Annotated in this window: 35 protein-coding genes, 4 tRNA genes and 1 pseudogene; 19 read left to right on the top strand and 21 right to left on the bottom strand. The window is 41.9% G+C overall.

The genetic code is table 11. The annotated features are described in order from the left end of the window. The first annotated feature begins 734 nt into the window (after positions 1 to 734). The 7 genes from CWC18_RS12985 to CWC18_RS12955 all read left to right on the top strand — a co-directional run bounded on the left by CWC18_RS12985 (position 735) and on the right by CWC18_RS12955 (position 8,540). Positions 735 to 1,379 carry a hypothetical protein gene (locus tag CWC18_RS12985; protein WP_138675399.1) on the top strand — a complete coding sequence of 215 codons (645 nt, stop codon included), beginning with the start codon at positions 735 to 737 and terminating at the stop codon, positions 1,377 to 1,379. Between the two features lies 1 nt (position 1,380). Further along, the gene (locus CWC18_RS12980; protein ID WP_138593002.1) at positions 1,381 to 2,325 is read left to right on the top strand and encodes a serine hydrolase domain-containing protein; all 945 of its coding nucleotides are present in this window, start codon (positions 1,381 to 1,383) and stop codon (positions 2,323 to 2,325) included. Continuing rightward, a complete protein-coding gene (locus CWC18_RS12975; RefSeq protein WP_138675398.1) occupies positions 2,322 to 3,383 on the top strand; it encodes a sensor histidine kinase in 1,062 nt (353 codons plus the stop codon). Before CWC18_RS12980 ends, CWC18_RS12975 begins: the two co-directional genes overlap by 4 nt. Next, positions 3,380 to 4,072, top strand: coding sequence for a LytR/AlgR family response regulator transcription factor (locus tag CWC18_RS12970; RefSeq protein ID WP_138675397.1), 693 nt, complete (start codon positions 3,380 to 3,382; stop codon positions 4,070 to 4,072). The genes CWC18_RS12975 and CWC18_RS12970 overlap by 4 nt, the downstream gene beginning before the upstream one ends. Positions 4,073 to 4,274: 202 nt before the next feature. Beyond that, positions 4,275 to 5,576 (top strand): GntP family permease, encoded by a 1,302-nt coding sequence (locus tag CWC18_RS12965; protein WP_138593004.1) that lies wholly within the window; start codon positions 4,275 to 4,277, stop codon positions 5,574 to 5,576. A 298-nt stretch (positions 5,577 to 5,874) separates the two neighbouring features. Further along, on the top strand, positions 5,875 to 7,962 hold the full coding sequence (gene fusA / locus CWC18_RS12960; protein WP_138593005.1) for an elongation factor G: 2,088 nt from the start codon (positions 5,875 to 5,877) through the stop codon (positions 7,960 to 7,962). A 182-nt stretch (positions 7,963 to 8,144) separates the two neighbouring features. Further along, entirely contained in the window at positions 8,145 to 8,540 is a 396-nt protein-coding gene (locus CWC18_RS12955) for a hypothetical protein (RefSeq protein ID WP_138593006.1), read from the top strand. A gap of 63 nt (positions 8,541 to 8,603) precedes the next feature. Here CWC18_RS12955 and hemB read toward each other — a convergent pair whose 3' ends face one another. The 11 genes from hemB to CWC18_RS12900 form a co-directional block, all read right to left on the bottom strand. After that, on the bottom strand, positions 8,604 to 9,614 hold the full coding sequence (gene hemB / locus CWC18_RS12950) for a porphobilinogen synthase (protein ID WP_138593007.1): 1,011 nt from the start codon (positions 9,612 to 9,614) through the stop codon (positions 8,604 to 8,606). Between the two features lie 9 nt (positions 9,615 to 9,623). Next, positions 9,624 to 11,459: a sensor domain-containing diguanylate cyclase gene (locus CWC18_RS12945; RefSeq protein WP_249348078.1), complete on the bottom strand. Its 1,836-nt coding sequence runs from the start codon at positions 11,457 to 11,459 to the stop codon at positions 9,624 to 9,626. 8 nt (positions 11,460 to 11,467) lie between these two features. Next, a complete protein-coding gene (locus tag CWC18_RS12940) occupies positions 11,468 to 12,253 on the bottom strand; it encodes a TatD family hydrolase (RefSeq protein WP_138593008.1) in 786 nt (261 codons plus the stop codon). Next, complete coding sequence (locus CWC18_RS12935; protein WP_138593009.1) at positions 12,253 to 12,756, bottom strand: hypothetical protein; 504 nt, start codon at positions 12,754 to 12,756, stop codon at positions 12,253 to 12,255. Before CWC18_RS12935 ends, CWC18_RS12940 begins: the two co-directional genes overlap by 1 nt. Beyond that, positions 12,753 to 13,496: a twin-arginine translocase subunit TatC gene (gene tatC / locus CWC18_RS12930; protein WP_138675396.1), complete on the bottom strand. Its 744-nt coding sequence runs from the start codon at positions 13,494 to 13,496 to the stop codon at positions 12,753 to 12,755. The genes CWC18_RS12935 and tatC overlap by 4 nt, the downstream gene beginning before the upstream one ends. A gap of 31 nt (positions 13,497 to 13,527) precedes the next feature. Beyond that, positions 13,528 to 13,839, bottom strand: coding sequence for a Sec-independent protein translocase protein TatB (tatB, locus tag CWC18_RS12925; protein ID WP_138593011.1), 312 nt, complete (start codon positions 13,837 to 13,839; stop codon positions 13,528 to 13,530). A gap of 5 nt (positions 13,840 to 13,844) precedes the next feature. Beyond that, entirely contained in the window at positions 13,845 to 14,075 is a 231-nt protein-coding gene (gene tatA, locus CWC18_RS12920) for a Sec-independent protein translocase subunit TatA (RefSeq protein WP_138593012.1), read from the bottom strand. A 63-nt stretch (positions 14,076 to 14,138) separates the two neighbouring features. Further along, positions 14,139 to 15,743 (bottom strand): ubiquinone biosynthesis regulatory protein kinase UbiB, encoded by a 1,605-nt coding sequence (gene ubiB, locus CWC18_RS12915; protein WP_138593013.1) that lies wholly within the window; start codon positions 15,741 to 15,743, stop codon positions 14,139 to 14,141. Between the two features lie 11 nt (positions 15,744 to 15,754). Next, positions 15,755 to 16,357, bottom strand: a complete 603-nt coding sequence (locus tag CWC18_RS12910; protein WP_138593014.1) for a ubiquinone biosynthesis accessory factor UbiJ — start codon at positions 16,355 to 16,357, stop codon at positions 15,755 to 15,757. Between the two features lie 8 nt (positions 16,358 to 16,365). Beyond that, positions 16,366 to 17,121, bottom strand: coding sequence for a bifunctional demethylmenaquinone methyltransferase/2-methoxy-6-polyprenyl-1,4-benzoquinol methylase UbiE (gene ubiE / locus CWC18_RS12905; protein ID WP_138593015.1), 756 nt, complete (start codon positions 17,119 to 17,121; stop codon positions 16,366 to 16,368). A gap of 110 nt (positions 17,122 to 17,231) precedes the next feature. Beyond that, positions 17,232 to 18,233 carry a GGDEF domain-containing protein gene (locus CWC18_RS12900; RefSeq protein WP_138593016.1) on the bottom strand — a complete coding sequence of 334 codons (1,002 nt, stop codon included), beginning with the start codon at positions 18,231 to 18,233 and terminating at the stop codon, positions 17,232 to 17,234. 305 nt (positions 18,234 to 18,538) lie between these two features. On the opposite strand from CWC18_RS12900, the gene CWC18_RS12895 reads away from it, so the two are divergent. Next, on the top strand, positions 18,539 to 20,299 hold the full coding sequence (locus tag CWC18_RS12895) for a DUF885 domain-containing protein (RefSeq protein ID WP_138593017.1): 1,761 nt from the start codon (positions 18,539 to 18,541) through the stop codon (positions 20,297 to 20,299). A 241-nt stretch (positions 20,300 to 20,540) separates the two neighbouring features. Here CWC18_RS12895 and mtnK read toward each other — a convergent pair whose 3' ends face one another. Continuing rightward, on the bottom strand, positions 20,541 to 21,743 hold the full coding sequence (mtnK, locus tag CWC18_RS12890; protein WP_138593018.1) for an S-methyl-5-thioribose kinase: 1,203 nt from the start codon (positions 21,741 to 21,743) through the stop codon (positions 20,541 to 20,543). Positions 21,744 to 21,865: 122 nt separating this feature from the next. Between mtnK and mtnA the strand changes: the two genes are divergently transcribed. Then, positions 21,866 to 22,897 (top strand): S-methyl-5-thioribose-1-phosphate isomerase, encoded by a 1,032-nt coding sequence (gene mtnA, locus CWC18_RS12885; protein ID WP_138675395.1) that lies wholly within the window; start codon positions 21,866 to 21,868, stop codon positions 22,895 to 22,897. A gap of 82 nt (positions 22,898 to 22,979) precedes the next feature. Here the strand turns inward: mtnA and CWC18_RS12880 are convergent, their stop codons facing one another. Genes CWC18_RS12880 through CWC18_RS12870 form a run of 3 tightly spaced genes read right to left on the bottom strand, consistent with a single transcriptional unit; the run spans position 22,980 to position 24,813 of the window. Further along, a complete protein-coding gene (locus CWC18_RS12880; RefSeq protein ID WP_138593020.1) occupies positions 22,980 to 23,522 on the bottom strand; it encodes a 1,2-dihydroxy-3-keto-5-methylthiopentene dioxygenase in 543 nt (180 codons plus the stop codon). Then, entirely contained in the window at positions 23,519 to 24,202 is a 684-nt protein-coding gene (gene mtnC, locus CWC18_RS12875; RefSeq protein ID WP_138593021.1) for an acireductone synthase, read from the bottom strand. The genes CWC18_RS12880 and mtnC overlap by 4 nt, the downstream gene beginning before the upstream one ends. Further along, positions 24,199 to 24,813, bottom strand: coding sequence for a methylthioribulose 1-phosphate dehydratase (locus CWC18_RS12870; RefSeq protein WP_138593022.1), 615 nt, complete (start codon positions 24,811 to 24,813; stop codon positions 24,199 to 24,201). The genes mtnC and CWC18_RS12870 overlap by 4 nt, the downstream gene beginning before the upstream one ends. A 207-nt stretch (positions 24,814 to 25,020) precedes the next feature. Here CWC18_RS12870 and CWC18_RS12865 point away from each other — a divergent pair, with 207 nt between their 5' ends. Continuing rightward, positions 25,021 to 26,133 (top strand): methionine aminotransferase, encoded by a 1,113-nt coding sequence (locus CWC18_RS12865; RefSeq protein WP_249930127.1) that lies wholly within the window; start codon positions 25,021 to 25,023, stop codon positions 26,131 to 26,133. 155 nt (positions 26,134 to 26,288) lie between these two features. Beyond that, a pseudogene (locus CWC18_RS12860) lies at positions 26,289 to 26,884 on the top strand (nitrilase-related carbon-nitrogen hydrolase); the annotation flags it as partial. Here CWC18_RS12860 and CWC18_RS12855 read toward each other — a convergent pair. The 5 genes from CWC18_RS12855 to CWC18_RS12835 form a co-directional block, all read right to left on the bottom strand. Further along, positions 26,881 to 30,171: a methyl-accepting chemotaxis protein gene (locus tag CWC18_RS12855; RefSeq protein WP_171041104.1), complete on the bottom strand. Its 3,291-nt coding sequence runs from the start codon at positions 30,169 to 30,171 to the stop codon at positions 26,881 to 26,883. The pseudogene CWC18_RS12860 and the gene CWC18_RS12855 overlap by 4 nt on opposite strands. Positions 30,172 to 30,473: 302 nt before the next feature. After that, positions 30,474 to 33,812: an amidohydrolase family protein gene (locus CWC18_RS12850; protein ID WP_138593029.1), complete on the bottom strand. Its 3,339-nt coding sequence runs from the start codon at positions 33,810 to 33,812 to the stop codon at positions 30,474 to 30,476. Between the two features lie 195 nt (positions 33,813 to 34,007). Further along, positions 34,008 to 36,167, bottom strand: coding sequence for an ATP-binding protein (locus tag CWC18_RS12845; RefSeq protein WP_138593024.1), 2,160 nt, complete (start codon positions 36,165 to 36,167; stop codon positions 34,008 to 34,010). A 106-nt stretch (positions 36,168 to 36,273) separates the two neighbouring features. Beyond that, positions 36,274 to 36,930, bottom strand: a complete 657-nt coding sequence (locus CWC18_RS12840) for a helix-turn-helix transcriptional regulator (RefSeq protein WP_021032157.1) — start codon at positions 36,928 to 36,930, stop codon at positions 36,274 to 36,276. Positions 36,931 to 37,158: 228 nt separating this feature from the next. Then, positions 37,159 to 37,530 carry a histidine triad nucleotide-binding protein gene (locus tag CWC18_RS12835; RefSeq protein ID WP_138593025.1) on the bottom strand — a complete coding sequence of 124 codons (372 nt, stop codon included), beginning with the start codon at positions 37,528 to 37,530 and terminating at the stop codon, positions 37,159 to 37,161. Between the two features lie 132 nt (positions 37,531 to 37,662). On the opposite strand from CWC18_RS12835, the gene CWC18_RS12830 reads away from it, so the two are divergent. After that, positions 37,663 to 38,298, top strand: a complete 636-nt coding sequence (locus CWC18_RS12830) for a DUF2057 family protein (protein ID WP_138675393.1) — start codon at positions 37,663 to 37,665, stop codon at positions 38,296 to 38,298. A 34-nt stretch (positions 38,299 to 38,332) separates the two neighbouring features. On the opposite strand, the gene CWC18_RS12825 is transcribed toward CWC18_RS12830, so the two are convergent. Next, entirely contained in the window at positions 38,333 to 40,180 is a 1,848-nt protein-coding gene (locus CWC18_RS12825) for a M1 family metallopeptidase (protein ID WP_138675392.1), read from the bottom strand. Positions 40,181 to 40,324: 144 nt separating this feature from the next. On the opposite strand from CWC18_RS12825, the gene murB reads away from it, so the two are divergent. The 7 genes from murB to CWC18_RS12790 all read left to right on the top strand — a co-directional run bounded on the left by murB (position 40,325) and on the right by CWC18_RS12790 (position 43,562). After that, positions 40,325 to 41,338: a UDP-N-acetylmuramate dehydrogenase gene (murB, locus tag CWC18_RS12820; RefSeq protein ID WP_138593738.1), complete on the top strand. Its 1,014-nt coding sequence runs from the start codon at positions 40,325 to 40,327 to the stop codon at positions 41,336 to 41,338. Further along, entirely contained in the window at positions 41,331 to 42,323 is a 993-nt protein-coding gene (birA, locus tag CWC18_RS12815) for a bifunctional biotin--[acetyl-CoA-carboxylase] ligase/biotin operon repressor BirA (RefSeq protein ID WP_138675391.1), read from the top strand. The genes murB and birA overlap by 8 nt, the downstream gene beginning before the upstream one ends. Beyond that, entirely contained in the window at positions 42,320 to 43,021 is a 702-nt protein-coding gene (locus CWC18_RS12810; protein ID WP_138675390.1) for a type III pantothenate kinase, read from the top strand. Before birA ends, CWC18_RS12810 begins: the two co-directional genes overlap by 4 nt. Before the next feature lie 124 nt (positions 43,022 to 43,145). Continuing rightward, a tRNA-Thr gene (locus tag CWC18_RS12805) sits at positions 43,146 to 43,221 on the top strand. A gap of 46 nt (positions 43,222 to 43,267) precedes the next feature. Then, positions 43,268 to 43,352, top strand: a tRNA-Tyr gene (locus CWC18_RS12800). A 46-nt stretch (positions 43,353 to 43,398) separates the two neighbouring features. Beyond that, positions 43,399 to 43,473: transfer RNA gene (locus tag CWC18_RS12795), tRNA-Gly, on the top strand. Positions 43,474 to 43,486: 13 nt separating this feature from the next. Further along, positions 43,487 to 43,562 (top strand) — tRNA-Thr (locus CWC18_RS12790). The last annotated feature ends 147 nt before the right edge of the window (positions 43,563 to 43,709 follow it).

The raw sequence follows: 43,709 nt of genomic DNA, 5'->3' as shown, positions 1-43,709 counted from the left end.
AGTATGCATCACTCTTGTTGGTATTGATTATTAATTAGATCTGAGGGGTTGTCAACACCAAATGCAAATAATTATCATTTAATTTTGAAGCTCAGATTATGTACGAGTATGATAGCAAAGTGGGAAAGACAAGAGCTTACTTAATTTAAACGATACAAAGGTGTGAACACTTGAGGTTCAATTTATTGAGTTCACTATGTTTGATGTTTTATATCGACTGTAATAAATCAAGAATTAGAAAATGTGACTGTTAAATATTTCAATTAGGTGATTAGTGTAAATTACGGACATAAAAAAAGCCCTGTTAGGGCTTTTCTAATGTCATATCTACCGTCACAGATATGAGCAATGTAGCAAGTAAAATAGTGAGCGGGTGACATATGATGTAATAAGGGGCGTTATTACATCGCTATCATCCTAGACAGTTAACGTGTGTCACACGTGTTTCAGGGTCGAGAAACAATTAGAGTAAAATAACAAAACAAACCGTCAAACTTGCTTTGTTGAGATTGATTATCAGTTAGATTTACTTGACTGTCAATATCTATTTGTAAATAGTTCTCATTTAATTACTTGCATCTATTTTTTTGGACTGTTTACATCGTTTTTGCACTGCTCAAGCATATAAGCAGCGTATCTTTAATTTGTTTATGTACACTGGGAGCAACCTAATAGAGGTAACACAGTGAACTCTGTGATGGTTATTAATTTATGTTCACGTTAAGGAGAAGAAAATGAAGTGGTTTACGATTTTGGTTAGCGTATTGATGTGTGGATCAGTAAATGCCGCAGATAAATGGCGAGGGCTGTTAGAAATTCAGCCAAATGTATTTCTTACTATTGGGCTGAATGTTGATATAACAAAAAATGAGATGACATTAGACAGCCCTAACCAAGGCTCGTTCGGTAAAACGCCAACCGAGTTTACTGTATCTGAGACAAAAATAGCATTCAAAGATACGCGGATCCAAGCTGAATTCACAGGGGAGATTGAGGGAGATAAATTAGTTGGATCTTTTACACAAGGCAGAGTGATGCCACTCACGTTGCACAAGTTGTCTGAGCAAGATCTGATGTCTTTAGAGTTTGAAGGTTCATACTTTGGTGATTTAGATTTGAATGGTAAGCCTTTACCTGTTGTTTTGCAGGTCGCGGTGGTCGCAAATGGATTTTATACTTCACTTGACAGCCCTGCTCAGCAGAGTTTTGGTATTCCTCTGAATGAATTTACAATTGATAATAAACGCATGACCTTTAGCTCTAACATGATCGGTGCGCAATTTGAAGGTCAACTCGGTAAAGAGGGCTATCAAGGTAAGTTCGTGCAAGGTTTTGAAATGCCACTAACATTGAAAAAAAACGTCTTTAATACCCTCTGATATGCCAGTACTAGAATTGAGCAAGTTAGCTCAACAGCTAGCGCCAGTATTTGGTGAGCTGCCGGCTGCTATCGTGATATTGGACAAAGACAGGCGAGCTTATTATTTTCATGGCGATGGCGTGCATGAAAATAGCTTGTTTGAAATAGGCTCCGTTTCTAAGCCATTGTTTGCTTTATTGGCCAGCCAATTAGTGATGGATAAAGTTTGGTCTTTAGAGGCGCCACTTTCAGAATTATTGGGGAAAGAATTTGAGCACCATAATTATTCATTGAAACAATTGTTAACACATCGTTCTGGTCTGCCGAGACTGCCTAAAAATTTGATCCCTCCAAGTATAGACGATCCTTACGCTTCCTTTGACACTAAGGCAATGAAGCAAGCACTCATGATGCCTATTGAGCGCAAAGGGAACTACGTATATTCAAATTTCGGTTATGGGGTATTGGGCTGGCAAATGGCAAAAGAGCTAGGGGTGACGCAATTAGCAATGATGCAAAAGCATGTGTTTAATAAGTTAAAGATGGCGCATGCTACATTGTCTTTGACAGGCGTAATTGTACATAGGTTAAAAGGCCATAATCACTTTGGTAAGCAAGTTGCTAATTGGCATTTTGATAGCCTAGTTGGAGCCGGTGGAGTCTTGGCGTCTGCTGCTGATATGGCTAATTGGATCTCAGCATATTGGCAGAGGGAAGGTGTTGATATTAAGACTAAATCTATACTAAAAGCTAGTTTAACAAGTTTAAGCGATGATATGGTATATGGCTTTAGTAAAGGTCTAAACGGCTGGTATTTTCATGAGGGGAAAACCGCGGGGTTTAGTACTATGGTGGTATTTGATCCGATCCTGCAGCAGGGAGTTATTGTACTGGTTGGCGGTGAGTGCAATACAAATAACATTGCGATGTCTTTATTAAGCCAGTTAGAAGAAAAAGAGAAATGAAGTATTTACAACTCCAGTATTTATTTAGTCAGCGTTATATCTTTATTGTGTGTCACTCAATTAGTTGGTTATTTGCATACCTGTTTCTGACAATCATCGTGATGCAAAACCCTTATGCAAGTTGGAATGAAGCTATTTACGGCGCAATATTTCTTTTCTCAGGGGCTTTTATCACTTACTTCGTACGATGTGTTTATAAAAAGCAACTACATAATAAGAGTAATGTATTGCAGTTTGGTTTTTTAGTAGTTGGGTCGTGTTTCGCAACTTTAATAGCAACAACAATTTTGTTATGTGGCGTGTTCTTTTTAGCACACATTGGGATGTCTTACCCTATTCCAACATCACAACTGGGGTTTATTATTGAAACTGTGGGGTTGAGCAATGGGTTAAATATGTTAGGTCTCACCTTGCTTTGGTCATTTGGGTATTTGGCTTTGAGTAAGATAAAGTGTTTGAGTACAGCGTATGCATTGTTAACGGTGAGTCAGTTGCAAGCACTCAATAGTCAGCTTAATCCTCACTTTTTGTTTAATGCGATTAATGATATTCGTGCGCTTATATTGGCTCAACCGACGCAAGCACGAGCAAGCCTTGCAGAGCTAGCAGATATGTTGCGTTACTCTCTACAAGCTAATCAAGACGATAAAGTACCTTTAAGTCAGGAGCTTGAAAATGCTCAGCATTATCTCAGCCTTTGTAAAATTAGTTTAGCGGATCGTTTGCAAATTGAAGTTAACGTGGCTTCAGACGCAGAGCGCTTATTAATGCCTAAAATGATTCTTCAATTGTGCTTAGAAAACGCCATCAAACATGGAATTGCAAAAAACCGGGTTGGCGGGGTCGTCGCAGTAAAGGTATGGTGTGAAGAAAAATTGTACATTGAGGTTGTCAACCCCTTGGTCGTAAGTGCTCAGCCATCGGATGGCCTCGGGCTAGCAACTAAAAACATAGAAGAGCGATTAGGCTTATTATATCGCGGTGAAGGGTCGATTACTCGTATGGTTCGGGGTGAGACCATAGCTACAGTCATCGAAATACCTAAGGAGACAGTATGAACAAAGTTGTTATTGTTGATGACAGTCATTTGGCGCGACTTGAACTTAAAGCCCAACTTAATGAACTGGGCGATTTAGAAGTAGTTGCTGAGGTGCCTGATATTATTGAGGCGAAAGCAGTGATTGAGCAGTTACAGCCAGATTTATTGCTCCTTGACATTAACATGCCTAGTGGCAGCGGTTTTGATTTGCTGGCGCAACTGAGTTACGTGCCTCATGTGATTTTTGTTACAGCGCACGATGACTTTGCTGTTAAATCCTTTGAAGTGAATGCATTAGATTATTTGTTAAAGCCTGTAACACAAGCACGCTTGGCTATTGCAATCGAGAAATATAAGAAGTTACAGACACCTCTTGAAGTGGATAGTCGTTTTTTTATTAAAGATGGCCAACGTTGCTTTTTTATAGCCTTAGAAGAAGTTCAAGTATTTGAAGCAATGGGCAATTATACGCGTTTACATACTCAAGATCGGGCTGTTAGCGTATATCGTACGTTGGCTAATATTGCTGAACGCTTGCCTGAGGAGCCCTTTTTTAGAGCAAATCGTAGTTGGTTGTTTAATATACATTATATTGCCTCATTGGAACAGGAGTCAGGAGGAACACTTGAGGTGATTTTAGAAAATAAGATGAGTGTTTCCCTTTCTAGAGCACAAACCACTGCCTTTAAGCAACGTTACAAACTCTAATATGTATACTTTTTCATCTATTTAGCATAAGTTATCTCTAACGACAATAAGAATCCCGAACTGCCAAATATACAATCTAGCCTGAAGTCATAGCTTAGGAAACATGTATATAAAGCGAGCATGGTGCGTATCCTTTACGAGTTTTGGCCATAATACTACTTGAGCAAGCGGGGCAGATATCAAGGAATTTACAGGTGGCATTATGCTCAGTTTAGTGGGTCTTGCATGCGCTTTAGTCGCGTTAATTTTACTCACATTGCGAGGTGTTAATCTATTTATATCTGCGCCGCTGTGTGCTTTAGTTGTTGCTATAACGAGTGGAATTATAGTGTTTCCAACGGGTCAGGAAATAAGCTTTATCAGTGGGTATATGAGTGGCTTTTCTGGGTTTGTGCAAGCTTGGTTTTTTATGTTTTTATTAGGCTCTTTGTTTGGTAAATTCATGGAAAATACGGGTGCCGCAGATGCAATTGCAAGGTGTATTGTGAACACTTTAGGTATGAAGTATGCGGTATTAGCAGTTGTCTCGTCGTGTGCAGTGTTAACCTATGGGGGGGTTAGCGTATTTATTGTGGCATTTTCAGTGTATCCAATGGCATTAAGCTTATTTAAAGATGCTAATTTACCGCGCCGTTTTATTCCCGCGACTTTGGCTTTTGGCTCAGTTACTTTTACCATGACATCAGCAGGCTCTCCAGAAATTCAAAATTGGATCCCGATAAAATACCTAAATACTTCCCCTTATGCGGCATGGCAAGAAAGTGTAATTATCGCGATATTTATGGCGCTATTAGGTTACGTCTTACTGACATGGATGATAAAAAAAGCACAAATCAATGGAGAGGTGTTTGAGGTACGAGACAGTGATGAACGTCATATTTCACGAGATTTGCCGCACCCAATTACCGGCATTCTGCCTTTATTGGTCGTGTTGGGGTTATCTTTCTCATTACATGATGCTTTACAGCAAAATGCGCTCATGGTGGCGTTATTAGGCGGGGTTTTGAGTTTACTTATTATCAACTTTAAGTTTTTTTTGAATATGTCTGATGCTGTAAACTCAGCGACCACAGGGGCTTTGGTTGCAATTGGTAATACCGCGGCTGTTGTGGGATTTGGCGCGGTTGCGAAAGAAACCCCTGCTTTTCAAGAGGCGGTGGCGTTGATGACGCAAATCCCGGGCAATGAGTTAGTCGGTGCGGCCATAGCGGTCAGTGTCATTGCTGGGCTAACTGGATCAGCGTCAGGTGGACAAGCGATTGCACTGCCATTAGTTGCCCCACACTATTTGGATCTCGGTGTTGATAATAGTGAGTTACATCGAGTGGTCGCCATTAGTTCTGGGGCGATTGACACGTTACCTCACAATGGCTATGTGGTGACAACTGTTCGTGCGATTTGTAAAGAAACACACCAAGCGGCTTATGGGCCTTTAGCCATACTGACTGTTGTGGTGCCATTACTGGGTTTAGGGTTAATATTGGCATTATTTATTTGGTTTTAATTTGTTTAAAAATGATGAGAAAGGCGCATTATCTGACGTGTGTAGGGGTACGTAAAAGTAGGTATTGGGATGCTATAAAGTTGATAATATATTATGGTGTGCGTAATTAAACACCATAGGAACAAGCAATAATTTAAGTTAATTCGCTGACGAATTTACATTTTTGAATTACATATTCTAGTAAAAAGCAACTTTTTATTAAATTGATTGCATTTTAAGCGATATCAATGATGATGTTCGCTAGAAGAGGTGATATACTCCCGCCGAATAATTTTTCTACTTTAAATAGAGCAAAATAATGGCAGATTTATCGAAATACAGAAACATTGGTATTTTCGCGCACGTTGATGCGGGTAAAACTACTACCACTGAGCGTATCCTAAAGCTAACTGGTCAAATCCACAAAACTGGTGAAGTTCACGATGGCGAATCAACAACTGACTTCATGGAACAGGAAGCTGAGCGTGGTATTACTATCCAGTCAGCTGCAGTAAGCTGTTTCTGGAAAGATCACCGTTTTAACGTTATCGATACTCCTGGACACGTTGACTTCACAGTTGAAGTTTACCGTTCATTGAAAGTACTTGACGGTGGTATCGGTGTATTCTGTGGTTCTGGTGGTGTTGAGCCACAATCAGAAACAAACTGGCGTTACGCGAACGAGTCAGAAGTTGCTCGTTGTATCTTCGTAAACAAGCTAGACCGTATGGGTGCTGACTTCTACCGCGTAGTAGACCAAGTAACTAACGTACTAGCAGCTAACCCACTTGTCATGACGCTACCAATTGGTATCGAAGATGAGTTCGTTGGTGTTGTTGACGTTCTAACTAAGAAAGCATACGTTTGGGATGACACTGGCCTTCCTGAAAACTATGAAATATTAGACGTTCCAGCTGACATGGTAGATAAAGTTGAAGAATACCATGAAATGCTTATCGAAACTGCTGTTGAGCAAGACGATGATCTAATGGAAGCGTACATGGAAGGTGAAGTACCTTCTATTGAACAAATCAAAGCATGTATCCGTAAAGGTACTCGTGAGCTAGCGTTCTTCCCAACTTACTGTGGTTCAGCGTTCAAAAACAAAGGTGTTCAACTAGTACTTGACGCTGTTGTTGATTACCTACCTTCTCCAACAGAAGTAGATCCGCAACCTCTTACAGATAAAGAAACGGGTGAACCAACTGGTGAAGTTGCAACTGTATCAGTTGACGAGCCACTACGTGCACTTGCGTTTAAGATCATGGATGACCGTTTCGGTGCCTTGACCTTTATCCGTATTTACTCTGGTGTGCTTAACAAAGGTGACACTGTACTTAACTCTGCAACAGGCAAAACTGAGCGTATCGGCCGTATGGTTGAAATGCAAGCGGATGACCGTAATGAATTAACATCAGCGCAAGCGGGTGACATCATTGCTGTTGTAGGTATGAAGAACGTTCAAACGGGTCACACTTTATGTGCACCTAAGCATGAGTGTACACTTGAGCCGATGATCTTCCCTGAGCCAGTAATCTCAATTGCTGTACAGCCTAAAGATAAAGGCGGAAATGAGAAAATGGGTATCGCAATCGGTAAAATGGTTGCAGAAGATCCATCTTTCCAAGTTGAAACAGACGAAGATTCAGGCGAAACTATCCTTAAAGGTATGGGTGAATTACACCTAGACATTAAGGTAGATATCCTTAAGCGTACTTACGGTGTAGACCTTATCGTTGGTCAGCCTCAGGTTGCATACCGTGAAACTATCACTCAAGAAATTGAAGATAGCTACACGCATAAGAAGCAATCAGGTGGTTCAGGTCAGTTCGGTAAGATCGACTACCGCATCAAACCAGGTGAGCAGAACTCAGGTTTCACGTTCTCTTCATCTGTTGTGGGTGGTAACGTACCTAAAGAATTCTGGCCTGCAGTTGAGAAAGGCTTTAAGTCAATGATGGAAGAAGGTGTTCTAGCTGGCTTCCCTGTATTAGACGTTGAAGTTGAGCTATTCGACGGTGGATTCCACGCAGTTGATTCATCAGCAATCGCTTTCGAAATCGCAGCTAAAGGCGCTTTCCGTCAGTCTATCCCTAAAGCGGGTGCACAACTTCTTGAGCCTATCATGAAAGTTGACGTGTTCACGCCAGAAGACAACGTAGGTGACGTAATTGGTGACCTTAACCGTCGTCGTGGTATGATCAAAGACCAAGAAGCTGGCCTTACTGGTGTTCGTATCAAGGGTGATGTTCCACTTTCTGAGATGTTTGGTTACATCGGTCACTTACGTACTATTACGTCTGGCCGTGGTCAATTCTCAATGGAATTCTCTCACTATGCAGCATGTCCTCAGAACGTAGCTGAGACAGTAATTGCAGCAGAGAAAGAGAAAAAAGCAGCTAAGTAATTAGTTCTTTTTTATTAAATACGAAAAACCGCTTATTTTATATAAGCGGTTTTTTTTATCTTGAAAAAATCACAATAAAAGCGTAAAGGTTTCTTGATTTAGGAACATGATACTCTTATCATTGCACTCCTGACAAAACATTTGTTTTTGTTATGGGTACTTTAGTGAGAATGGAGGCTTTTATGAAAACAATCGACTTAACTGTAAACTGGATGTTCTACAGTACACTATTACTATTGTGCATCATCATTTATGGTGTATCACAAACATCCCCTTTGTTGTCGAATATATTGACGATTTCATCTTATCTTTTATTGGCAGGTGTATTGGTATCATTGAGCTTAGCAATGATCAATCGTCGATACGTGCATCTTGATAAAGCAGGTGTTAGTTACTCAACGGGTTTAAATACCCAGTATATCCCAAGCGATACGATTGTTGATATGCAACTGTTGCAGGTTGGCTTCATAAAAGTGCTAGAAGTAAAATTGAGTGATCAGACTAAAACCCGTTTTTATAGCTGGAAGATGTCGAATGAAGAGCTGGAAAGAACAAAAAAAATAATTAATAAGCAATAAGCACGTCATATAAAGCGTAAAAAAAGCGCCTTATAAGGCGCTTTTTGTGCTTTTACAGCGCTACTATTTTTTCTGTAGCCACTGTGCAGCTTGTTTGGCAAAATATGTCAGGATCCCATCAGCACCCGCACGTTTAAATGCCAACAAAGACTCCATGATAGTGGGTTGCTCAGCTAACCAGCCATTGTCAATTGCTGCACGATGCATCGCGTATTCTCCACTGACCTGATAAGCAAACGTCGGCACACCAAATTCAGTTTTTACGCGTTTTACAATATCTAAATACGGCATACCGGGTTTAACCATAACCATGTCGGCACCCTCTTGCAGGTCAAGTGCGACTTCCCGAATTGCCTCATCTGAATTTGCGGGGTCCATTTGATAGGTTTTTTTATCAGCTCCCTTAAGGTTCCCAGCAGAACCAACCGCATCTCTAAACGGTCCGTAATAGCTTGATGCGTATTTGGCTGAATACGCCATGATACGGGTATGCACATGCCCTTGTTGCTCTAGACCATCTCGAATGGCAGCGATACGGCCATCCATCATATCGGAGGGGGCTACAATGTCGGCACCTGCTTCGGCGTGAGAAAGCGCTTGCTGTACTAAAATTTCAGTGGTGACATCATTGACCACGTAGCCATTGTCATCAATGATCCCATCTTGACCATGGGTTGTGAATGGGTCAAGTGCCACATCGGTGATCACTCCTAGCTCGGGAAAAGCTTCTTTTAATGCCCGTGTAGTACGTTGTGCGAGACCTTCTGTATTATAGGCTTCTTCAGCGTGCAATGACTTTTTTTCAGCAGGGGTAACTGGAAAAATAGCTATTGCTGGGATCCCTAATGCGACAAGCTCTTTGGCTTCTTTTAACAGTAGATCGATAGACAGGCGTTCAATGCCGGGCATAGATTCTATGGCTTCACGGCGGTTTTTTCCTTCCAGTACAAAGACAGGATAGATTAGATCATTAACAGATAGTTGATTTTCGCTCATAAGACGACGAGAGAAGTCATCTCGACGCATACGGCGCATACGAGTATATGGGAAAAGGTCTAGTCCAGATTGAGCCACAGTGGTCTCCTAAGAATGTTCATAAACAACGACGCGATTACGTCCTTGCTGTTTTGCTTGATACAGTGCTTTATCGGCAAAGTCAGTAAATAGTGTCGGATTTTTGCTATCGCTGGCAATGGCGCTACGAATACCGGCGCTGATTGTCATAGCCAGAGTATGTTCGCCGACGGTGAGCTGGAATTTTTCTAAATCAGAACGAATAAGCTGAGCCAGTTCGATAGCCCCTTGCGAATTAGTATTTGGTAAAAGTAACACGAACTCTTCACCGCCATAACGAAACACTTCATCATGGGGTCGCTTTAAGTGTTGTTGAATTTGTTCTGCAACGGCACAGATTGCTTGGTCACCAACGAGGTGACCATAGGTGTCATTAATTCTTTTAAAGTGGTCAATATCTAACATAACGACACTTAAAGTCGTTTGCTCTCGACGTGAACGCCTCACCTCCATCATAATCCGTTTATCGAAGTAGCGACGGTTTTTGACTTTAGTTAATGGATCTTCCATATTAAGTTTTTCAAGCGCACGGTTCTTTTCTTCTAATTCACGTAATGTAACTTGTAACTCAAAGGTACGTTCATCAATACTGGACTCTAAGTCTTCTTGCGCTTGTTCCTGCAGGTGTAAGCGCTCTTTTAACAGCGCATCAGCGGCCTTACTTTGAGCGAGCTTAGCTTGTTGAGCGTGAATTTTACTGTCGCGCTCGTTGACGTACTTTCTCATCAAGGAGTAAGTTAAAACGATACTTGTAAATAAATAGCATAGGTATGTGATAGGTCTGTCTAATAAAGCCCCTGAAAGCAGACCGAGCTCAAAGCACAGTTGATAAGCAATCGCAATCAATAAGGCACTGAAGAGACTCATATGTGCGTAGCGTTGAGCGGCATCTTGACGATACCTGATCAGAGCAACTATCCAAAACCCCAACGCTAATATCAGGCTAAAGATATAAGCACCAAGTAGTGCCACTTCGATTGGCATAAGCAGCAGTGACACTGCTAGTAACGAGCTGAGGCTCCAAAGCCACTTAATGGGCTTTTGATAAGTAGTTAGCTGTGTGTTTTTAAGCAATGTTTGGCTGATAAATGAGGTAAAAAGTAAGCAGCTATAAAGTACTAAAACAGGTTGAGCATATTGCTGAAGCCACTGCCAGTTTCCATAGATATAGCGGTAGCTAAACCCATACAGGTGTACATTGAGTAACCATATTATGGTAATGATAAAGCCGGCAGATAAAAAGTAGTTCTTCCGAGTGAAGGTATAGACTGTAAAGTTGCTGAGTGCCATCGCTACCATAAAGCCTGCTAGTATGCCGTATATAAGATTAAATTTACTTTTATATTTCAAGTATTCGATGGGGTGCCATAGACTTAATGGGATATTTAACGCGCCATGGTGTTGAATCTGCAAATAGATCACGCCGCTACTTTGTGCTGGTAAATCAACAGGGACCAACTGCGCTTCATGCTTAATAGGGCGTTGCATCAGTGGTAAAGAGTCCCCTAAATCTAGGGTAAGCAGTGAACGGTTATGTAGTTGAATATAGGCACTGATCTTATCAAGTAAATTGTTATCAATGCTGAGCAAAAGAGGGAGCTCTACTCGACTGGGGTTGTAAAGTGAAACTTTTAACCATACGGACTCTGTAATGGGCCCTAAGTTAAGGACCCCACTAGTATTATTCTTCCAGTTAGGTGATGATGTGAGTAATTCCTCTACGTTCTTACTGTTATTGATGACGTACTTAAAAGGCGGCTCTGAATGCTTTTTAAAACCATCTTGGAGCTCAAGTGCATTCATCGGTGATGCAAACAGGAGGAGCCATAGAGTAAGTAGCCGCATCAATATCATCAATTTTTTCCAGCTAAAAATAAGCGGTTAAAGTTTTTTACACTGAGTTTGGCGATGTGTTCAATAGTTTGACCGCGTAATTGTGCGACAGTGTGAGCGACTTTATGAATATACATTGGCTCGTTGCGTCGATATTTAGGTTTAGGAGATAAGCTACGAGGCAACAGGTAGGGTGCATCTGTTTCTAGGAGCAGTTTATCATCAGGTATTAGTGGTATCAAAGATTGTAACTCAGCACCTCGACGTTCATCACATACCCACCCTGTAATACCAATATACAAGCCATAATTGAGGTAAAACTCTAGGGCTTCGCGATTCCCGGTGAAGCAATGTAAAACGCCTTCTACGGTGGTACTCTCTAGCTGCTCTTTCATCGCAGAGAAAGCTTCACGCTCATGTAGGTAAACAGGCACCTTCGTTATTCTTGCCAGGTCGAGATGTTTCTCTAAAACGTCTTTTTGAATATTCCTCGGAGAAAAATCACGATTAAAGTCAAGCCCGCATTCACCGATAGCCACGACTTCTTGATGGTCCAGCAATTGTGTTATTTTATCTACAAAGTGATGAGGCGCGTCCTTTGCATTATGCGGGTGAATACCAGCCGTACTAACATATTGATGCTTTTTTGCGAGCTGAAGTGCAGTGTCAGAATCTCTAAGGTCACAGCCTATCAGCAGCATTTTTGAAAGGCCAGCATTACTGGCTCTCATTATAATATCTTCGCGCTCACCATCGAATTGTGAGCTGGTGAGGTTTACCCCTGCGTCGATATAATGGATTGTCATTAGTTAACTCTTTTGACTCGAATAGAGCGATTAGTTCCAGCTTTTTTCATCAAGAAAGAGCCAAGAGAAGCGCGTATTATTTCTACTTTATCAGAGCTTTTGGCGCGGAAAGAATCTGTACCAACTTGTTTCCAAGTTTGCCCGTTGTCAAGTTGGAATGTTCTTACGCCGTGCGACGACGTTTCAACTTTTAAGACTACCGAAGAAATATTTTCAATTTCTTTAAAAGACGTTTTTTGGCTCAGAAGCTTCTTGGTCATTCCAAACTGCTCTTCATCTGTTAGATCTGAGACGTTCTTCGTGTCGGTAGCAAGCGCTTTGATATTTTTTTCCGGTATGCCTTTAATATCAATTGGTTGATTTGCCATAACTTTGTCGAAACACATCAAACGTTTGAAATCATTATCGACTAATGTACATGCTTCCAGTGCTTGAGTGTTAATTTGCTGTGCTGAGAGTGAACCTGAGATAGCAAATAAACTAAGAAGTGCTATTTTTTTCATTCTTGTAATTCCTGTTCTTTTGGTTTTTTTGAGTAGAATCTTGCGAGAATTAAACCTAACTCAAAAAGCAGAAGCATAGGTAACGCAAGTAAAGTTTGTGATAAAACATCTGGTGGTGTGAGGAACATGGCAACGACAAAAGAACCCACAATAATATAAGGACGTTTTTCTTTTAAGCTAATAACATCTGTTGCGCCACTCCAGCACAGTACCATAATAGCTACTGGGATTTCGAAGGCGACACCAAAGGCAAAAAATAATTTCAATGCGAAACCAAGATAGCTACTTATATCAGGGGAAAGAGTCATCATTTCAGGACCTACACTGGTAAAAAAACCCAAAATGATAGGCAGTACAATAAAGTAGCAGAATGATATTCCAGCATAAAATAATACGATGCTTGAGAACAGAATGGGAAGCAACATCCGTTTCTCATGCTTATACAGCCCTGGTGCGATAAAACTCCATATCTGGTGTAATATCATCGGAACTGCCGCGAATAATGCTACAAATAGTGTGAGTTTAAATGGCGCAAAGAATGGTGATGTCACATCGGTTGCGATCATGGTGCTATTTTCTGGCAGATGAGAGATTAAAGGCGCTGCAACGAATGAATAAATATCATTAGCAAAATATATTAGGGCGATGAAGATCACCAAAATACTTAAAAGTGCCTTCATTAATCGATTACGAAGCTCGATTAAATGGCCGACGAAGCCGCTTTGTTGCGTGTTTGACATAGTGTACTCGTTACTTAATTAGCCAAAAGAGCTACTCTTTACCCGGCTGCTTAGTCTTGTTTTTATAGCTATGCTGTACAGATTCAGCTGCTTTTTGTAGTTCTTCGACAGACTGCTTTACCGTTGAAGATAAGTCTGCCATATTTTGCTCTTCCGCTTTCTTTAAGTTGTTGTGTAGTTCATGAACACGCAACTCTTCATTCACTTCAGCTTTAACTGAGTTAGCGACTGATTTGATGGTTTTTATCCATCTGCTGACAGTTCTAATGGCGACGGGCAAACGTTCAGGACCAAGAACAATTAAGCCGACAATGAGTACGACAGCAAGCTCCCACATACCCATATCAGCTAAACCTTGTCTTTTTGCTTTTCTTCTGACACTTCTTGCTTTTGCTGAGCAGATTGGTCGTTCAATTGCTCTGGTGTGCTTTTCTCATCTTCAGAGACTGCTTTTTTAAACCCTTTTACAGCATTACCTAAATCACCACCAATACCGCGTAGCTTTTTTGTGCCAAATAACAAAACTATAATGGCTAAAACAATTAGTAATTGCCAAATACTTATCCCGCCGAAACCCATATTTACTCCATTGATAATGAACTCTAGTTGTTAAAAATGATTATACGCAGAGTGTATAAAATATCATCCTGTTTTACGCCATGCGGCGATAAATAACCCTATTGATAATAACACTGTTAAGCTGGCAGCTATTGCATCATTTGCTAAGTACAACAAACAACTGGTGATTGCTGCACTGCTCGCCAGCATACCTAAGAGCATAGGCTTTGTGTTTGACTTAGGAACTGGTGCTGTGATTTTACGATTGTTTTGCTTCAGTGTCTGGTATAATAAATCAGGTAGCTCTGGCATTTTCTCTGCCCAGAATGGCAGGTTTGCATACACTTGCTTGAGTATTGACCAAGGGCCGACTTGCTCTTTAACCCAGTGCTCTAAAAAGGGTTTTGCGGTTTGCCATAAATCAAGCTGCGGATAGAGCTGCCGACCTAGCCCTTCTACGTACAGCAAGGTCTTTTGAAGTAAAACCAGCTGAGGTTGTACTTCCATATTAAAGCGCCTTGCAGTGTTAAATAAATTCACTAATACATGACCAAAAGAGATCTCAGCGAGTGGCTTATTAAAAATAGGCTCGCAAACAGTTCGAATCGCAAACTCAAATTCTTCAACACATGTATCAGCGGGCACCCAACCTGAATCAACATGAAGCTGTGCAACTTGTCGGTAATCGCGGTTAAAAAAGGCAATAAAGTTTTCAGCTAAATAACGCTTATCTTCTTTATTTAAAGTACCCACTATCCCGCAGTCAATGCCGATGTACTTAGGGTTATGGGGGGTGTGAGGTGAGACAAAAATATTCCCAGGATGCATATCAGCATGAAAAAAGCTGTCGCGAAAAACCTGAGTAAAAAATACTTCAACACCACGCTCTGCTAAGAGCTTCATGTTGGTTCCTTGGGCCAATAATGCATCAGTATCTGACACTGGGATCCCATAGATTCGCTCCATGACAAGCACATTTTTACGAGAGTAGTCACTGTATATTTCAGGAATATACAAGGAATCTGAGTCAATAAAATTACGCCTGAGCTGTAAGGCATTAGCTCCCTCACGTAGTAAATCGAGTTCATCTAATAATGTTTTTTTATACTCTTTAACGACTTCTATAGGGCGTAAGCGTCTACTTTGACTCACTATTTTTACCAATATACTGGCAAACCTAGCCATTAGCGCAAGGTCAGCTTCAATTTGTTGGGCGATGTTAGGCCGTATAACTTTTATCACCACTTCTTTACTGCCGGTCTCTGTATGTAGACGTGCTGTATGCACTTGTGCAATAGATGCTGAAGCCAAAGGGGTTTGATCGAACTCGCTAAAGATCTCATTAATATCATTGATCTGTAGGGCTTGCTCTATGAGTTGTTGTGCTTGTTTACCACAAAAGGGTTGTACTTTATCTTGCAGTTGTGCGAGCTCTAGTGCGATATCATGGGGTAATAAATCACGGCGTGTTGATAACATCTGGCCGAACTTTATCCACACTGGTCCCAAAGTTTGTAAGGCAAGTCTTAGCCGCAGTCCAAGGGGTTTGTCTTTGTGTTGATTCTTTAGCCAGAAGAGGCTTTTTCTTGCCAGTTTGCCATACCAAGGTTGTTTTTTATCTGGGATCAGGTCGTCTAATCCATAATGCAGCAAAGTACGAGTGATTTGATATAAACGCGCAACAGCCAACGTCGAATTCCTCAGCGATTAAGTAACGAATGAATGCGCTGTTCTAACTGCGCAGTGTGATTTTTTACATGGCGGGTGTGCATTTTAAATTGCTCAAGCTCAAGTGGGTGAATAGTCACTTTTAGTTCGTCTTGGCACAATTGACTCAGTGTATTTTGCAATGTTTTGCTGACAGAGGCACGGTGAACTTTAGCGTTTTGAAAACAATTGGCAATTTGCTGAGCAGGGGCATCACCTAAATAACGGGATAGATGTTCAGCCCAGTTAATGTCTAAGTTAGAAAAGGCATTGCTATAGCTTTGCGCCAATTGCAGATCACCGTCTAAATCGAGTTTATCTTGGCGTATCAAGTGTGTGAGTACGCTGGGGTTGGATAATTGCATTAGCGTGTCTACGTTTGCACTGATCTTACAATCTGCTGGGTCAGTATACTGATTGAACAGCATAAATTGTTTGCCTGTGTAGGTTAGAGCAATACTCTGTTGCCAATCACGTAATTCAACACACAGCACCTTATGTTTATTCGTGTGTAGTTCAGCATCAAGCTGGGGCTCCAATGAGAGCAAACGATTTAAAGCTGCTTCAAGCGCGGCACATGCAATGACCTCAATCATAATAGCCTCTAGTATTTAAAACCACGATGTAGGGCGACAATACCCCCTGTCATATTTTGGTAGGTAGTTTGTTCAAAACCAGCTTCATCCATCATAACCTTAAGGGTTTCTTGATCTGGGTGCATGCGAATCGACTCAGCAAGGTAGCGATATGATTCGCTATCATTTGCGATCATTTTACCCATCGAAGGCAGTAGATTAAAGGAATAGAAATCATATAGCTTAGACAGTGCTTCGTTGTCTGTTTTAGAAAACTCTAACACCAATAGTCTGCCACCCGGTTTTAATACTCGGTACATAGAACGCAGTGCGGCATCTTTATCAGTCACATTACGCAGACCAAAAGCAATTGTGATGACATCGAGTGAGTTGTCTGGAAATGGCAAGGCTTCAGCGTTCATCTGAACGTATTCGATATTACCGACTAACCCTAAATCACGTAATTTCTCGCGACCTACTTTTAGCATAGAGTCATTAATATCGCCAAGGATAACCTGCCCGCTGTCTGTTACTAACTGGCTGAATTTTGCCGTTAAATCCCCGGTACCACCTGCTAAGTCGAGTACTTTATGGCCTTTTCTCACACCTGAACAAGCAATAGCTTGGCGCTTCCAAAGGCGATGGATCCCAAAAGACATTAAATCATTCATAATGTCGTATTTTGCAGCCACTGAATGGAATACATCGGCGACCATCGATGCCTTTTTTTCACGATCAACAGTTTTATAACCAAAATCAGCAGTATCTTGCGGCGACTCTTTCATTGTTTTCTCTTTTGGGGTGAACACTATGATGTGCTTAGTGTACTTGATCGCGTGACTGACGTGCAATTCATAACCATGTGATTTTGTCTGATTATTGTAAGATTAGTCAGCTACGAGGGGATGTAGTATTCTTGCTTTAAAATAAGTGCTTTATGTGCTGCTTGAGAAGCTTTTCGCGCAAGCGCTGTAAAGTCTGCTTCATTCTGTTGTTTTACTATCCCGACAGATAACTCAACACTTGGCAGCTCCAGCGGGCTTTTTGAGCTCACGAACTTGAGTTTTTCTACGCCTTTACGCACTTTTTCAGCGATAACTAGCGCGGTGTCAGGTTCTATATCCGGCAGTAACACGGTGAATTCATTTTTACCTGTTCGTCCAGGTAAACCACTTTCAAACACATACTTTTGAATCTTCTTGGCTACACGATTAAGGACAATTTCGCCAATCGCATCGCCATATTTGTCTGAGAATTCATGGATATTCTCTACTTGTATCGCAATGGCACAAATAGACTTTTGTTGCTTTAGCCACTGCTGTGTTTGTTGGTTTAAGTAGTGACGTTTATACATACCCGTTTGAAGGTCAATGATATATTGTTTTCTGAGCTTAAGTAGCTGTTGCTGCGTTTTTTGATGGGTGATACGCGCTTTTTTTAGTGTTTCTTTAAAATGAGCATGGTGTTGTAGCAATGCATCGGTTTGCTTTGATAGGAGCTGCAAAGCGCGTTTGCTTTGTTTAATATTGTGTTCATCTAAACTGTGTACGCAATGATGCAGTTGTTCTGAAAACTGACTAATATTACGTTGTGAGTTTTGCGAAGAGCTTTGTAAAGTAGATAGCATGTCATCTACATTCTTTAACATGGCAGCTTCTTCTTGATGACCCTGATTAATGTGCTCAAAATAAAGTTGTTCTAAATAGATGCTGTCAATTTTTTGCCCGCTGTTCAAAATGCGTTCAAGTGCTGCATTCAGATCAGGGTCAGACTTACTTATATAGGTATAGGTAACTTGGTAGTTTAGTGGCGTCGGCGGTAAGTGATGTTGCTCTAAAAATAGGCAGACTTTTGTCATTTTCTCTTGTGCAACAGCCATGGGGTCATGGAATATCATGTCAATTACCGCAATAATAAGTCAGCTAAAAGTGTGTGTGCAATCTTGATATCCTTGGGCTGTTGCTTAATGTCTCTTCAGTGGGTGCTACATTACTGAGTCATGGTCGTATTTAAAAGCAAAATCGATAGTTTTGAAATAGAAAGTTGAGTTTAAGGGAACTATTTGCTGATTTTATAACCAATTTGTTATCGTTTGTTTGATTTTTACACTAATGCCAATTGTGGTGTCTATCGAAATTAGTTGCGGTGAATTGATATGCTTAGATACAGTGCCAGCATATTCTTAGAAAAGAAGGTCTTCAAGTGAAACACACTTTAGCAAATTATACGGCAATCGCAGTGTTGAGCGTTTGCTTATCTGCTTGCCAGCTCACTCAAACTAATATTGATACACGGTTTACTGAGATAGCAGATCAAGTCGAAGCAATGAGAGTCACAGATAATGCATATGCGAAAACAGCACTTGATGATGCTTTTTTATTACCTGATTTGTCGCCGCAGAGTTTGGCACTTACCTACCAAAAAAACCGCCAGTTACTTAGTCGACTAGATACACTGGCGGTGGAAAATTTAAGCGCCGAAAATAAAATCAACCATACGATATTGCGTGCACAAATTCAAAATGACGTGGATGAGTATGAATTTAATAGTCATTATGTTCCTTTGACCTCTGAATATGGTTTTCACTCAGGTATGTCATCAATGGTGGGGGGACATGACTTTTCTAGTAAATCGGGCTTTGAGCTGTATTTGCGTCGACTGGCGCAAATCCCGCGCTATTTTTCGCAAAATATTGAGTGGATGAAAGAAGGCATGAAGGTTGGCCTGACTCAACCACAAGCTGTGTTAAAAGGCTATGAAGAGTCAATTGCTGTTTTTATCGTGCAAGATGTCACGACTTCTGAATTTTACACGCCATTTTTAGTTAACTCTGCCAACCTTGAAGAAACAGAGTTTGCTCAATTACAAACACAAGCGCAGCGTGTATTAACGCGACAGGTTATCCCTGCGTATCAAGACTACTTTGATTTTTTCGTTAATGACTATAAGCCAGCTGCACGACAGGAAATAGGGATCTCTTCAACTGAGCACGGTAAAGCGTTTTATATTAACCGCGCGCGTCACTATACCACGACATCTATGACGCCACGTGAGATCCATCAATTAGGGCTACAAGAAGTGGCACGGATCCGCAGAGAAATGCAGGAGATTATCGATGATATTGGTTTTGAAGGGACATTTGCAGAGTTTGTTGAGTTCTTGAGAACTGATCCGCAGTTTTATGCTACATCACCGGAGCAGTTGTTAAAAGAAGCGGCTTACATAGCGAAAAAAATGGATGCGCAATTACCTAAGTTATTTCATACCTTACCGCGCAGACCTTACGGGGTAGCACCAGTGCCTGCTAGCATCGCACCGAAATATACTACTGGAAGGTACAGCGGTGCTACAAAGGACGATGAAGCCGGATTTTATTGGGTGAATACCTATGCGTTAGATAAGCGACCATTGTATGTACTTGAAGCTTTGACATTACACGAAGCTGTACCTGGACACCATTTACAAATAGCATTGAATGCAGAGTTGGAGTATTTACCAGGTTATCGTCGCAATACATATATTTCGGCATTTGGAGAAGGGTGGGGCTTATACTCGGAATATTTAGGCTTAGAGGCGGGCTTTTATAAAGACCCTTATAGTAACTTCGGCCGCTTAACGTATGAAATGTGGCGAGCTGCGCGGTTAGTCGTTGACACCGGTATGCATATGTTTGGCTGGAGTAGAGAGCGTGCAATGAACTTTATGAAAGATAACAGTGCGCTATCACTGCATAATATAAAAACTGAAACAGATCGTTATATTTCTTGGCCAGGACAAGCACTGTCTTACAAAATAGGCGAGTTAACAATTAAGCGCTTACGTAATGAAGCGGAAGTCGCACTGGGTGAAAAATTTGATATCCGAGAGTTTCATCATCAAATACTTCGCCATGGCTCGGTGCCTTTGTTTGTGTTAGAAGAGCAGATTGACCTTTATATTCAAGCACAGTTAGCTAATCAATAGGATAAAAACCAGTACGGTGCCTATTGTCTAGGCACCGTACGATATTAATTAACCTCAGCTCTGGATAAGCAAATTTGCCCAATAAAGCTATTTTTCTCACTCTCGGCGTTGTTTTCATGTGTAATAGCCCGCTATTACTGCATAAAAGCGCCTTGATATTGAGCGAAATATCATCATTGGATGGTACGTAAGTTTGGTTTCAAAACATTTTCTATTGCAAAACCCTTATCCAAACTTAAGGTTAATTAAGCAAGCTCAATAGTAATTGCATGGTTTGTTTCTGGCTGGTACAGCTTGATGAATTCAGGATTAATTGTTCGCCAATAAATAGCGTGTGTTGCGCTACAGCTAAGCGAGCTTGCTCATCCTCGATAGTGTCAATATCAGCGACATGCGCAAGCCCAATGGTACGACGAATGAGCTCGGTACCACAATACCCCACAGCATCTTGTATGATACTGCCAACAAAGTATTCAATATAAACTGGATCACGCAACGTCACATCTTGGCTGTGCGCATTGGCTAAGGCGTTCCAGCTTTGTTCGAACGTATATAAACACTCAGCAATACATGATATTAAATAAGTTTGCATTTGACGACGTTGTGGCAAGCTTTCAATACGTGCCTGTTGCGCACAGTAGTTTAGTAGTAAGTTTCCAATGAAAGAGCCCAAGTCAAAGCCAATTGGACCAAAAAAACCGAACTCAGGGTCAATGACTTTGGTGGTGTTTGCGTCGACAAAAATACTGCCAGTATGCACATCGCCATGCAGTAGTGTTTGCGGTGAGGAGAGAAATTTGGCTTTTAGTTTGGCCACTTCAAAACGAAGATGCGTGTTGCTCCTTAATGCGTTGACATGTTCTGTAAGCGTTGTGGGAAAATTATTTCGTTCATGCTGATGATAAGGGTCATCAAAGAACAGTTCTTCAGTAATGGCACATAATTCAGGATTTAAAAACTCACTGACGAGGGATTTCTTCTTAGCGGGAGTCAGCACGAAATCACTGTAATTAAAGCTAGTGGTGGCCAAGTGAGTGGCAATATCTTTGCTTAACTTAGGAAAGGTCTCACTGTTATTAAGTGCGGTACGAAGAATTGCTAGTTGCCCAAGGTCTTCTAATATTGTGAGCGCCAATTGATTGTTCTGGTGTAATACTTTAACGGTCGTCTCTGGGCAAATAGCACTGTGCAACTTTAAAACACTGGCTTCAATACGGGCTCTATCGAGTGTTAAAGGCCAGGACTCTCCCACGCAGCGCGCATACGGGAGCGCTTGCTTGAGAATAATACTACGACTTGTACTGTCACTGACTCTAAATACTAAGTTTAAGTTGCCATCGCCAAATTCATAGCAATTCAATGGGGCCTGTAGGTCGAAGAGCGGGGCTAAAGACGCCACATAGTCGAGCGCTTTTTCACTATCAAAAACAGAGTATTGAGTCATAGATTATTATCTCAAAATTATTAAGTGGATAGCATTCTATGTTTTTAAGTGTTTAGATGTCTATACATCTTTAGGTCTTGATGTAGAATATCAAATGACTTTTATTCAACATGAGACGGCCAATGCAAATATTAGAAGCGCGGAGTTTGAAATATCAAGATGGTGCAGTATGGGTACTTGATCAGTACTTGCTACCTCACCAGAGTAAATGGCATTGCTGTGAGACTGTATCGCATATGCAGTCGTTAATTGTTGAATTAAAAGTGCGTGGTGCGCCGTTAATTGGTTTGGCAGCAACATTGCTCGTTGCTTACTTGGCTGAACAAGGTGAGACACATAAAGCGTTAGCGCAAGCGATAGATGACTTGGAAGCAACGCGACCGACAGCAGTGAATCTGATGCATTGTATGAATAAAATGCGCCAAGCGTTAAGTAAGCCGAACTATGTATCTGCGCTTGTAAATACCGCTGAAGCATTGTTTTTAGAGGATATTGCACTATGTGATGCGATGGCTGAATTGGGAGCAAGCTTAGTTGAAGCTGGCGACCAACTATTAACTCACTGCAATACCGGCGCGCTTGCTACAGCCGGTGTTGGTACCGCATTAGGTGTTATTTATAAAGCGCATCAACGCTATGGCGACATTCATATTTGGGTCGATGAAACACGTCCTTTGCTGCAAGGGTCGCGCTTGACAGCCTATGAATTAGAAAGTTGGAAAATACCCTATACCTTATTATGTGACAATATGGCTGCTAGCTTAATGGCTGCTGGTAAAGTGGATAAGGTTTTTGTCGGTGCTGATCGTATTGCGGTTAATGGAGATTTTGCCAATAAAGTAGGCACTTATAACTTGGCTGTCTTAGCACACTTTCATAATATTCCATTTTATGTGGTCGCACCGCGAACAACACTTGATGTGACTTGTGAGAATGGTCAAGCGATCCCAATTGAGACGCGAGACAATGCGGAGGTACGCGGTGTTAGTGGCAGCTTTGGCAAATGTGAATGGGCGCCCTTAACTAGCCAAGTTTATAATCCTGCCTTTGATGTAACACCAGCAAGACTAGTAACAGGTTGGGTGCTAGATACGGGGGTATATGACCAATCATTTGTTTTACAGCATGGCTTGCACAAGATACAGCTGGTTTAAGATTGGTACCATGTCTTATGGGTCGTATGACGGATAATCATAAATAAAGACAGGTAGTGAATATTACCTGTCTTTATGTTATCTAGTCTATCAGTGGAAATCGCTTTGCGATTTCAGACTCCGTTGATGTGGCAACCCAGCCTTCTTGGTTGTCAAATAATCGAATTGCACTAAATTCCGGATCGCTACCCATGTCGAACCAATGCGGTGTATTTTTAGGCACGGATATGAGATCACCTTGCTGACATAACACTTGAAAGACTTGTTCATGTACGTGCAAGCAAAATAGTCCTTGTCCTTTGACAAAAAATCGTACTTCATCTTCGCTGTGGGTGTGTTCAAAAAGGAACTTCTCGCGTAACTGTGCAGCATTTGGGTTGCCTTTAGCGAGGCTTATAACATCTACAGTTTGATAGCCCTGCGCTGCTTTTAGTCGAGCAATGTCAGTTTGATAAGCCTCAATGATGTCCTCTTGGTTCATATCATCTGTAATGTTATGACTTGCCTGCCACCGCTCGAATCTCACACCAATATGGCTAAGTTGCTGGGTTATGAGTACTGGATCATGGCTATCAAAAGTATGTTGAGCGGGGTTATCGTGACGGTAAATAGTAAGTTGGCTCATACGTTGCGACTCATATATTGATTAAAGTCAGTGATGGCATTATGGACAGGGGATTGCGCTTGACCATCACGCCATAGTTGTAAGGTTGCTAGACCTGCCGTTTTAGCGGCGTCTAACTCTTCGATAATATCACTTAGAAATAGCACTTCCGCTGCGCTATATGGGAGTTGTTCAACAATAGAGTGATATGATTGTGGCTCTTTTTTTCCGCCAACCTTGGTATCAAAATAGGCCTGAAATAATGGCCTCATATCTCCATAATCAGAATATTCAAACAGCAATTGTTGTGCTTTTACAGAGCCTGATGAATATACGTATAAAGGTGTGCCTTCGCGGTGTTGTGTACTGAGAAATTCAAATGCATCAGGATAAATATGACCCGTAAAATCACCATTTTCATAGCCTGCTTGCCATATTAACCCTTGCAATTGCTTTAAAGGGGTGACTTTTTCATCATTTTTTATCCAGTTAAGCAATGCATCAATTATCTCAGGTGCAGATGCCATAGGATTGGCAATGAGCTGTTTTACTGCGTTTAATTGTGTGGCGACTTCAGGAGTATGTTGATGTTTTTCCACAAATTCGGGCAAATGTTTGGCGGCATAAGGAAATAAGACATCTTTAACAAATGATATTCGAGTGATAGTGCCTTCGATATCTGTGATAATGGCTTTGATCATCTTGTACCCTCTAATTTTATACGTTCAAGTTCGCAAGTAAATAAAAATTCTAACCCTTCGATATGGCGGCGAGTTTCTGCAACGCTATGGCCCATCGCATATAAACCATGGCCACGTATCAATACACCATGCACAACTGGCGTGGTGGTATGGTGATCGGCAACACGCAGAGCGAGTCTTTCGATATCTTGGTCATTATCAAAAATAGCAATATGTAAAGGGGTTAAATGACTGTCAATGCCACGGAGTGACTTTTGCATTTCATAGCCCTCTATGCGCAAAGTATCATCGCCAATAAAGCGTGATAATGTTGTTGCGGCAACAGAATGGGTATGGAGCACACATTCAGTGTTTGGACTAAGTTGATATAACATAAGGTGAAGCGCTGTTTCAGCGGAAGGGATGCCATTACCTGCGGTGATCTGCCCATCAGCACATAACTCTAAAAAGTGCCCGGGTTCGAGGTACCCTTTATGATACCCACTTGCAGTGACAACAAACCCTGAATCAGTTCTTATTGAAAAGTTGCCACCAGTTGCGGGGACCCATCCTCGTTGGCTTATCCAATGCCCTGTCTCAATTAAGGCGCTTTTTGCAGCATGGTTTTGCATCTTATGTTACCTTTGCGTTATGCATTACAATTCAATTTAGACGGCTATACATCTATTTCGATCATAATAACATCGCTTTTAAGATAGCACTACCAGTGAATATCGAATCCATAAAAGTGAGCTTATAAAGTTAAAGGTTGGCATTGGTGGCAATACATCATAGATTTTTGGAGAAGCGCAGTGCGTAGTAAATTACCTAATCTTGGTATGAGTATTTTTAGTAAAATGACAGGGCTGGCAAATCAGTATGGGGCAATTAATTTGTCGCAGGGCTTTCCTGAGTTTGATACCCCAGAATTTTTAAAACGCAGATTGGCAGACTATGTTCAGCAAGGAGTTAATCAATACGCTCCTTCAGCAGGCATTGCGCCGTTACAGCAACAAATTAGTGCATTGGTCAAAAGGCGTTATCAGGCGAATATCAATGCTGATGATATGGTAACAATGACATCTGGTGCGACTGAAGCTTTGTTTGTTGCTATCCAATCGATCACGCGCTCGAGCGATGAAATAATAGTATTTGATCCTGCCTATGATTCATATAAGCCGGCGATTGAGCTTGCTGGTGGTAAAGCGGTACATGTTGCACTGAGCGCACCAGATTATATGATTGACTGGGTTGAGGTTAAGCGCCTTATCAATGATAAAACGCGAGCCATCATTATTAATACGCCACATAACCCCAGTGCAAAGACCTTGAAGTTGGCCGATTTAACAAGCTTAAAAAAACTGGTCATTGAGCATGAGCTTTATGTGATCAGTGATGAGGTGTATGAGCATATTACTTTCGATGAACAGCCTCATTTAAGTGTGTTACGAGATCCCGAATTATTTGAGCGTAGCTTTGTGGTGTCGAGCTTTGGTAAAACCTTCCATTGCACTGGCTGGAAGATTGGCTACTGTATTGCTCCAAGCAAATTAACTATTGAGTTTAGAAAGTTACACCAATACGTGACATTTTCTAGCTTTACGCCCGCTCAGTTTGCCTTGGCAGATATGCTGTCGGAAGAGGGAGCACATGTTGACTCTTTGGCTCAGTTTTACCAACAAAAGCGAGACTGTTTAGTGGCGGCATTAGCGTCTAGCCGTTTTCAAGTCTTACCCAGTGAAGGCACATACTTTTTACTACTTGATTACAGTCAACTCTCAGAGCTAGATGATGTAGCGTTTTGTGAGTATTTAGTCAAAGAAATTGGCATTGCGGCGATACCGTTAAGTGTTTTTTATAACAAGCCGACAGAAGACCGTGTGATCAGACTATGTTTTGCTAAAGACACTAACACATTACTTGCTGCTGCACAGAAGTTATGCCAACTCTAACACCTAATGGCAGCTCGCAATTATGCGTGGCATGAATGCAGCAAGACATTGCTTGGTTACAGCCAGAACTTAGTTTTACCCAGCTAGGCACGTTATTAACCAAGCACTTGAGCGATCTCATTCACCCGGTTGATTTAGCTGTTGTTGAAGCTTAGTCAGGTTCTATTTTACAAGGGCTTATTACCACTGCTCAGCGTTTTCAGGCGGTTATTGCGGGATCTGTATTGGTAAAGCAAGGCGCAAAACAAGTTAACCGCTTTTACTGGGAACGCCCAGATGGCACCATATCATATGATGATAAAAGACATTTGTTTCGACTTGGCAATGAAGGTGAGTATGTCGAGGCAGGGCAAGCCAAAGCGATATTTACCCTTGGTGAGTTCAGGTTGTTACCACAAGTGTGCTACGCTTTACGATTTCCTGTTTTTCAGCGAAACCATAATGATTATGATGTCATGGGTAATGTCGCTAATTGGTCAGCTGCCAGACGACATGTCTGGGACACCTTGTTGATGGCCAGAGCAATAGGAAATCAGTGTTATGTACTCGCTTGTAATCGCATTGGCACTGATGGGAAAGAAGTTGTACACAATGGTGGTACCGCTGCCTATGATGTTAAAGGTGAGCCGCTAGTGCAATCACCTGATGATCAGGCTTGTGTTGACATTGTTCAATTGCGCAAAACACTTTGGATGAATTCCGAGCTGGTTTCCCGGCTCATTTAGATGCCGATGAGTTTATACTGCGTTAATTCGCCGTATGATGAGTCAGTCGTTGGAGGCCACTCACTTCGGACTCTTGCAATGTAAAATAACCAAGTAAGCGGCGCATTTCGTTGGCTTGGTCCGCCATTTGTTTTGCCGCTGCCATCGTTTCTTCGGTAATAGCGGAATTTTTTTGAATTAAATCAGTTAAGCGCTGTACCACCAAATCGACTTCGGTGATCGCTTGTTGTTGTGTCATGGTCGATTGATTGATTTTGACGATGGTTCCGTTCACTTGAGAAACTGCGTCTACGATTTGCGCTAATTTGTGACCTGAGCTATTTGCCATTTCGGTGCTTTGTTCTACTTTTTCATTGCTGTTTGCGATGATACTTTTGATTTGCTTCGCTGAAGCGGCGCTTCTACCAGCGAGTTCTCTGACTTCATTAGCGACCACAGCAAATCCTCGACCGTGTTCACCTGCTCGTGCTGCTTCAACCGCAGCGTTGAGTGCTAACAAATTGGTTTGAAAGGCTAAAGCGTCAATAACAGAGACGATTTCGTTGATATCTTTACTGGCATTGTTGACTTCTTCAATGGCAATCACGGTATCTTTTGATAGTGTGCCACCTTCCTGAGCAATATCTTGTGCATTGTCTGATAACTCAACTGCATTACTTGATTGTTTCGCCACCGCGGTTATCTCACTTAATATATGACCAGTGCTGGCGCTTGCTTCTTCTAAATTGGCTGCTTGCTCCTCAGTTCGGGTACTGATCTCGGTATTACTGGTCGCGATCTCACAGGCACTTTGTGAAACATGATTCGCGGAGAGTTTGATCCCTTCAATCACTTCAGTGAGCTTACTAATGGTATTATTGACATCGTGTTGTAACGCAGAAAATACCCCAAAGTAGTTACCGGAGATGGTGTCAGTTAAATTACCCTGAGACACGGCGCTTAAAACATGCGTTACTCCGCTGATGGCTTCTGAGATGGTTTCGATTGAACCGTTGACGTCTTCTTTTAACTGTTGTAGTTGACCTTGTAATGAAAGTTCTATCTTAAGGCTGAAATCGCCTTTACACATGGCAGCCATAACAGAACTCAACTCATCGATGACTTGATTTAAATTTCCAATTGATTGGTTTATGTCTGTTTTTAGTGTGTCTAACTGCCCTAGCATGGGAGAGTCAATGGTTTGATCAAAGCGACCATGGCTAATGGCTGTCATAACGGATGAGATTTCACCAACGGCTTGATTTAGGCCTTGAATAGAGGAGTTCACGTCATTTTTAAGTTCACCTAACTGGCCTTGGGCTGGGCAATCGACGCTCTGAGTGAAGTCGCCTTTGCTCATTGCCGCCATGACGGTACTGATATCACGAATGATTTCTGCAAGATTTTCGACACTGAAATTGATGTTCTCTTTCAGTTCATTCAATTGCCCTTCTAGAGAGACACTGACTCGTTGAGAAAAATCGCCCTCACGTATGGCGCCCATAACAGAGCTGATTTCATTGATTGCACCTGCAACACTGACGACTGAGTTGTTGACACTGTCTTTCAATTGGCCCAGCCTACCTTGAGCATCAATTGTGACACGATTTTTAAAGTCGCCATGCTCCACATTTGCCATTACCTCCACAATTTCATTCATCGTGTTGTCGAGCGACTGTAATGATTGATTGATGTTGCTTTTTAATTTGTCCAAATCGCCAGACATTTCTGCTTTAAGTTGAATGTCAAACTGACCGATTGACATGGCTTTGACACTTTGATTGATTTCAGTAATAGCAATATCTAGGCTATCAGCACAGTTATTAGTCGATTCTTTGAGTGTGGCCAACTCTCCTTTACATTGAGCTTTGATCCGTTTAGAAAAGCAACCTGACGCTATTTCGTCCATCACTAAGTTGGTTTCAGAGATTGATTGTTGTAATTCATCTAATAAAGAGTTAAATGCGTGAGCCGACTGACCAATTTCATCTTTGGATGCAATTGGAGCTCGAATAGAAAAGTCACCTTCTTGCTCTACTCGGCGCATCGTATTGACCAGAGAATGAGCCGGTTTCGTTAAGGTACTGGCAAATAAGAAGGCGATGAAAATGATGGCAATGATGGCAATAATTAAAATAATGGCCAATAGGCTTTGCAGATTCGAAATTGCTGTGAAAGCTTCTTTTTCATCTATCTCGGCCATCAGAGCCCACTTCGCGCCGAGCACGTTAATGGGCATAAATGCTGATAAAACAGGTTGACCATTGTAATCAATCACCAGTTTCTGGCCTTTTTCACCTGCGATGGCCCTTTTAAATGCCTCGGTTTCGATGGTGCCTTTCTTTGGGTATTTAAATGAGTTTATGACGGAATAGTTAACCGGATCTAAGTAAGAGTCAGAACGCATTAGGCCATCGGCACCAACTAGATAGGTTTCGCCACTTTCACCTAAGCCCTCGCGTTCTGTCATAATGAGATTGAGGTGATCAATTGACAATTGGAATATCAAAGTTGCAATGGCATTGCCGTTATAAACTAAAGGGGAAGCGATAAAACTGGCCGGAGCATTGTAAGATGGCATATATTTTTCGTAGTCAACAAAGACAAATTCTTCTGAGGAGGAAAGCTTCCGAGCTTGTTTGAATACTTTCGCAATGTTGCTTTCTGCATAAGGGCCGGTTAACAATGAGGTGGCATAGTCGAGCTCTTTGAAGACGGAGTAAACAATATTACCGGTGTCATTGTCGACGATGAATACATCGTAAAAAAAGTTTATTTCATTAATTTTTTGAAAGTAATGATGGTATTTCATATGACTTAAATCGTATGCATCGAGATGATCAGTCGTGAGTAATTGGCCTTTTTCGCCGAGCCCATTGGGGTTATCAGAGATGTAGCGAGCCTGTAATTCAAGCCCTCTTTCGCTGATCCTAGTGATTAAATCACCCGGCGACCCGATATGTGGGTTTTCTGCTGCAAACTTCGCCCCAAACTCATCTCGATAAAAAGCCCTTAAATTCTCTGGTGCACTAGGAATTCCCCCAATCTGATTAAAGGCGTTAATAAATTCGTAAGCCGCTGACTGAGCATAGGGATTGTGCGCGGTGGCATTCATTTTACTCTGAATTGCATTAAAGTGACGCGTAACCGAACTTTTTTTTATCTCACCCACTGCGGCCAGTTGCGAATATGCTTGCTTTTGAAGTGCATTCGATGCTTGGATCAAAGCGATGGAAATGATGATCCCGATAGGTACCAGTGCAACGAGTAAAAATGCGAACACAAGCTTTTTAGTTAGGTTTAATGAATGATAGATCATGCTAATAGTTGCCACTGAGCACCCCCTGTATTGAGTATTGCTAGCCCATTCAAAAATAGAGCCTTGCTGAAAAGTGTAGAACAGTTCCAGTCAACGTCTAGTGAAAGAGTTAAATTTGAAGTGGCTAAGATTGGTATATTGATCAAAGGCCGAAAAGTGTCAGCCATCAATTATTTTCAGTGACTTGAATGTGTTCAATGACGTCCCTGTTATGTAATAACAGCACATGACACAAAATTTGCGATATTAATAATGGAAATTGTACAGATGATTAAAACACAGACCACACTTGGGTGGTCTGTGGAGGTTAAATGCGCTTAATGCTTCCAATGATATTGGTGAGCTTTGGTTTCCATATATGCTTCTGTCGCCGGGTGCATTTGTGTTTTTGAGCCATTCTCAAAGAAAAACGTCGTGCGCTTTTGATCATAGTTGCCAATTTCATTCATGCTTTCAGCATCATAAATACGGCCATTAATCACGGTATAAGCAACGTGTTCTGACTGACGGATGTCATTTAACACGTCGCCTTCAATAATGGCTAAATCCGCGATTTTACCTTTTTCAATTGTGCCAATATCGTGATCCATACCCAAATATTTGGCGCCGTCTATGGTACCACTTCGCAATGCCTCCCAAGCGCTGAAGCCACCTTGTACCATTGACCAAAGTTCCCAGTGCGCAGCTAATCCTTCTCTTTGACCATGCGCGCCAATATGCACAGTGACTCCTTCGTCACGAAGCTGTTTGGCAACTTGCGCAGTTAAAATATGATTATAAAGCCTCTCAGGTGCTTGGCCTGGACGAATTGATTGAGGCTTTACGATATAATCTGGTACGAAGCTCATTAGCCGTTTGTTTTCCCAAACATTAGTGTGCTCATAAAAATAATCTTCGCCCTTGATACCCCCATAGGCAACGACGAAAGTGGGAGTAAAGCCCACATCAGTTTGCCCCCACATTTGTTTTATATCAGAGTAAATGTGTGGGATCGGTAAGGCATGTTCGACCCCAGTGTGGCCATCAACGATCATATTCATGTTGTGTTGAAATTTAGAGCCACCTTCTGGCATCACCATGATTTCCATATTTTTTGCAGCTTCTAGAACTTGTTGACGCGTTTCACGACGAGGGTGATTGTAGCTCTTGACAGAAATGGCCCCAGCATCTTTTAAGCGCTTAACATGAAACTCGGCATCCGCTAAATTACTGATTGGAGTTTTATATCCAGGTGCATGGCCAGCGTATAAAATACGCCCAACCGAATATATTCTCGGTGCAACGGTTAGGCCGGCTTTTGCCAGTTCAGCCATAGAAAAGACTTCTGATGAATTATTGGATGGATCATGTATGGTCGTGACCCCAAAACTTAAATTAGAGTACTGATTCCAGTTCTGTTTGGGCTGCAGATCATAACTGCCATAGCTGCCGTGTGCATGGGCATCAATTAACCCGGGTATAACCGTTTTTCCTTTTATATCGACGATCTTTGCGGTTTTGGGTATGTCGATCTCTCCTTGCTTTCCGACCGCCATGATACGATTTTCCTTAATAAGTATGACTCCATTTTCAATCATTTCTTGTTGCTTATCTGCGTCACGCATGGTTACAACAGTACCGCCGATGAGCGCCAACTCACCTTGCGGCTTATCTGCTTTGTGTGTAAAGCTTAGATCGATTCCGTCCGCTGTTAAGGTCGTTTGGTCACCGTTATCGCCAGATAAAAATGCGAATGTGTCTGTTAGTTTTCTTTGATAAAGAGTGGGTCCGAAAGCCCAAGTTAACGCACTGCTGTCGCTAAGCCAATTTAAGTAATCTCCAGAATATTTTGAAACCTGTTTTACAGGGAAGGATTTGGTGCCCTTGTTAATTGACAGGGTTTTACCTGTGCTGGTAAATGGGGCGACAAAAGTATTGAAATGCTCAATGAAGGCAATATATTCGCCATTGGGAGAGACTTTAAAATCAAAGATGTAATCCCCTTTGAAGTGACTACGCTCTTGTTGACCTCTGAGGTCTACGCTTTTGAGCTCGCGATGTGTTTCATTGGCAGCGGAAAAGTAGATTCTGTCTTGCGCGGCACCAAAGTGTGGGTTGTCACCTGATTTAATAACACGACGTGACTCTTTACCATCACGATCAATGAGATAAATACCAGGTGACATGGACCAATCACCGTTGAGTAAATAGCCGCCAGTGACTTTTTTATATAAGATGTGTTGTCCATTAGGAGAAAAGCTTGGTGAAATATAGTGACCAGGCTGCTTCGTCAAGACTTTGCTGTTCCCCCCACTTGCCGAAATAATTCGCACGGTGCCAAGTTTGTTATCATCCCAAGTCGTGTACACAATTGATTTCCCATCTCGTGAAAAGCTCGGATAAAACTCAAAGTGATTTGTTTGCGATGTGAGTCGATTTACTTTACCTGAAGCAATGTCCTTGATGTATAGATACCCTAAGGCTTGAAACAAAGCCGTTTTCCCGTCTGGTGATAATTGAGACCAACGTGCCATTTTGACTTTGAAATTATCGGGTGCAACGTCCACAGCAAAACGCAGTGCAGGTGTCATTTGCTTTTCGGCGACGACTCGGGTGGGGATCACTTTGGTAAGCTTGGTCTGTATATCAACTGAGCGAAATACCCCGCCAGCCCAAAAAATTAAAGACTTGCCATCCGGCGTATAAGCAAATGCAGGTGTATTACCATGTGCTCCATTTGCTTCCTGCAAATCGCGATCTAAGCCTGCGAAAACTTCTCTCTCGATCCCAGATTCTAGGTCTTTGATGTAGAGCGCACTGGCCATGGCTGTTCCATTATCGACGCGTTTGACAAACGCGATTGATTTTCCATCTGGGCTGGGGGTTGGGCGAATGGCTCCCCCCGAGCCTCGGATCACAGTTTCTTCTTCACCAGTGGCTAAATCCCAACTGCGGATCTCAAACACTTTACCTAGTGCATTTTTATTGTACTCCCACCGGACGCCTGCTGTGCTATCAACAGAGTAGTAAATTTTTGTTCCATCAGTGGAAAAGGCTGGCTCTGCGACATTCTTTTGCGATTTAGCGCCATGCAATCGGTCACGAACGGTCACACCTTGTCCACCACTGATGTGATACATACGGATCGACCCACCCGGAATAGTTCTTCCCGTCACTTGGCCCTGTTTTACTGCAATATATTGGCCATTAGGTGCCCATGCTGGATTGTGTACGATATTGTGGCTTTCTTTTGATATTTGTTTTTTGTTTTCGCCATTAATATCCATGACCCATAGATTATCACCACCGGCGCGATCAGAGATGAAAGCGATCTTTTTGCCGTCAGGAGAGAATTTAGGCTGAATGTTCCAACCCACGTCATTGGTAACGATAGTTGCCTTACCACCAGTAATAGGCATGATATAAATATCGCCCAACATATCAAATACAACCTGCTTGCCATCTGGACTCACATCTAAGTTACTCCAGGTAGTTTGGTTGGTGTCGATTGTAATGGTTTGCTTGTCACCTGGTGTATTAAGTACATCCCAGCTTTCAGTACTTCTTTGTTCTGCGCCAGGTATGGTTGCATTTGTGACTTCAGCCAAACTTGACACACTAGTGCCTAATACAGCAAGGCTAATTGCTACTGTCAGTGGTTTTTTGAAAAATGCCATCATGATTTCCATGTTATGGTTATTGGTTGCTCTAATATCGAGCATTAGAGCATATAGTTTTAGAGAATGACGAAATTTGACGAAGATGTCGACTATGCGCGACAAATGATGAATCAGATGAACAAAATATAGCCTGATCCACCCCGTTACGCGTCTATATATAAATAACGGCCGAGTAACGGTTCAATCGTTGGGTTAGCGAAGCGTGTTTTTACGCACATAATCTAAATAGGCTTCTAGGCTTTGTTGCCACAATGCCATCGCTTGCGTTAACTCACTGTCACTGGATTTATTATCAAGTAAGCGACGCTCAATTTTTTTTAGCAGTAGGCCATATCGATTAAAGCCAAGTTGCATTGCTGTGCTAGATTGGCGGTGCAGTTGTCTAATGCATTGGTCATTGTCTTGGGGGAGCATTTGTTGAATATGAATTAGCTTATTCCGTGCTGAAAGTACAAACTCATTGTAAATAGATGACACTTCATCTTCACTGAAGCTATTCTTTAATAAGCTCACAGCCGTTTCATCATAGAGTGTGTCGGTTAATTCAACGCTGATATTGGGTTTTTGTGCTGTTTGTGAATCGTTAAGTGCTTGGCGCAGCTTTTCTTGTTTAATTGGCTTACCGACAATATCTTTGATCCCTAAAGCCAAATATTCTTTGACTTCATCCGGGCTGAGACTAGCTGTAAACGCAAGAAACGGCGTGCGTTGGTTCTTATGTTCTATAGTTTGCAGGCGGCGCAGTACTTCTTGGCCAGTGAAATCCGGCAGGTTCATATCAAGTAACACCACGTCGAATTGAAACTCTGACAATAACTCCAAAGCGCTACTCCCATTGGTGGCGAGTTTCACTTTGTGTTCGTCGGTTGCCATAAACTCAATGGCAATTTTTTGATTAAGGTCGAGATCCTCGACTAGCAAAATATTCAAGCCAGTGATGCAATCCGAATTATGATTACGTTGTTCAACAAGGCTCAATTCACCGATAGCCAAAGGAATATCAAAGCTAAATGAGCTGCCCTTGTTTAGTTCACTTAAAATATCAAGGTGGCTATCGAGTCTGTCGAGTAATCGGCTGGTTATTGCAAGGCCAAGTCCTGTGCCGCCTTTAACTTTACCTGCACTACTTTGCACGTAGGGTTCGGTGAGTTTACTGATGTCTTCTTCATCAATACCTGGACCAGAGTCAATCACGCTAAATCGCACCATATGTGACATATGCTGCTCAGCTAATAATTCAACACGGATCTTCACACAGCCCTTGTCAGTAAACTTTATGGCATTACCAACGAGGTTGATGATGATTTGCCGCAGTTTTTGTTGATCACAGTAATAACATGCTTGTTCAGGTAATTCGTATATTAATTCGAAGCTGAGTTTTTTTTGTTCGGCCAGTGGGCTTAATAATAAACAAAGGTTATTGAGCCAGCTTTTCAATTCAACATCTTCTTCATAAAGAGATTCATCGCTTTGGTCTAAGCTGGCATAATCTAGTACTTTATCTATGAGTAAGTTTAAGGATTCTGCTGAATTAATAATGGCTTCACAGTAGGCTTTATTCCGGTGGTTCGTTGTGCGGTTAAGTACTAATTGTGCACTTCCTAAGATACCATTCAGTGGCGTACGAATTTCATGACTAATGGTAGATAAAAAAAGGCCTCTGATCTCAAGGTCTTTTTTGGCTTTGTCAGTTAATTGGTTTAGATGGTATTCGCGTCGCTCATTGCACAGCAGCGCCATACCCGTGGCATAAAAAATAGGTGCCAGAACCCCGTTCATGAATAAGGTGATAATAAACCAATTATCTTCTAATAAAGTAAAGGAGGTTACTTCACCCATGAGGACTGTACGGGCTATAAAAGCGCTCATAACGAGTGTCAGAACGATACCGTAAACAATTGTGCCATTGGGATACAGTGGTCGTGCAAAGCGAAAGAAGGTGTAAAGCAGAAATATTGCTTCACAAATATGTTGTAAGTCAGAGATAAAAATACGATAGCGCAAATCATCATCGACCGCACTGAAGTAGACTAGGGCGGCGAGTAAAAAAGCCGTAATGATGAGAAATAAGCGAAGCTCCCAGCCTCGATAATTCAAAAACTGACATATAGCGAGACAATGAATAATTGATGCGACAAAGAGCAGAGTATTGGCAATCCCAATAGTTTGCCACGACTCAATATCACTGTGCACAAAAAAGCCGACGATAGCAGCAAATAATACCATAGGGTAAAAAATATAGAGTAAGGTACCGGGCGTATGCTTGTTTGCACGCCAAGTCAAAAAGTTTAGCAATGTCATCATGGCCATCATGACCGCACTGGTAAAATAGAGTGTTTTAGGGTCAAACATTATTGTTATTTTTTGAGGGTTTGTTGTTAAGGATAGAGATTACAGCGGAAGGAGTAAAGAAACAAAAACAGCCGCATAGTACGGCTGTTTTTATTGGTAATACGATTTAGCGAATCTCGTCAGGGATGTTTTGCTGTGCCCAAGACAATAATTCGATACGGTTACGGCACTTGGTTTTTCTAAATGCGCTATACAAATGTGTTTTAACTGTATGCGGGCTAATATTGAGATCTTCAGCAATCTCTTTATTTTTTGCCCCTTTACTCATTAAGGAGATAATTGCTTTCTCACGTTTGGTGAGCTTTACTGGTTCAATGTCGCCTTCGGTTAATTTATGTAGTGCATCTTTGTTATATTGCAACATGCGGTTTAAGGCGTTACACATAATCTCACGACGATACCAAAGCTGATCTTCCATAAGAAGACGAATGCCTTTCATCAGTACATCAGCGTTATCTGTTGTATAAAATACACCCCGGATCCCACTTAATAATGCACGATTGGCGAGTTCAGGATTTTCATCCAAGTTAAACAATATGATATCGCAACTTACTTTCAGCCTGACTAATTGTTCTTTTAATTTATTCCAAGCATCATTGGTTGCGGTTTCTATAAATAATAGGCGTGTCCCTTCAGGTACATCTGCTATATCGGTACCTGTGGTTACATCTAGTCCTTGCGTTTTTAGCAACGGCTGCAAAACGTTAATTCCTATGGTGTTAATAGGCTCTTTATCTAATAACAAAAAGGCAGAACTGCTCATTTTTGGCAACACTCTTATTCCAACTGATGATTAATGCTAACACGTGACTCAGGCCTTTTGTATTAGAATTTTTATCAAATGATAGATAGTTTTGCTATATGTAATCGACATATAACGCTATGAATACAAAAAAAACACATTAACTATGTCATAACTTTATGAAATAGATGACTTTTCATATTTTCGAAATAATAACTTACTTGTTTACATTCCTTAACAGAGAATATTTTAAAGTAGTTCTTTTTTCGTACTTGTATATGGTGGCCATCCCATTGTTTTCCCTGCGAGTAGGTGCAGGTGAATATGATATACCGTTTGCCCACCATGCTCATTACAGTTCATAACAGCACGATAGCCGTCTTCAGCAAAGCCATGTTCTTTGGCTAGTTTAGCAGCAACTGCGTATAAATGGCCGACAAGATGTGAATTTTGTTCAGTCACCTCGTTAATAGTTGCGATTCTTGCTTTGGGGATCACCAAAACATGAAAAGGGGCTTGTGGATTTATGTCTTTAAAGGCGAGTGCCTTATCGTCTTCATAGACAATATCAGCAGGGATTTCTTTATTAATGATTTTGTCGAAAATTGTACTCTGGCTCATTGATAATCCTAAATAAAATGCTTCTCTTATACAAAGGAAGAGAAATGAAAGATTCAAGTGTACACTAATGACAAAGTTTGGCCTGAGTGTCAAACCACGAAATGTAATTATACGTAAATAAAAGGAGCAGCCATGATGAAAATAATAAGCTACGTATGTTTCGCGCTATGCCTTGGTATGGTGGTAAAAGACAGCCACGGTGCAACAGTGCGTTTTAACGAAGAGTTATTGCTATTACAGGTGAACGATAAGGTGATTGAACACTCATTATTCAGTAACGTGACTGAACTTACACTTACTTCAGGCACCTATGCGGTAAAACTGAAGTATAGTGATTTATATGAGTTGGAATATGATGAGCATGAAGTGGTTGAGTCAGATGCTTTTTGGGTTGAATTAAACATCATGATGGAGGGTGAGTACTTAATTACGCTTCAGCGCCCCGACGAGGTCGAAGAAGCTAAATTGTTTGCGAAAACCCCCCAAGTGACGATAGTGTCGCCAGACAAAAATAAACAAATTGCTGATAAACGTTCGCGTTTTATCCAGCAGGCGTATACCTCGCAGCCAGTTGTAGCGCCTAGCTCTCGTCATTCAGTACACACGCCTGATACTGAAGGCGCACCAAAAGATCGGGTGAAGCACCATCAGGCAGCGCCGATGCAAGGCATTATGCACCCTGATGCGGCGATGATGTTAGAGTTTTGGTGGGAGCAGGCAAGTGCAGCGCAGCGCGCGGCCTTTTTACAAAAAATTAAAAAGGGCTAATAATAGCCCTTTGATAGAGAAGCAGCTGAATAAGTTACTTACTAAAAATCGCGTCAATGGTGCCTTGTGCGAGTGGGTGATAGCCCGGACGCGCTGCTTGGTAAACCTTTTGGGCCCATGCGCGTTTACCATTTTTAACTAAGGCTTTGTACAAGGGCACAATCAGCTTGCGACGGCCAATGCCCGATAGGTGTTCATCTAAAGCGGGATAAATTGCCTGATATCCATTGCCAACCGCAAGCATATACCACGCAAAAGCACGCTCTGCATTAGTTGAGGTCGTGAGATTAAAGGCAGTGTCGAGTTCTGTCATTTTATCTACACTAAGATCTCGAGGTAGGTTATTGATAAAATGTAGCCATTCGTGAACTGTCCACTTGTTGGTAGGGAGTGCAGTTGCTGAAAGTTCACCGTTTAACCATGCCGCAGAGACTTTATCAACATTAATAAATGCGTCTGATGTTGGGTTAGGGGCATCTGCAGGTAATCCCGGTTCGTGGATCCATTCATTGGCCTTGTCTAGGCTGACAATGCCCGGGTACTTTTCGAGTAAGTGTGTAGTTAAGTACACGGTAAACTCAGCCGTGGTCAGAGATTTAAATGAATATTTATTAAAGTAGCCTTTGACAAATTCATCAAATCGCGCACGGCCAAACTTTTCTTCTAGATACAACAAGAACAGTTGACCTTTAGTGTAAGGGACTGAGCTAAAGGCATCATCTGGATCGCGTCCATTGAGTTTTAGATTTAAGCGTGTATCTGGCGCGGGAATATTTTTGAGTTGCTTTTTAAGGCCCGCAGTATCGAGTGCTTGCTCCATCACGGCACGTTCACGGCCAAATACTTCTTCCATAATGCGGTTTTCAACATAAGAGGTAAATCCTTCATTTAACCAAAGGTCCTCCCATGTTGCGTTCGTGACTAGATTACCAGACCAAGAGTGTGCCAACTCATGTGCGATTAAGTTCACCAAGCTTTTATCACCTGCTACAACGGTAGGAGTAATGAATGACAAGCGTGGGTTTTCCATGCCTCCAAATGGAAAGCTCGGTGGGAGCATGAGTAAGTCATAGCGCCCCCATGCGTATTCACCATACATTATGTTGGTTTTATCGATCATGGCTTGTGTATCGTTAAATTCAGCCACGGAGGCGTCTAAAATTTGTGGCTCTGCGAAAATGGCGGTTTGGTGAGACATTTCTTTATATTCAAGGTTACCTGCACCAATAGCGATTAAATAAGGAGGGATAGCTTGTGGCATATCAAACCAATAATCCCCGTCTTTAATAAATGCACCTGAGTTATCAGCACTCATCACGGCGCGAACGTCCTCAGGTGTGTTTATTCGAGCTGAATAGGTAACACGCATTGCTGGCGTATCTTGGACTGGGATCCAGCTGCGCGCATGAATGGCTTGCGACTGGCTATACATAAATGGATGTGTCTTACTCGCCGTTTGAATCGGGGTTAACCACTGCAAGCCAGAAGCTTGAGGCAAGCTATTGTAATAAATGCGTGCTTTTTTAGCTTGCTGCTTAAATGTGATGGTTAATTTGGCCCCTTTTACATCGTCTCGTTTTGCCAATGTAAATGCTGCTTTATGCCATTGGCCATTTTTACCTTGATACATGACTTTGTCGATTTCTAAATCGCGTGTATCTAGTACTAATGTGCGCGCTTGGGCGTTGCGCCAATCTAAGGTGTGCTCTACAAAACCTTCTAGTTGCTTATCTACAAAATCAACGTCTAAATCTAAGTGTAAGTGGGTACTAATTACGTCGTTTAGATTAGCATAGGTATGTTCGTCTACTGCTTGTGTTGCTAAGGCTAAGTGAGAGAAACCAGCCAGTATTAAACTGGTAGTTAAGGCAGAAAGTTTCATAGGATCCTTGTTCTTTATTATTAATAAAATATCGGGTGGTAGGCTTTTATACCATGCTTATCATGAAAGTCACATACTGATGCGTCAAGCATCGCAATGGGTTAAACTATTCCATATTATCAGATTTAGGTTTAAGGCACGTACGTGCAAGCATTACAGTCACTTCACACTTTTGCATTACCTCACACATGTCGAGATGTTGTCCAGATCGAGGACCCTCAGCAGTTACGAGCCGTTGATTTTTCGCAGCCATTTTGTGTATTAGGCGCGGGAAGCAATACCGTTTTTATCGACGATTTTATTGGCATTGTGGTTCGAATCAACAATAAAGGCGTAGACATTTTAGAACATGATACGTTTTGGGATGTTGAGGTGGCTGCGGGTGAAAATTGGCATACGTTGGTAACCGGTTTACTCGCGAAAGGGATCCCTGGGCTTGAGAACTTAGTGTTGATCCCTGGTACTGTCGGCGCAGCACCAGTACAGAATATTGGTGCGTACGGCGTTGAACTGGCTCAGTTTATAGAGTACGTAGATGGCTTTAATATTGACACTCAGTCTTTTGAACGGTTGAACCGAACACAATGCCAGTTTGGTTATCGTGACTCTGTTTTTAAGCATGCTTTAAAAAATCAGTTTGTAATAACCCAAGTAGGTTTACGCCTCAATAAATGCTGGCAACCAACTTTGAATTATGGCCCATTACAAACACTAGATGAAAAGACGGTTACCGCGTTACAGGTGAGTGATACTGTGGTGGCGATCCGTCAAAGCAAACTACCGGATCCAGAAATATTACCCAATGCTGGGAGCTTCTTTAAAAACCCGGTGATCTCTGAGGCGCATTACCAAGCGTTACTTGCTAAGTATGCCAATATGCCAGCGTACTCGGCAGGGATCGGACAACGCAAGCTGGCAGCAGGCTGGCTTATTGAGCAGGCAGGCCTAAAAGGGTATAGCGTGTCGGGGGTACGTGTATATGAAAAGCAAGCGCTGGTATTGGTGAACGATGGTCATAGTTCAGGCAGTGCCTTATGTGAGGTGATCCAACATGTGCAACAAAGAGTCGCACGTCAGTTTGAAATTCAATTAGAACACGAAGTAAGGCTGATTGGCCGCGCAGGTGAGGTGAGTGTGCAGGAGAAGAGTAATGGATAACGCTCCACAAGGTAATAAATTAGCGATTTTACATGCACTCAACCAAGGTGGCTTTGTATCTGGGCAGGTACTGGCAACACAATTGGGGATTAGTCGCGCAGCCATTTCAAAGCATATTCGTTCGTTACAAGAGATGGGCATTGATATTTTTACTCTCAATGGCAAAGGGTATTGTTTAAACGAAAGCTTACCTTTATTAAACTGTGAGGAAATCCAACAGCATCTTGCCTCGTTGGCTTGTGAGAATAATGTTGAAGTCAGGCCTATTATTGATTCTACAAACACAGAACTAATGCGTCGAATTCAGCAGGGCGATGACTTGGTCTCGGGGCAGGTGTTAGTCGCTGAAATGCAACAAGCAGGACGTGGGCGACGAGGCCGAGTGTGGCAGTCACCTTTTGGCGCGAACCTCTATTACAGTTATTACTGGAAACTAGAAGAAGGGCTGCAGGCTGCGATGGGGGTATCTATTGCAGTTGGATTGGCGGTATATGATGCCATCGAAGCCTTGTATGGTTTATCAGCAGCGCTAAAATGGCCCAACGATATTTATTTACATGGCCGAAAACTGGCAGGTGTATTGGTTGAGCTTGAAGGGCAAGTTGAGGGGCCATGTCATTTAGTGATTGGCATTGGCATTAATCTGCAAATGCCAGAAACCGCGTCTAAACACATTGATCAGCCTTGGACTGACTTGGCATCACATACGCATAGCTTAAATAAAAATGCCTTGGTTGCCCAATTAACCCATAGTTTGGCGCAACGGCTCGCGGTATACCAAGTGTCAGGGTTAGCGACCATGGTTGAGCAGTGGAATAACGTGAATGCATTTGGCAATGACATGGTGACGTTATCAACGGGTATGCGAACATGGCGTGGTGTGTGTGAAGGAATTGACACACAAGGTGGCATTGTACTGCGTCAAGATGGTGAGTTAAAAAGTTACTATGGCGGTGAAATATCACTGCGTAAGGATAGTGTGTGAGATTACTGATCGATGTAGGTAATACTGCAGTTAAGATAGGTGTGGACTGCGATGGTAAAATTGCGCAGATCAATGAAGCGGATATTCCGTGGTTAGATGTGGATGATATAGTCGTCGCGCAGGTAGGTCATGCCAATGCACTCGCGTCGATAAAACAGCATGCAGCGCGTTATAATATTAATATAAGACAGGCAACCGTGACGCAAAAGCTTGGCAAAGTGAATTGTGGTTATGCCCAATATCAAAATTTAGGGATCGATCGTTGGTTAGCGGTGATTGCGGGTCATTACTTATACCCAAATCAATATTGTGTTGTCGTTGACTCAGGCACTGCAACAAAAGTGGATGTGGTCAATCAAGTTGGGCAGCACTTGGGTGGCTGGATATTACCGGGTTTGGATATGATGATCGCAAGCCTTTTAGCTAATACAGAAAAAGTATTTAGTGATAACACCAGTTTATTTGAGCAAGGGTTGGGTTGTAATACGCCAAATGCGGTAAAAAATGGCGCATTAGTATCAACATTGGGTGCAGTCTATACAGCTATCGCGCAATTAGAGTGTGATGCGACAGATATTCAAGTTATTTTTGCTGGTGGCTATGGTGAACTATTACAGCAACATTATGATAAGCCAAGTGTCTTTATCGATGACTTGGTATTGAAAGGGCTGAAAAGTTGGTGTGATTTTATACGTTAATTGCTGTTTTTAGTGGTTTTTGCTGTAATAATGAGCATCAAGGTAAAAAACTTTGATTTTTTTTAATTTTACTCTTGCATCACCCCCAACCTTGCTCTAGAATCCTGCCCCGTACTAAAGCAGTGCCGACTTAGCTCAGTTGGTAGAGCAACTGACTTGTAATCAGTAGGTCATCCGTTCGACTCGGATAGTCGGCACCATTTTTTGCACTCTTATGCAGAAGCTTTAGACAAAGAATTGTTATGAGGAGGGGTTCCCGAGCGGCCAAAGGGATCAGACTGTAAATCTGACGGCACTGCCTTCGCTGGTTCGAATCCAGCCCCCTCCACCATTTTATTCTTGACGGTTAGAGGTAGTTAAGAAAACAGTTTGCTAAAGCGGGCATCGTATAATGGCTATTACCTCAGCCTTCCAAGCTGATGATGTGGGTTCGATTCCCACTGCCCGCTCCAGTTTTCTGGTGTTGCTGATATAGCTCAGTTGGTAGAGCGCACCCTTGGTAAGGGTGAGGTCGGCAGTTCAAATCTGCCTATCAGCACCAGGCTGCTGAATCTTCTCAAACGCTTCCTTTGATTTGTCCTAAAATATTCATTTATTGAAAAATCTAATCCGCATTTTCGTGGGTTGTTTTTATATGTAATCTAGACACATAAACGATAGGTTCCGTCATGGCAAAAGAAAAGTTTGA

Origin of the sequence: Pseudoalteromonas aurantia, from assembly GCF_005886875.1 — a bacterium.
In the GTDB taxonomy this organism is placed as follows: domain Bacteria; phylum Pseudomonadota; class Gammaproteobacteria; order Enterobacterales; family Alteromonadaceae; genus Pseudoalteromonas; species Pseudoalteromonas aurantia_A.
The sequence above is the reverse complement of the archived record's forward strand: the minus strand, read 5'-3'. Positions and strand labels throughout refer to the sequence as shown.

Excerpts from the sequence above, each read along its gene's own strand:
- CWC18_RS12970 (WP_138675397.1), top strand. The coding sequence starts at position 3,380 with ATGAACAAAGTTGTTATTGTTGATGACAGTCATTTGGCGCGACTTGAA.
- CWC18_RS12850 (WP_138593029.1), bottom strand. The coding sequence starts at position 33,812 with ATGGCATTTTTCAAAAAACCACTGACAGTAGCAATTAGCCTTGCTGTA.
- CWC18_RS12975 (WP_138675398.1), top strand. The coding sequence starts at position 2,322 with ATGAAGTATTTACAACTCCAGTATTTATTTAGTCAGCGTTATATCTTT.
- CWC18_RS12940 (WP_138593008.1), bottom strand. The coding sequence starts at position 12,253 with ATGACAATCCATTATATCGACGCAGGGGTAAACCTCACCAGCTCACAA.
- CWC18_RS12825 (WP_138675392.1), bottom strand. The coding sequence starts at position 40,180 with ATGAAACTTTCTGCCTTAACTACCAGTTTAATACTGGCTGGTTTCTCT.
- CWC18_RS12865 (WP_249930127.1), top strand. The coding sequence starts at position 25,021 with ATGAGTATTTTTAGTAAAATGACAGGGCTGGCAAATCAGTATGGGGCA.
- CWC18_RS12980 (WP_138593002.1), top strand. The coding sequence starts at position 1,381 with ATGCCAGTACTAGAATTGAGCAAGTTAGCTCAACAGCTAGCGCCAGTA.
- tatA (WP_138593012.1), bottom strand. The coding sequence starts at position 14,075 with ATGGGTTTCGGCGGGATAAGTATTTGGCAATTACTAATTGTTTTAGCC.
- CWC18_RS12935 (WP_138593009.1), bottom strand. The coding sequence starts at position 12,756 with ATGAAAAAAATAGCACTTCTTAGTTTATTTGCTATCTCAGGTTCACTC.
- CWC18_RS12835 (WP_138593025.1), bottom strand. The coding sequence starts at position 37,530 with ATGAGCCAGAGTACAATTTTCGACAAAATCATTAATAAAGAAATCCCT.
- CWC18_RS12955 (WP_138593006.1), top strand. The coding sequence starts at position 8,145 with ATGAAAACAATCGACTTAACTGTAAACTGGATGTTCTACAGTACACTA.
- CWC18_RS12845 (WP_138593024.1), bottom strand. The coding sequence starts at position 36,167 with ATGTTTGACCCTAAAACACTCTATTTTACCAGTGCGGTCATGATGGCC.
- CWC18_RS12965 (WP_138593004.1), top strand. The coding sequence starts at position 4,275 with ATGCTCAGTTTAGTGGGTCTTGCATGCGCTTTAGTCGCGTTAATTTTA.
- mtnK (WP_138593018.1), bottom strand. The coding sequence starts at position 21,743 with ATGACTCAATACTCTGTTTTTGATAGTGAAAAAGCGCTCGACTATGTG.
- mtnC (WP_138593021.1), bottom strand. The coding sequence starts at position 24,202 with ATGATCAAAGCCATTATCACAGATATCGAAGGCACTATCACTCGAATA.
- fusA (WP_138593005.1), top strand. The coding sequence starts at position 5,875 with ATGGCAGATTTATCGAAATACAGAAACATTGGTATTTTCGCGCACGTT.
- CWC18_RS12945 (WP_249348078.1), bottom strand. The coding sequence starts at position 11,459 with ATGCGGCTACTTACTCTATGGCTCCTCCTGTTTGCATCACCGATGAAT.
- CWC18_RS12830 (WP_138675393.1), top strand. The coding sequence starts at position 37,663 with ATGATGAAAATAATAAGCTACGTATGTTTCGCGCTATGCCTTGGTATG.
- tatB (WP_138593011.1), bottom strand. The coding sequence starts at position 13,839 with ATGGGTATGTGGGAGCTTGCTGTCGTACTCATTGTCGGCTTAATTGTT.
- birA (WP_138675391.1), top strand. The coding sequence starts at position 41,331 with ATGGATAACGCTCCACAAGGTAATAAATTAGCGATTTTACATGCACTC.
- ubiE (WP_138593015.1), bottom strand. The coding sequence starts at position 17,121 with ATGAAAGAGTCGCCGCAAGATACTGCTGATTTTGGTTATAAAACTGTT.
- CWC18_RS12900 (WP_138593016.1), bottom strand. The coding sequence starts at position 18,233 with ATGATATTCCATGACCCCATGGCTGTTGCACAAGAGAAAATGACAAAA.
- CWC18_RS12870 (WP_138593022.1), bottom strand. The coding sequence starts at position 24,813 with ATGCAAAACCATGCTGCAAAAAGCGCCTTAATTGAGACAGGGCATTGG.
- CWC18_RS12985 (WP_138675399.1), top strand. The coding sequence starts at position 735 with ATGAAGTGGTTTACGATTTTGGTTAGCGTATTGATGTGTGGATCAGTA.
- CWC18_RS12910 (WP_138593014.1), bottom strand. The coding sequence starts at position 16,357 with ATGATTGAGGTCATTGCATGTGCCGCGCTTGAAGCAGCTTTAAATCGT.
- tatC (WP_138675396.1), bottom strand. The coding sequence starts at position 13,496 with ATGTCAAACACGCAACAAAGCGGCTTCGTCGGCCATTTAATCGAGCTT.
- CWC18_RS12840 (WP_021032157.1), bottom strand. The coding sequence starts at position 36,930 with ATGAGCAGTTCTGCCTTTTTGTTATTAGATAAAGAGCCTATTAACACC.
- mtnA (WP_138675395.1), top strand. The coding sequence starts at position 21,866 with ATGCAAATATTAGAAGCGCGGAGTTTGAAATATCAAGATGGTGCAGTA.
- CWC18_RS12880 (WP_138593020.1), bottom strand. The coding sequence starts at position 23,522 with ATGAGCCAACTTACTATTTACCGTCACGATAACCCCGCTCAACATACT.